52 protein-coding genes, 1 pseudogene and 1 other annotated feature (1 of these 54 running past the window's edge) are annotated in these 57,671 nt (G+C 36.4%); of the genes and pseudogenes, 40 read left to right on the top strand and 13 right to left on the bottom strand.

What is annotated here, in order from left to right; translation table 11 throughout:
- From LY60_RS15840 to LY60_RS15795, 10 genes are all read left to right on the top strand, one after another.
- A protein-coding gene (locus tag LY60_RS15840) for a hypothetical protein (RefSeq protein WP_145086147.1) crosses the window boundary here: on the top strand, nucleotides 1-515 show its 3' portion. The gene continues 49 nt to the left of window position 1, outside the view; only the last 515 of its 564 coding nucleotides appear in the window; its start codon lies beyond the left edge, outside the window; it ends in the stop codon at nucleotides 513-515.
- Between the two features lie 446 nt (nucleotides 516-961).
- Complete coding sequence (locus LY60_RS15835) at nucleotides 962-1,531, top strand: GNAT family N-acetyltransferase (protein WP_145086144.1); 570 nt, start codon at nucleotides 962-964, stop codon at nucleotides 1,529-1,531.
- Nucleotides 1,532-1,592: 61 nt separating this feature from the next.
- On the top strand, nucleotides 1,593-2,651 hold the full coding sequence (locus LY60_RS15830) for an HRDC domain-containing protein (protein ID WP_145086141.1): 1,059 nt from the start codon (nucleotides 1,593-1,595) through the stop codon (nucleotides 2,649-2,651).
- Nucleotides 2,652-2,704: 53 nt separating this feature from the next.
- On the top strand, nucleotides 2,705-3,517 hold the full coding sequence (locus LY60_RS15825; protein WP_145086140.1) for a MerR family transcriptional regulator: 813 nt from the start codon (nucleotides 2,705-2,707) through the stop codon (nucleotides 3,515-3,517).
- Nucleotides 3,518-3,594: 77 nt separating this feature from the next.
- Nucleotides 3,595-4,650 (top strand): BtrH N-terminal domain-containing protein, encoded by a 1,056-nt coding sequence (locus LY60_RS15820; protein ID WP_145086137.1) that lies wholly within the window; start codon nucleotides 3,595-3,597, stop codon nucleotides 4,648-4,650.
- 48 nt (nucleotides 4,651-4,698) lie between these two features.
- The gene (locus LY60_RS15815) at nucleotides 4,699-5,343 is read left to right on the top strand and encodes a GyrI-like domain-containing protein (RefSeq protein ID WP_145086134.1); all 645 of its coding nucleotides are present in this window, start codon (nucleotides 4,699-4,701) and stop codon (nucleotides 5,341-5,343) included.
- 132 nt (nucleotides 5,344-5,475) lie between these two features.
- The gene (locus LY60_RS15810) at nucleotides 5,476-6,237 is read left to right on the top strand and encodes a GNAT family N-acetyltransferase (protein ID WP_145086131.1); all 762 of its coding nucleotides are present in this window, start codon (nucleotides 5,476-5,478) and stop codon (nucleotides 6,235-6,237) included.
- Nucleotides 6,238-6,248: 11 nt separating this feature from the next.
- Entirely contained in the window at nucleotides 6,249-7,166 is a 918-nt protein-coding gene (locus LY60_RS15805; protein WP_145086128.1) for a 4Fe-4S double cluster binding domain-containing protein, read from the top strand.
- Between the two features lie 96 nt (nucleotides 7,167-7,262).
- Complete coding sequence (locus LY60_RS15800) at nucleotides 7,263-8,207, top strand: helix-turn-helix transcriptional regulator (RefSeq protein WP_145086125.1); 945 nt, start codon at nucleotides 7,263-7,265, stop codon at nucleotides 8,205-8,207.
- Between the two features lie 84 nt (nucleotides 8,208-8,291).
- On the top strand, nucleotides 8,292-9,248 hold the full coding sequence (locus tag LY60_RS15795) for a phosphotriesterase family protein (RefSeq protein WP_145086122.1): 957 nt from the start codon (nucleotides 8,292-8,294) through the stop codon (nucleotides 9,246-9,248).
- Nucleotides 9,249-9,410: 162 nt separating this feature from the next.
- Here the strand turns inward: LY60_RS15795 and LY60_RS15790 are convergent, their stop codons facing one another.
- The 4 genes from LY60_RS15790 to LY60_RS15775 all read right to left on the bottom strand — a co-directional run bounded on the left by LY60_RS15790 (nucleotide 9,411) and on the right by LY60_RS15775 (nucleotide 12,125).
- A complete protein-coding gene (locus LY60_RS15790) occupies nucleotides 9,411-10,229 on the bottom strand; it encodes an alpha/beta fold hydrolase (RefSeq protein WP_145086119.1) in 819 nt (272 codons plus the stop codon).
- A gap of 6 nt (nucleotides 10,230-10,235) precedes the next feature.
- On the bottom strand, nucleotides 10,236-10,676 hold the full coding sequence (locus LY60_RS15785; RefSeq protein WP_145086116.1) for a helix-turn-helix domain-containing protein: 441 nt from the start codon (nucleotides 10,674-10,676) through the stop codon (nucleotides 10,236-10,238).
- Between the two features lie 375 nt (nucleotides 10,677-11,051).
- Nucleotides 11,052-11,648 carry a class I SAM-dependent methyltransferase gene (locus LY60_RS15780; RefSeq protein WP_145086113.1) on the bottom strand — a complete coding sequence of 199 codons (597 nt, stop codon included), beginning with the start codon at nucleotides 11,646-11,648 and terminating at the stop codon, nucleotides 11,052-11,054.
- A 96-nt stretch (nucleotides 11,649-11,744) separates the two neighbouring features.
- Nucleotides 11,745-12,125 (bottom strand): RrF2 family transcriptional regulator, encoded by a 381-nt coding sequence (locus LY60_RS15775; RefSeq protein WP_019228585.1) that lies wholly within the window; start codon nucleotides 12,123-12,125, stop codon nucleotides 11,745-11,747.
- Nucleotides 12,126-12,324: 199 nt separating this feature from the next.
- On the opposite strand from LY60_RS15775, the gene LY60_RS15770 reads away from it, so the two are divergent.
- The 5 genes from LY60_RS15770 (at nucleotide 12,325) to LY60_RS15750 (ending at nucleotide 19,321) form a co-directional block, all read left to right on the top strand.
- A complete protein-coding gene (locus tag LY60_RS15770; RefSeq protein ID WP_145086110.1) occupies nucleotides 12,325-13,401 on the top strand; it encodes a hypothetical protein in 1,077 nt (358 codons plus the stop codon).
- Nucleotides 13,402-13,503: 102 nt separating this feature from the next.
- Nucleotides 13,504-13,983, top strand: a complete 480-nt coding sequence (locus tag LY60_RS15765) for a GNAT family N-acetyltransferase (RefSeq protein ID WP_170226270.1) — start codon at nucleotides 13,504-13,506, stop codon at nucleotides 13,981-13,983.
- 111 nt (nucleotides 13,984-14,094) lie between these two features.
- Nucleotides 14,095-14,811 (top strand): MBL fold metallo-hydrolase, encoded by a 717-nt coding sequence (locus LY60_RS15760; protein ID WP_145086103.1) that lies wholly within the window; start codon nucleotides 14,095-14,097, stop codon nucleotides 14,809-14,811.
- Nucleotides 14,812-14,902: 91 nt separating this feature from the next.
- Nucleotides 14,903-15,157: a binding site (T-box leader), on the top strand.
- Nucleotides 15,158-15,330: 173 nt separating this feature from the next.
- Entirely contained in the window at nucleotides 15,331-17,706 is a 2,376-nt protein-coding gene (locus LY60_RS15755; RefSeq protein ID WP_145086100.1) for a valine--tRNA ligase, read from the top strand.
- A 292-nt stretch (nucleotides 17,707-17,998) separates the two neighbouring features.
- Nucleotides 17,999-19,321, top strand: a complete 1,323-nt coding sequence (locus LY60_RS15750) for an amidohydrolase (RefSeq protein WP_145086098.1) — start codon at nucleotides 17,999-18,001, stop codon at nucleotides 19,319-19,321.
- Between the two features lie 149 nt (nucleotides 19,322-19,470).
- Here LY60_RS15750 and LY60_RS15745 read toward each other — a convergent pair whose 3' ends face one another.
- Nucleotides 19,471-20,322 carry a GNAT family N-acetyltransferase gene (locus LY60_RS15745; RefSeq protein ID WP_145086095.1) on the bottom strand — a complete coding sequence of 284 codons (852 nt, stop codon included), beginning with the start codon at nucleotides 20,320-20,322 and terminating at the stop codon, nucleotides 19,471-19,473.
- A gap of 76 nt (nucleotides 20,323-20,398) precedes the next feature.
- Here LY60_RS15745 and LY60_RS15740 point away from each other — a divergent pair, with 76 nt between their 5' ends.
- A complete protein-coding gene (locus LY60_RS15740) occupies nucleotides 20,399-20,749 on the top strand; it encodes a DUF2200 domain-containing protein (protein WP_145086092.1) in 351 nt (116 codons plus the stop codon).
- A 92-nt stretch (nucleotides 20,750-20,841) separates the two neighbouring features.
- On the opposite strand, the gene LY60_RS15735 is transcribed toward LY60_RS15740, so the two are convergent.
- The gene (locus LY60_RS15735) at nucleotides 20,842-21,741 is read right to left on the bottom strand and encodes a PhzF family isomerase (protein ID WP_145086089.1); all 900 of its coding nucleotides are present in this window, start codon (nucleotides 21,739-21,741) and stop codon (nucleotides 20,842-20,844) included.
- 132 nt (nucleotides 21,742-21,873) lie between these two features.
- Here LY60_RS15735 and LY60_RS15730 point away from each other — a divergent pair, with 132 nt between their 5' ends.
- The 7 genes from LY60_RS15730 to LY60_RS15700 all read left to right on the top strand — a co-directional run bounded on the left by LY60_RS15730 (nucleotide 21,874) and on the right by LY60_RS15700 (nucleotide 29,933).
- Nucleotides 21,874-22,227 (top strand): winged helix-turn-helix transcriptional regulator, encoded by a 354-nt coding sequence (locus LY60_RS15730; protein WP_145086087.1) that lies wholly within the window; start codon nucleotides 21,874-21,876, stop codon nucleotides 22,225-22,227.
- Between the two features lie 181 nt (nucleotides 22,228-22,408).
- Nucleotides 22,409-23,581, top strand: a complete 1,173-nt coding sequence (locus tag LY60_RS15725; RefSeq protein ID WP_145086084.1) for a phosphodiester glycosidase family protein — start codon at nucleotides 22,409-22,411, stop codon at nucleotides 23,579-23,581.
- Nucleotides 23,582-24,030: 449 nt separating this feature from the next.
- Nucleotides 24,031-25,269 carry a sodium/glutamate symporter gene (gene gltS / locus LY60_RS15720; RefSeq protein WP_145086081.1) on the top strand — a complete coding sequence of 413 codons (1,239 nt, stop codon included), beginning with the start codon at nucleotides 24,031-24,033 and terminating at the stop codon, nucleotides 25,267-25,269.
- Between the two features lie 13 nt (nucleotides 25,270-25,282).
- Nucleotides 25,283-26,182, top strand: coding sequence for a glutamate formimidoyltransferase (ftcD, locus tag LY60_RS15715; RefSeq protein WP_019228575.1), 900 nt, complete (start codon nucleotides 25,283-25,285; stop codon nucleotides 26,180-26,182).
- A 95-nt stretch (nucleotides 26,183-26,277) separates the two neighbouring features.
- A complete protein-coding gene (locus LY60_RS15710) occupies nucleotides 26,278-26,841 on the top strand; it encodes a cyclodeaminase/cyclohydrolase family protein (protein WP_246145536.1) in 564 nt (187 codons plus the stop codon).
- A 174-nt stretch (nucleotides 26,842-27,015) separates the two neighbouring features.
- Nucleotides 27,016-28,593: a transporter substrate-binding domain-containing protein gene (locus LY60_RS15705; RefSeq protein WP_145086074.1), complete on the top strand. Its 1,578-nt coding sequence runs from the start codon at nucleotides 27,016-27,018 to the stop codon at nucleotides 28,591-28,593.
- A complete protein-coding gene (locus LY60_RS15700; RefSeq protein WP_145086071.1) occupies nucleotides 28,590-29,933 on the top strand; it encodes a sigma-54-dependent transcriptional regulator in 1,344 nt (447 codons plus the stop codon). The genes LY60_RS15705 and LY60_RS15700 overlap by 4 nt, the downstream gene beginning before the upstream one ends.
- Nucleotides 29,934-29,988: 55 nt before the next feature.
- Here LY60_RS15700 and LY60_RS15695 read toward each other — a convergent pair whose 3' ends face one another.
- Complete coding sequence (locus LY60_RS15695; protein WP_145086068.1) at nucleotides 29,989-31,365, bottom strand: aminotransferase-like domain-containing protein; 1,377 nt, start codon at nucleotides 31,363-31,365, stop codon at nucleotides 29,989-29,991.
- Nucleotides 31,366-31,500: 135 nt separating this feature from the next.
- Between LY60_RS15695 and LY60_RS18260 the strand changes: the two are divergent.
- From LY60_RS18260 to LY60_RS15685, 3 genes and pseudogenes are all read left to right on the top strand, one after another.
- Nucleotides 31,501-31,815: pseudogene (locus LY60_RS18260) on the top strand (aminotransferase class III-fold pyridoxal phosphate-dependent enzyme); the annotation flags it as partial.
- Between the two features lie 186 nt (nucleotides 31,816-32,001).
- A complete protein-coding gene (locus LY60_RS18255; RefSeq protein WP_246145542.1) occupies nucleotides 32,002-32,748 on the top strand; it encodes an aminotransferase class III-fold pyridoxal phosphate-dependent enzyme in 747 nt (248 codons plus the stop codon).
- Nucleotides 32,749-32,983: 235 nt separating this feature from the next.
- Nucleotides 32,984-34,003: a DUF362 domain-containing protein gene (locus LY60_RS15685; RefSeq protein ID WP_145086061.1), complete on the top strand. Its 1,020-nt coding sequence runs from the start codon at nucleotides 32,984-32,986 to the stop codon at nucleotides 34,001-34,003.
- A gap of 51 nt (nucleotides 34,004-34,054) precedes the next feature.
- Here the strand turns inward: LY60_RS15685 and LY60_RS15680 are convergent, their stop codons facing one another.
- Complete coding sequence (locus tag LY60_RS15680; RefSeq protein WP_040582178.1) at nucleotides 34,055-34,363, bottom strand: PadR family transcriptional regulator; 309 nt, start codon at nucleotides 34,361-34,363, stop codon at nucleotides 34,055-34,057.
- A 184-nt stretch (nucleotides 34,364-34,547) separates the two neighbouring features.
- Here LY60_RS15680 and chrA point away from each other — a divergent pair, with 184 nt between their 5' ends.
- From chrA to LY60_RS15660, 4 genes are all read left to right on the top strand, one after another.
- The gene (gene chrA / locus LY60_RS15675; protein ID WP_145086056.1) at nucleotides 34,548-35,747 is read left to right on the top strand and encodes a chromate efflux transporter; all 1,200 of its coding nucleotides are present in this window, start codon (nucleotides 34,548-34,550) and stop codon (nucleotides 35,745-35,747) included.
- 115 nt (nucleotides 35,748-35,862) lie between these two features.
- On the top strand, nucleotides 35,863-36,177 hold the full coding sequence (locus tag LY60_RS15670; RefSeq protein WP_145086053.1) for an iron-sulfur cluster assembly accessory protein: 315 nt from the start codon (nucleotides 35,863-35,865) through the stop codon (nucleotides 36,175-36,177).
- Between the two features lie 68 nt (nucleotides 36,178-36,245).
- Nucleotides 36,246-37,106 carry a damage-control phosphatase ARMT1 family protein gene (locus LY60_RS15665; RefSeq protein WP_145086050.1) on the top strand — a complete coding sequence of 287 codons (861 nt, stop codon included), beginning with the start codon at nucleotides 36,246-36,248 and terminating at the stop codon, nucleotides 37,104-37,106.
- 183 nt (nucleotides 37,107-37,289) lie between these two features.
- Nucleotides 37,290-38,288 carry a zinc-dependent alcohol dehydrogenase family protein gene (locus LY60_RS15660; RefSeq protein ID WP_145086048.1) on the top strand — a complete coding sequence of 333 codons (999 nt, stop codon included), beginning with the start codon at nucleotides 37,290-37,292 and terminating at the stop codon, nucleotides 38,286-38,288.
- Nucleotides 38,289-38,507: 219 nt separating this feature from the next.
- Here LY60_RS15660 and LY60_RS15655 read toward each other — a convergent pair whose 3' ends face one another.
- The gene (locus LY60_RS15655; RefSeq protein ID WP_145086045.1) at nucleotides 38,508-39,137 is read right to left on the bottom strand and encodes a TetR/AcrR family transcriptional regulator; all 630 of its coding nucleotides are present in this window, start codon (nucleotides 39,135-39,137) and stop codon (nucleotides 38,508-38,510) included.
- Nucleotides 39,138-39,147: 10 nt separating this feature from the next.
- Nucleotides 39,148-40,821, bottom strand: a complete 1,674-nt coding sequence (locus LY60_RS15650; protein ID WP_170226269.1) for an amidohydrolase family protein — start codon at nucleotides 40,819-40,821, stop codon at nucleotides 39,148-39,150.
- Nucleotides 40,822-41,077: 256 nt separating this feature from the next.
- On the opposite strand from LY60_RS15650, the gene LY60_RS15645 reads away from it, so the two are divergent.
- Together LY60_RS15645 and LY60_RS15640 are read left to right on the top strand one after the other, a co-directional pair.
- Nucleotides 41,078-41,524 (top strand): DUF3788 domain-containing protein, encoded by a 447-nt coding sequence (locus tag LY60_RS15645; protein WP_145086040.1) that lies wholly within the window; start codon nucleotides 41,078-41,080, stop codon nucleotides 41,522-41,524.
- A gap of 67 nt (nucleotides 41,525-41,591) precedes the next feature.
- Nucleotides 41,592-42,254 (top strand): GTP pyrophosphokinase, encoded by a 663-nt coding sequence (locus LY60_RS15640; RefSeq protein WP_145086037.1) that lies wholly within the window; start codon nucleotides 41,592-41,594, stop codon nucleotides 42,252-42,254.
- A 54-nt stretch (nucleotides 42,255-42,308) separates the two neighbouring features.
- Here LY60_RS15640 and LY60_RS15635 read toward each other — a convergent pair whose 3' ends face one another.
- Both LY60_RS15635 and rsmH read right to left on the bottom strand, forming a co-directional pair.
- Nucleotides 42,309-44,072: a sensor domain-containing diguanylate cyclase gene (locus tag LY60_RS15635; protein ID WP_145086034.1), complete on the bottom strand. Its 1,764-nt coding sequence runs from the start codon at nucleotides 44,070-44,072 to the stop codon at nucleotides 42,309-42,311.
- A 281-nt stretch (nucleotides 44,073-44,353) separates the two neighbouring features.
- The gene (rsmH, locus tag LY60_RS15630) at nucleotides 44,354-45,403 is read right to left on the bottom strand and encodes a 16S rRNA (cytosine(1402)-N(4))-methyltransferase RsmH (RefSeq protein WP_145086323.1); all 1,050 of its coding nucleotides are present in this window, start codon (nucleotides 45,401-45,403) and stop codon (nucleotides 44,354-44,356) included.
- A gap of 275 nt (nucleotides 45,404-45,678) precedes the next feature.
- Between rsmH and LY60_RS15625 the strand changes: the two genes are divergently transcribed.
- The 7 genes from LY60_RS15625 to LY60_RS15595 all read left to right on the top strand — a co-directional run bounded on the left by LY60_RS15625 (nucleotide 45,679) and on the right by LY60_RS15595 (nucleotide 55,115).
- The gene (locus tag LY60_RS15625) at nucleotides 45,679-46,581 is read left to right on the top strand and encodes a helix-turn-helix transcriptional regulator (protein WP_145086031.1); all 903 of its coding nucleotides are present in this window, start codon (nucleotides 45,679-45,681) and stop codon (nucleotides 46,579-46,581) included.
- Between the two features lie 176 nt (nucleotides 46,582-46,757).
- Nucleotides 46,758-47,330, top strand: coding sequence for a GNAT family N-acetyltransferase (locus tag LY60_RS15620; protein WP_145086028.1), 573 nt, complete (start codon nucleotides 46,758-46,760; stop codon nucleotides 47,328-47,330).
- A gap of 432 nt (nucleotides 47,331-47,762) precedes the next feature.
- Nucleotides 47,763-48,389 (top strand): TetR/AcrR family transcriptional regulator, encoded by a 627-nt coding sequence (locus LY60_RS15615; RefSeq protein WP_145086025.1) that lies wholly within the window; start codon nucleotides 47,763-47,765, stop codon nucleotides 48,387-48,389.
- 87 nt (nucleotides 48,390-48,476) lie between these two features.
- Complete coding sequence (locus LY60_RS15610; RefSeq protein ID WP_145086022.1) at nucleotides 48,477-49,790, top strand: MFS transporter; 1,314 nt, start codon at nucleotides 48,477-48,479, stop codon at nucleotides 49,788-49,790.
- Nucleotides 49,791-49,793: 3 nt separating this feature from the next.
- A complete protein-coding gene (locus tag LY60_RS15605) occupies nucleotides 49,794-52,121 on the top strand; it encodes an FtsX-like permease family protein (protein ID WP_145086019.1) in 2,328 nt (775 codons plus the stop codon).
- A gap of 9 nt (nucleotides 52,122-52,130) precedes the next feature.
- On the top strand, nucleotides 52,131-52,865 hold the full coding sequence (locus LY60_RS15600; protein ID WP_145086016.1) for an ABC transporter ATP-binding protein: 735 nt from the start codon (nucleotides 52,131-52,133) through the stop codon (nucleotides 52,863-52,865).
- Between the two features lie 264 nt (nucleotides 52,866-53,129).
- On the top strand, nucleotides 53,130-55,115 hold the full coding sequence (locus LY60_RS15595) for a methyl-accepting chemotaxis protein (RefSeq protein ID WP_145086013.1): 1,986 nt from the start codon (nucleotides 53,130-53,132) through the stop codon (nucleotides 55,113-55,115).
- A gap of 57 nt (nucleotides 55,116-55,172) precedes the next feature.
- Here LY60_RS15595 and LY60_RS15590 read toward each other — a convergent pair whose 3' ends face one another.
- A complete protein-coding gene (locus tag LY60_RS15590) occupies nucleotides 55,173-56,099 on the bottom strand; it encodes a S66 peptidase family protein (RefSeq protein WP_145086010.1) in 927 nt (308 codons plus the stop codon).
- Nucleotides 56,100-56,253: 154 nt separating this feature from the next.
- Between LY60_RS15590 and LY60_RS15585 the strand changes: the two genes are divergently transcribed.
- The gene (locus tag LY60_RS15585) at nucleotides 56,254-57,075 is read left to right on the top strand and encodes an undecaprenyl-diphosphate phosphatase (protein ID WP_019228095.1); all 822 of its coding nucleotides are present in this window, start codon (nucleotides 56,254-56,256) and stop codon (nucleotides 57,073-57,075) included.
- Nucleotides 57,076-57,671 lie beyond the last annotated feature (596 nt).

Genomic DNA, 57,671 nt, shown 5'->3' with positions numbered 1-57,671 from the left:
CGGTGGTATTTATAATATTATTTTTAATAAATGATATAATATTCAACTGGGCATTTGCCAGACATCATAATATATGGAGCTGGTATATAAGACCTTTGTTTATAATTCCGATTATATTTTTTGCATTTAAGAAAAGCTTAACTGGAATATTTGCTTCTATTTTTGCACTGTTTACTAGTATGTTTTGGTTTCCTGCACCTGAAACAAGCAGCCCTCAGGTTATGACATTTCTTGCCTATGAAATGGAGTATTTAAAAGGAGTATGGACTGCACCTAAAATTATAATGAGCTTATCTGTTCCGATATTCTTTATTGTTCTTATTATCGCTGCTTGGAAAAAAAACTGGAGATTGCTTCTAGGAGTTGTGATTGCAGCAGCTTTATTAAAGATTATATGGAGCGTTGTATTTAGTGGAGAAGCTGGAATGTCCGTATTAAAACCGGCAATTACAGGTTTAATCATTTGTATTGGAGGCGTTTATTATTATAAGAAAAATCTGTCGAAAAAGAAGTGATGTATATGGAATTCATTCATATTCTTATAATGGATATGTTCCCTCGAACGAACGGTTTCAATGACATTAATCCAGTACTTTCAAGCTACGTGGAATGTGTTGTGTTGCTTGAGAAGAAATAGCTTGAAAGTAAAGAATTTGCTGATTTTAAAGTTAATATTATGATGTGTTTTATATTCCCTCGGCTAAAAGTTCGAGGGAATTTTTTAAATTGTTTGAATGGGAACCATTGGTGACGGCTTTTAGTGGACTATTGAAGATTCTTATGTAAACAACAAGATAAAGCGGCAAATTTGAACTTATGAGGTTATGAAATTATGAAAGATAATAAATTATTCTTTGCGATTGTCTTATAAACTAATTATAGTATATTCCGTTTCTCTTGCATATCTGGTATAATTAAACTAAAGAGAAAAATATTGGTGAAATAGAAGGAGGCTTGAGGTATGATCAACATAACATATAAGGACCTGTCTTCGGACGGCCCTGTTGAGGAGTGCAGGGACCTCTGCAATGCGTTAATGAAGCTGCAGGCAGATAGGGGCGTGAAGTATAAAGAAATATTAGAATCGATGGATTTTGAAAATAGACTCAAGCCAGCATTCAATGGGGCGAAAAAACGATTTCTTTATGTTGCGTATGACAGAGATAAGCCTGTGGGATATATTTTCTGCGAAGCAGACACTGTGACAGAGGAGACTAAGAAAGCGAGACCGGGATGGGCGGACTTGATTCCTGAAAACGCTGGAGAACTATACCCGAGCAATTTGGTTGTGCCGGCTGTAGCATCACATCTCAACAACCTCTACGTGCTGCCGGAATATAGAGAACAGCACATCGGCAGTGAGCTGATGGACAAAGGAATGGAATGGCTACGAAGTGTACCGGATGTCAGATACATCTTTGTTCACGTGTCAAATGGGAACAACGCCGGATCACTGTATGAAAAGTATGGATTCATCTACAGCCACGATGTCTATGACGGCATGATAGACGCGTATATTATTAAAGTGTAAATTTTGTTGTTGAAATCCAAGAGATTCAATTAATTGTATTACAAAGAGGAGGGCTTAATGTATGGGGTTGTTTGATAGATTGAAAGAACCAGTTTTCCTTAAGGAGAGTAGTAATGCAGATGAGCAATTAGAAAAGTTGAAAGCCTTAGAGCCATTACTTAATCCGGAAGGTCAAGCTATTATAAGACAAGATATAAAATATCTGGAATACGGTATAGCTGGAGAGAAAAATATAGCATTTGAACTGAAAAACAGCCATATGCCGATGTACATATTGCACGACTTATATCTGGAAGATGGAGAACTTAGCTCACAGATTGATTATCTTGTGTTTACAAAGAAAATTTGCTTTGTTATTGAGTGTAAGAATCTCATCGGAGATATTGAAATCAATAGCGCAGGAGATTTTATTCGTACTGCAGAATTTGGCGGCAGAAAGAAAAAGGAAGGTATATATTCTCCCATTACCCAGAATCAGCGCCATCTTGAATTAATGAAAAAAATAAGAGTTAATAATAAAAGTAATATTCTAACAAAGCTTATTGTGGATAAGTATTTTGAAGATGGTTATAAATCATTAGTAGTATTGTCTAATCCTAAAACGGTTCTTAATGCTAAGTATGCGAAAAAGGAAGTGAAGGAGAAGGTTATACGTGCTGATCAATTAGTAAAATACATAAAAGAAATGTGTGAGCACTCCAAAGAGCCGTCTGTATCTGATGAGAAGCTGCTGGAATGGGCACAGTCATATTTAATTTTACATAAGGATGTTGTAAAAGATTATACTGAAAGATATGAGAAGTATAAATCAGAGACTATACAAATGGAACAATTAAGTGAAGTAATCCCTGCTAAAGAAGAAAACAAAATTACTGTTGTACAAGAAGCAGTAACTGTGGAAGAGACGGAAATATTCAAAGAATTGAAAGCGTACCGATTGAGTAAAAGCCGTGAAGAAAATATAAAACCGTATTTTATCTATAACGATAGCCAATTAAAGGACTTGATTTTAAAGATGCCAAAAAGTAAGGAAGAACTGAAGTCAGTTGCCGGATTTGGTGAAGTAAAGGTAAATAAGTATGGCGATGACATCTTGAATATTGTCGGAAAGTTTTGTTAGTGGATGATAATAACTTGAGTGAAACTAATAAAAAAGATGCGTAGGAGGTGACTATGCTAAAAATTGGAGAATTCTCAACTCTGACCGGAATAAGCATCCATATGCTCCGAAACTATGACAAGATCGGGCTTCTCAAGCCGGAACAGATAGACTGTATGAACAACTACCGGTTTTACGGCGAAAAGCAGATTGTCCGTGCAAATCATATTCGGGTATTAAAAAGCCTTGGCTTTGGTCTAAATGAAATATCCGAAATTCTGATGGATAACACGACAGACGACATGATCAGAAGTTTTCTAGAAAGCAAGATAAGAGAAAAAGAAGAAAGCCTTTCAATAACGGAAAGACAGATTGCGCAGATGAGGCAGGCGCTTAATGACCTAGATACGCAGAACGGCTGCACATTGTCTGTCAGTGTTAAGAAACTTTCCTCACGAAAGCTTGTCAGTCTGCGCGATTTTATACGGGAATTTACCGAAGAAGGGCTGCTATGGGAACGCCTTGACAGGGCATGCAGGGCAAATGGAGTAAAGTTTGTGGATGCACAATATTGTATGGCAATGACTCACAGCGTTGATTTTGAGAAAAAATTAATCGACACTGAGGTCTTCCGAGTCGTTGAGCAGGCTGGGCCGGATATTGAGGGACTGAGATTTTCAGATATGTCTGAAACTGAAGCAGCTGTAGTTGCGTTTCAGGGCATATACAGTCGGATAGGCGACATAAATAGGTATATTTATCATTGGATTGTGGAAAATGGTTATAGTATATCGGGGAAAGCATTCAACATCTATTACATATCACCGGAAAATGAACCAAACCCAGAAAACTATGTTACCGAAATCTGCTTTCCTATCAAAAAATAGTTCTTGACTCTCGTACAATGCGAGGGTTTATACTCCTGTTTTGAAAGAATAATTTAAGCAACAGGAGGCTTCGATTTATGAAAGAAAAATTTATTACGTTAAAGCACCATGCAGATGACTACGAATGTATGTGGAACGGTATAGAGGATTTATACATCCGAGATACTGGAGAAAAACTTCCTCCGAGTTTCTTTTTCAGTCTCTCTTCATTTGGCTCATTTTGTTATATGAAAACACTAAAATCAGACCTGAAACGAATGATTGCACTTGGAGACGGACGTACAAAGCAGATGTATGAATTTTTAGCTTCCACTGCAGGATTCGAATACAAGCATTATGAGTATAAAACATTTGAACAGGCAATCAAAAAGGCCAAGGCAGAAATTGATGCCGGACATCCGCCTGTCTTAGGTGCTCTGGATATGTACTATCTGCCATACTTAACAAAGCTGTACCATGGCGAACATATTCCCTTTCACTATGTTTTGATGGTCGGTTATGACGATGATGCACAGTGCATTTATTTGGTTGACTGCGGACGTGAGGAGGTGCAAATGCTTCACTACGATGAACTGCGTCATGCATGGGAATGCAGTTATCCAGGCCTGTCAAAGCCTAACACCATCTGTACGGTCAGAATGAAAGCCACGAAGAATAAATACCAGATTGCAAAGGAAGCACTGGTAAAAAAAGGTGAGATGTTTTTGAATCCGACAGTGAGCTTTGTTGGGAGAAAAGGATTTGAAAAATTTATATCTGAGTTGCCCAAGCTAAGAAACGAGCTTACTAAAGGTGATTATGATAAGATACTCACCAATATGGTGACGTTTTTTGGTACGGTGCCGACTGTCCCGAATGCGTTGCGAGGAATCAATGAACCGGACGAAGTGAACTTTGGCGGCGGCTTTGATAAAATGAGCCGTGTTCTAAATGATTTGGGAAAAGAATATGAAAATAGCACATGGCTTGAAGCAGCCGGTCGTTTTGAAGAAGGCTCAGAAATCATTTTTGAAATCAAAAATGTCATGGTGGCTTATCTAACCGGCAAAAACGACAAGACTGACGAACTGCCGGGACTGTTCACAAACGTATTGGAGATTATGATGAATGGGTTTGTCCTTTTGGTGAGATAACATTCCTGAATAAATCTCAATGATAATATAAAAACTGGAGGTAAAATTATGGCTTTTGATTTTAAGAAAGAGTACAAAGAATTTTATATGCCTAAGAGTACACCGGAAATAGTAAATGTTCCGGCTGCAAACTATATTGCTGTAAGAGGGAAAGGAGACCCAAATCAGGAAGACGGTGCATATCAGCAAGCTGTAGGAATTATTTATGCGATTGCGTATACAATTAAAATGAGCTATAAGGGTTCGCATAAGATAGAAGGTTTCTTCGAATATGTGGTGCCTCCGCTGGAAGGCTTTTGGTGGCAGGATGGTATTGAGGGTGTAGACTATGAAAACAAGGACTCGTTTAACTGGATTTCAGTTATACGTCTGCCAGATTTTGTTTCTAAAAGTGATTTCGATTGGGCAGTAGTAGAAGCTACTAAAAAGAAAAAGCTGGATTGCTCTTCAGCGGAGTTTCTGACAGTTGATGAAGGTTTATGTGTGCAAATCATGCACATAGGTCCGTTTGATGATGAACCTGCCTCTGTTGCCATCATGGACAAGTATTTGAATGAAAACGGATATATAAATGATATGACAGCTTCTCGTTTGCACCACGAAATCTATCTTTCCGATGCCCGCAAAGTCGAGCTATCAAAATTGAGAACAGTCATACGTCATCCAATTAAAAGGCTTAATGAATCTGAATAATATCAGCACAACCGGAAGCTGACAGCGAAATCTGTCAGGCTGTTTTCGGATTGCTTGATTTAGAAAATGGACATATACTGATACTTAGGGAATATTTAATTTATTAAACTATAAAATTGAAGCGGGGGTTACATGAATACTGATTTTGTAAACTTAACAACAGAAAACCTTGTGAATGAACACTTATGCTGCATTATCCGCAGTAAAAAGTCACATCCGGGTGTTGAGGCAAAGCGCCAATGGCTTTCGGACCGATTAAAGGAAGGTCATGTCTTTAGAAAGTTAAATGAAAAGGCTACGGTTTTTATTGAATATGCTCCTCTTGAAACAGCATGGGTTCCAATAGTTGGTGACAACTATTATTATTTGTATTGCTTATGGGTAGATGGCAGTCATAAGGGAAAAGGGTATGGGAAATCGCTGATGGAGTATTGTTTGGCTGATGCCAAAGAAAGGGGTAAATCCGGCATTTGTATGCTCGGAGCAAAAAAACAAAAATCATGGCTTTCTGACCAATCATTTGTGAAGAAGTTCGGCTTTGAGGTTGTTGATACTACCGATAATGGATATGAATTGCTTGCACTTTCTTTCGACGGCACAACGCCACAGTTCGCACATAATGTTAAAAACCAAAAAATTGAAAGCAAAGAGCTAACCATTTATTATGATATGCAATGCCCATACGTCTATCAAAACATTGAGATGATAAAGCAGTATTGTGAAACGAATGATGTTCCGGTATGCTTAATTCAAGTGGATACACTGCAGAAAGCAAAGGAACTGCCTTGTGCTTTCAATAACTGGGGTGTGTTTTACAAAGGAAATTTTGAGACAGTGAATTTGTTAAATGAAGCCTACTTAGAGAGAATACTCAAAAAAAGCTTGAAACAATAGGGAGGGTGTGGATGTTAACATATATTCAGGAAGCACTGGCTGGACAAGGCCACAAGGCAGCGATGACTGGCATAGACATATTGGAGAAACTTCAAGAAGACCTGAGAAATCTGCAAAATAAAGAAAAGCTTAATGATTATCAAAATCGATTGATTGAGGAACGTTATGATTGGGAGCTTCCGAAAGTAGACTTTGAGATCAAGTCTATTTTGTTAGTCGGTAAAAAAAATACCATAACTAAATTAAAGTTTGAATATAAAGGTAAAGAAATACCGGTCATTATGCCCCCTGGCTATAATGAGTATTTTAATGCCCCTGACAGGATAGAACACTTTATGCAACAGCTCTTAGGTGAAAAAGGATACAAATGTAAAGCAACCCCTATGTTGCCTAATAAGCTTTTAGCAGCAAGAAGTGGCTTTGCAAAATACGGCCGAAACAACATCGTCTATATAGATGGAATGGGTAGTTTCTGCCAAGTCTATCTTTTTTATACAGATATTCCAGTTGAAGAGCATCCTTTTTCAAAAGAACTAATTATGAAAAGGTGTGCTACTTGTGGTGCCTGTATAAAAGTTTGCCCTACAGGGGCTATAATGAAGGACCGTTTTTTGTTGGACAGCAAGCGCTGTCTCACATTTCTCAATGAGAACGGAGGATATCCCTTCCCAGCATGGGTTGACCCCAAAATACATCATGCGTTGTATGGGTGTAATCGCTGCCAGGAAATCTGTCCTGCAAATAGAGAGCAGCTTATGAATCCCGTAGAAGAGGTTCTGTTTAGCGAAGAGGAAACAAAAATTCTGTTAGAGGGTGAGTCGATTGATACTTTTCCGGATAGGCTTAAGAATGAAATTAAAAGGCTCAACATCGAAGAATATTTATCTGTAGTTCCTAGAAATTTAAATGCAATATTTGACCAATCTTGAAGAGACCATTGAGAACCATAGGGGACGTCCGAGACTGGTAAAAAAGTCTCGAACGTCCCCACTGGTTTCAAAATAAAACAAAGATAAGAGTATTTTATGAAAAAAACAGAGAGACAGAATGGAATCGTCCATTTGTTAAGAATACGGAAAAAAATGACTGCAAATGAACTGGCTAACTATTTTGAGGTGAGTGAGCGGACTATATACAGAGATATAGATGCACTTAGTCAGCTTCGAATTCCCATTATTGCCTATGAGGGTTTGGGTGGAGGTTACGAAATTGATCCTTCATTTTTTATGCCCAGTATTAAGCTCAGCGAGCAGGAAATCTTAATGATGTTGATGGTGTTGAAAGCAGGTGAAGAGCTTCGTGTCCCCAATATGACTACAGACTATAAATTGCTCATCAGTAAGGTTTTAAACGCTCTGTCAGACGAAGAAAGACAAAAAGCTGAACAGGTTATGTCTCACATAGAGTTTGACATTATTCGAATTATACCTAAAGGTTACATTTTAGATGTTATAACCATCTTATTAGAGGCATTTAGAAAATCTTGTGATTTGATATTAATTTATTATCATCCAGAGCGGGACGAGAAAGTGTCCCGACGGTTTTCTCCCATAAAGCTTTTTTTTGCAGATGGCGGATGGTATGTTAATGGATACTGCCATATGAGAAAAGCCAAGCGAACATTTAGACTTGACCGAATTGTGTCGTTGACATGTTTATGTGACAAAAATCGTTATATGAACAGTCAGCTGTCCTTACCTGAAAATGATAAGTTTAAGTGGTATACTTACGAGCTAATTATTGATCCAGCTCTTTACAGAATTATCAAAGATGATGTCTATCTGCAATACACTGAAACTAAATCTAGAGAGGGTGGGTTGCATCTGACTGTTAATACCCCGTACAAGAATGAAATACGTCAATTAGTTTTAAACCACCCGGAGCATGTGACTGCTTTAAAGCCGGATGAGTTCATTCAAGAAATTAAAGAATTAAGCCATGCAATTAGTAAAAAATATTTGAAACCCTGACAGTCTTATGTCAGGGTTTATCTGTTATGATTATGATATATCTGCGATGAACAGGATTCATCACAATCAAAAGGGAGGAAGGATATGATTTATACAACAAGAGGCCCAATTCATAAGAGTGAGCTTGGCGTCACTTTAGCACATGAGCACATTAAGTGGGAGAGTGATGAGTTTTACGCAAATAATATGTATTTTGACAAAAAATATCAACTAGAGGATATAAGTTTAGACTTGAAATATATTATACCCATCATGCTTGACATCAAAGCAAAGGGTGGGAAGAGTGTTGTAGAAGCCTCTCCGCCAATCGGTGGTCAGAATGTGAGATTATTAAAAGAACTGTCTGAAAGAGTTGACATGCACATCATTCCTTGCACAGGGTGGAATATGACGAAACAGCTATATGATGTGTTTTCGATGCATTTTGAAGAGCAACTGGCAAACCGCTGGATCAATGACTTTAGAGAGGGCTTGGACACTATAGATGGAGTTGTTATTCGTCCTGGACATATCAAGTTGTTGCTCGATAGGGGCGTTTTGTCAAAAGCTGATAAAGCGATGCTGATTGCGGCTGTGAAAGCCAGTAAAGATACAGGGATGCCTGTTCACTGCCACATCATGGAGGCAAAAATGGTTCATGAAGTCATAGAGGTACTGGACAAAGAGAATGCAGACTATCAAAAATTTCTATGGGCCCATGCTGATGAGGAAGCTCATAAGGAAACAGTAAAATTGGCTGCAGATAAAGGAATGTGGATAGGCATCGACAATATTAGAAAGGGAACAAGCCCGGAGAAGTTTGAACTTTTAAGTTACGTCATGTCAATTGATTATGGACACAAGGTGCTGCTTTCACAAGATTATGATTTCTATTCAGAAGCGAAAGAATCTATTGATAATCATCCTTGTACGGTCATCTTTGAAGAATTTATGCTATACTGTACAGAGAATGGTATTGATGAACAGGAAATAATACGTATGATGACGGAAAATCCTGCTAATTTCTATGACATTGATACTGTCACAAAAGTTATAGAATAAATCGTTTTATCGAGGACATTTAAATTGAATATAATTGTCTATTTTTCTCCTCTAGGCATGTTGAATTAAAACAAATAAAGCCGACCTATGTAATTAAAATCTTTTTTTGTCGGCTTTTTTATTTTGACTGCTTTATAATATACTTAAATGTTTACTAAAGTCTTATACCAGAAACGGCATAATGTATTCGATGGAATTTGTAATAACATGACCGCTATTAGCAAGTAAATGAATTTCAGCTGATGGAACTAGACTGGATAATCTTTGTGCTGAGCTTTTAGCATCAATAATTGCATCATTTTCTCCGTCAATAAACAGCAACGGCATGTTAAGTCTCTTTAATTGTTCATCAGTATATAGAGGCAGTTCTTGAATCGGATTATAACTTTCAACGATCAGGTTCATAAATTCAAGTACTTCCTTAGGAATGTTTTGTTCTCCAATAATGTCATTGTTAACAGGTACGGTTCCATCTGGTTGCCGCGTTTGTTCTACATCAAGAAAAAATTGAGGTCGAATTTTTGCAAGACCTGCAGAGGCAATTAAAATTAACTTTGAAACTTGTTCTGGGTAATTTGTTGCAAATTTAAGAGCCATCCAACCACCCAATGAGTTTCCAATAACAACAGCTTTTTCAAGCTCTAATGCATCAAGAACATTCTTAATCCAGAGCGCAAAAGCCTCTGAGCTGAGTTCAGGTCTGTATTCCTCGCTGTTTCCTGCTTCACCTATTATGTCGATAGCGTAAACCATATAATTGTTAGAAAGAGCCATTATTTCGGGAAACCAGAATGCGCTGTTACTGCAGGAACCATGTAAAAGAATAATAGGCGGATTAGACTCCTGTCCTGCTACTAGCATAAATGTCTTTCCAAGGGTAGTTTGGACATATCGTTTATCGAACGGGAACTGACAAAGTAAGTTATTATAATAAGCCCGAAATTTATCACGTTTTTCCTCAGTTTTAAATACGCTATTCATGTTATTTCACTCCTTTCTTTGTTCAATCAGTATTGAAATTGTGTCCATCATCACTGCCATAAAACGAATATCTCCCCAAAGTGTAACGCGAATCATATTTTCACATTCAATATATTGCGACTGCATGGAAGATTGACCATATTCATGTGGCTTTGAGTTCAGAGCTCCTGATAATGTATTCATGATTCGAATGGCATCCTCTTTTCCGTATACAGCGATATCGATAACAGATGAAGCAAGGGCACTGCGAACTGATTGTTTCTCTGTATTTAACTCCTTGTTACTGTCACTCTCGATAAAAACGCTTAAATCATGTCCATTAATACGCCAACTTTTTCCGACCTTTGATGCGCGCAGTCTTCCTTCTCGAATGTAACGCTGGATTGTTTTAGGATGTATGTCCAGCATGTTTGATATTTGTTCAACAGTATAGTATTCTTTATTCATAATCTACTCCTAATTATTACTTATAGTTACATTATAGGTAATAATGAGGAATATGTCAAGATAAATTTATTTATTTTTTATGCTCTACCGTTGGTTACGTCAATCACAGATTTGTAAAAAATTATAAAATATAGCAGTTGATTTTTAGGATAAATAATTCAAGAAGGATAATTTGCCTTTTTATTATACTTGTGCGATAATATAAACTATAAATCGTGAAAAACAGCAAGAAAAAAGCGAGAGCATCCGCCCCGCTTTTGAAATTTTACAGAACATATTAATTATAGCGTGCAACAGCTTCGTCCTTTTTGCCTTTGCCATTTATATTGCTTCTTCCCACAAAGCGCAGCCAGAATATCTGTAAGTTATTTACTTTTATTTTTTAACTGCTAAAACAGTATATATAGACTCATTAATTTTAGTCTTCTTAACAATTTCAAAGCCGGTTAATGTCAGTACTTTCTCTAGTTCCTCTGAGCCAATACGAATAGACATTGGTGGTCCTTCTATTATCAGGTCATCCTTTTCATATTCCAGACATAACAAGTGCCCTCCTGTTTTTATTACCTCAAATATATTTGAAAGAGCTTTTGTAAGTGAACTCACTTCGTGGAGTATTAAGGATGCCATAACAAAATCAACACTGTTGTGTTGAATGTTTAAGTTTTCAATATAATCCTGAATCAATTCAATATTTATGAGCCCTTTTTCCGCAGCTTTATTTTCTATGACGCCGAGCATGCGTTCATCAGGATCCATAGCATAAACCTTGTTAGATGTGCTTTCTGCCATGGGAATGGTAAAAAAGCCTGTGCCGGCACCTACATCCAGTAAAGTATGATTTTTTTGAATTGGCATTTGGCTAATAAGATCTTCAGGTGGTATGAGCTGCTCTCTTTGCCTGCTATCTAAAAAAGTAATTTTATTTAAAAATTTTTTATCCGGTTCGTTGCAATGGTGTATGTGATTCATAATAAACCTCCTATGAAATATAATGCAGACTGTAAATATCTATAATTGTGTCGAAAAAATGAGCAGTTGCTGCTGCCTATGTTTTTAGCTCATTTTTCAGACAATGTCGTAAATTCGTTTTTCTTTAAGATGTGCAACCATTCTATCTTCGGCATCTCTCATAACCTTTTCTATGTGACAATCACGATTCTCATCCATTTCACAAGTGAAAAGTGCTCCGCTGCCTTCAATGGCTTGAATGACATCATAAAAGCTAATTTCAGTCTTTGTCTTTCGGAGACTATAACCTCCATTTACTCCAGGTGTGGATTGAATAAGATCAGCCTTAACCAGCTGAGTTAGTATTTTCGACAGATAGGTGGGTGATATATTCATGTGACTAGCTAAAGGCTGAAGGCTTAAGTTGTCTTTGCCTTCTTGCTTAACGAGATAAGCCATTATATGCAAAGCATAATTTGTTGCTTTAGTATACTTCATTTTTCCTCCAAAGATATTATAGACTGTATTTGTCTGTTATTATATAAAATAAATTTTTCTTTGTCAACAGTTTTCAAGAAATTATTGTTAAAGGTGGTTTAACGAGTTCATTAATTAGAAAATTGTGGTATAATATAACATATCCCCTTCATCATCAAATAAAATAATTTGAAGGAGTTTTAGAAGGAAATGGTGAGCTATGAACAATAGAAGATTCTTTATGTATACTATGTCATTAATAATGCTGTCAGTCTTGGTTGCTTGTTCAGTCAGAAACGCTCCAGTGGATACTGGAACGCCTTTAGAAAAATCAACAGGTAAGATTTATTTATATGGAGAACAGCATGGTGTTGAAAAAATATTGGAAAAGGAATTAGAGTTATGGAATAATAACTACAATACGCAGAATATGCGACATTTATTTGTTGAATATCCCTACTATACTGCGGAGTTTTTAAACTTGTGGATGCAGTCGGATAGTGATGATATTCTTGATGAATTATATAAGGATTGGGAAGGCACAACGTCATATAACCCTTATATTAAGGAATTCTATAAAAAAATAAAAAGCGAGTGCCCTGAAACTATTTTTCACGGTACAGATGTGGGGCACCAGTACAATACTACTGGTCAACGATTTTTGAAGTATCTTGAAGAGAATAATTTGCAAGGTACAGAAATGTATTTGTTGACACAAGATGCTATTGAACAAGGCAATTATTATTATAAACATTCTGATGACGCATACCGTGAAAACAAGATGGTGAAGAATTTTATTCGTGAATGTGACAGACTAGGGTGTGAGGACATTATGGGAATTTACGGTGGTGCTCATACAGATTTTGATGCTATGGGATATATGACTGATTCTGTCCCATGTATGGCGAATCAATTAAAGAAATACTACGGCGACTCAATCTATTCAGAGGACTTATCTTGGTTAGCAAAAGACATTGAACCCATTAGAGTTGATGAATTCACTATCAATGATAAGAATTACAAAGCTTATTATTTTGGAAAACAAGATTTGACAGGATTCAAAGATTATACATATCGGGAATTTTGGCGATTAGAAAATGCGTATGGTGATTTTCAGTATAAGAAAAAAACGGGTGATGTTCTGCCTTATGATAATTATCCAATGCTAGTAGAAACAAAGCAGGTGTATGTTATAGATGTTACAAAAAAAGATGGCTCTGTAAATAGAATATACTATCGATCCGATGGGTATGTTTGGAATGGTCTTGAGACGACAGAAGAGTTTACAATAGATTAAGCTGCAAAGTTAGTGTTTGTAACTTCAAATCCAGTACCAGACATAGAATAACTAACTAACAAATGTATCATGACAAAGATCAAATAAATGAAGGAGTGTCACATGGAAATATCCATTATAAAAGGAAACTATGAACATCTAGAGGACTGTGCCAGCATTCTGGAGAATTCTATCCTGGGTCAGAAGTATTTTTTAGACTCAAATAACCAATATATTGGACAAAGACTCTTAAAAGAAGGCTTTGATAAAAGAGAAATTTACGTTGCAATAGATGAAGAAGGGCAATGTGTTGGTTTTGCATGGATTATTCTTAATGGGATATTCCATTGGTTTCCGTTTCTGCATGTATTGGCTGTGAAAAAAGCAGTACGAGGAAAAGGAATTGGTAAACAAATGATGAGTTTATTCGAGGAAATCGGATTTATTCAGGATAAGTCGGATAAACTCTTCCTATGTGTAGATGATTTTAGCACAGAGGCCATCGGATTATACAAAGCCCTAGGCTATCAAGAGATTGGACCTATTCCAGATATGTTTGTTCCTGGAGTTGTTACATATTTGATGATGAAAAAAAGGACTTGATCACTTAGGTGGTTTATAACGGAAGAGCTTTTGGTGGTTGAAATTCATCCACAATCTCAGGGACGGGGGGTACTCAGAGCATAAAGTGATACTTAATAAGGAGACGATATTATGGAAAATATAATTGTATTAAATGTTAACTATAAATTTGGAGATATGGAGGGTACTATCCATCCAGTAGTATTAAGAGATAAAAATGAAATGATTCTTGTTGATTGCGGATATACAGGATTTATGTCTATAATTGAAGATGCCATGAGGACAGAAAATTTAGACTGCAATAAACTTACTAAAATTGTAATTACACATCATGATCACGACCATATGGGAGCTTTGGCAGACTTTAAACACAAATATCCTGATGTGAAAATCGTTGCAAGCGAAATTGAAGCTCCATATATTTCAGGAGAAAAAAAGTCATTGAGATTAGAACAGGCAGAATCGTTGCAAAGTACTTTAAATGAAGAACAGAAGCAATTTGGAAGAGCTTTCTGTGACATTCTCAAAAGCGTTAAGACAGTCGAGGTCGATGAATTTGTACATGACGGAGAAGTTATGAACTGGTGCGGTGGTTGTGAAATAGTAGGTACTCCCGGTCACACTCCCGGTCACATATCTCTGTACATAAAAAATAAAAAAACTCTTATAACAGGTGATGCTGCTGCATTGGAAAATAATCAGCTTGTCATTGCAAACCCGCAGTTTACATTAGATGTGGAGAATGCAAACAAATCTATTTCAAAGATATTAGATTATGATGCAGATACTTATATTTGTTATCATGGAGGAGTATACAAAAAGCACAAGCACAAAGACGAATTGTGCTAATACAATGAAATAAAATTTTAATTAAAAAAGTGATTATAAATATTGACATTTTGAATATAATAAAATATTATGATATAAAACGAACACGAACAAATTGGCGTTGATGAGGAGGAGTACATACTCACTTGAAGCAAAGAGAGAAGATGGTTGGTGAGAATCTTCGTGAAGTAAGTATGGAAGTAGCCTTTGAGCTGTGAACTGAAAAGATATAATCTTAGTAGGCTTCAACGGAAATTTCCACCGTTAAAAGGAAAGCAGTATCTGATAATATTTTATCCCGTACTGACAGAGTGCAGAGTAATCTGAATTTAGGTGGTACCACGGACGCATACAGTCCGCCCTGAGCATAAGCTTAAGGCGGACTTTTTTGTATGCCCTAACCCCATTTTTCAGATGTTTTTCCTGAAAAATGGCGGTAGGTCAACCGCAACGAGTTCCCAAATTATATGAGCGATAGCGAGTAAATAATTTGGTGAACGAGACTGTGATTTTGTGTTCGTAAAATTCTAGGAGGTTACCATGAAAAACTATGATTTTAAGCAAGTTGAAAAAGAAATGCAAAACTTTTGGAATGAAAATTCTATCTACAGTTTTGACTATGAGAGTAAAAATGAAATTTATTCTATTGATACTCCGCCACCTACTGTTAGCGGCAGCCTGCACATCGGACACATATTTTCCTATACACAGGCTGAAATGATAGCACGTTTTAAGCGTATGCAAGGCTACAATGTTTTTTATCCCTTTGGTTTTGATGACAACGGTTTGCCAACAGAAAGATTGGTTGAAAAAGATGAGGGTATCATTGCAAAAAATCTTCCGAGAAGTGAATTTATTAAAAGATGTGTTGTAACCTCTTCAAAATATGAAAAAGAGTTTAAAGATTTGTGGCAGTCTTTGGGCTTTTCAGTTGACTGGTCTCTTCAATATGAAACCATTAATCCTATGGTACAGCGAATATCACAAAAGTCCTTTATCAGACTCTTGAAGGATAAAAAGGCATATATGAAAGAGTCTCCTGTTTTATGGTGCACGGAATGTCAAACTTCCATTGCCCAGGCAGAGTTAGAAACCATTGAAAAAGAAACTACTTTTAATTATGTTAATTTTCAGGTAGGCGAAGAAAAATTATTGGTTGCTACAACAAGACCTGAGTTGTTATATGGCTGTGTTTGTCTGTTTGTAAATCCGAAGGATGACAGATATATTAAATATATCGGCAAAAATGCCACTGTTCCTTTATATGATTATGAAATTCCTGTATTGGCAGACGAAAAAGCTAGTATTGATAAAGGCTCAGGTGTTGTAATGTGTGCAACATTTGGTGACAGCACGGATGTTGAGTGGTATGAAACTCATAAACTGCCTTATCGTAAGGTTATTCTGCCTGATGGTACAATAGGTGAAAGTGTTCCATTAATAGGAGGGTTAAAGGTCTTAGCAGCCAGGAAACATATAATAAATCTTCTTTCAGAAAATGGATTTCTTATAGATTCAGAAAACATCACACACACAGTTTCTGTTCATGAGCGTTGTGGTAAGGAAATTGAAATTATACCGTCAAAACAGTGGTATATAGATATTCTTACCAATAAGGAACTGTTTTTAAAAGCTGCTGATGAAATCAATTGGTATCCTCAACACATGAAAAACAGATATTTATTGTGGGTTGAAAATCTTAAGTGGGATTGGTGTATATCACGCCAGCGTTACTTTGGTGTTCCTTTCCCAATATGGTATTGTAAAAATTGTGGTAATGTTATAATTGCAGATGAAGAAATGCTGCCGGTAAATCCTATTGAAACCAAGCCCGGAAAAATTTGTTCCTGCGGGTGTGATGAGTTTGTACCTGAGACATCTGTTTTTGACACATGGGCTACTTCATCAGTTACCCCTCAAATAAATGCAAAATGGGATGAAGAAAATGATATTTCAGATATGCTATTACCAATGAGTTTGAGGACACAGGCTCATGAAATCATACGCACATGGGCATTTTATACCATAGTTAAAAGCCTCTACCATACGGGCCAGATTCCATGGAAGGATATAATGATTTGTGGTTTTGTTCTTGCTAAAAAAGGAGAAAAAATCAGCAAGTCAAAGAGCAACTCAGAGTTTTCGCCAAAATTGATCATTGAAAACCACTCTGCTGATGTTATAAGATATTGGGCTGCTAATTCCAAGCTTGGATCAGATACGTTTTTTTCAATTGATGAATTAACCATAGCAAAAAGGTTTATCACAAAGCTGTGGAATGCTTCAAAGTTTTCAATATCTCATTTGCAGGACATTAACCTCAATGCTCATGTAAATTTAATGCCTGTAGACAGGTGGATAATCGATAGATGTACACAAACTACCATGAATGCAAGAAAGTTCCTTGACCAATATGAAATCGGACCAGCCAGACATGAAATTGATGATTTTTTCTGGAAGGACTTATGTGATTACTACATTGAAATTGTCAAAGAGCGTTTATATCAACCGGAGATACATGGTTATGAAGAGCGTCAATCAGCACAATATGCCCTATATTATTGCATGCTGAATATATTGAAGCTTTATGCCATATATGTTCCACATATAACAGAATATATTTATCAGGAATTTTTCAGGAAGTATGAGAACAGTATTTCACTGCACAAGCTTCAATGGGAAACTGAAAAATCTGTTGACGATGAAATTATCATTTTTGGAGAAAAACTAAAGGACATTATTACTGAAACAAGAAAGTATAAGTCTGAAAATGCTCTGTCAATGAAGACAGAAATTGAAGAGGTTGTCATAAATACTGATGATAAATTTGCTGAGTTATTTAAACAAACTATAAGTGATATAAAGGCTTGCTGCAGAGCAAAGAATATAAAAATTTCTGTAGCAAATCACAGTTAATAAGTTCAGCGCCTAAAATTTTACAATGACCGCTGAAGTGAACCGCAAATGCTTTAAATAAAATTTAATTCTTGTTCAAATAACACTTATGGGACGGTTTTGATTGAAATCAAAACACTGTCCCATTTTTAAATGTAGCGCTTTCTTTTGTACTAAATAGGAAAATTTATGCTATAATGGAATGAGAACGTTATTATCAAATGCTAATGTAAAATGGAGACGGTCAAGGTGCAAGCAGTGAAAACTTGCTGTCAATAGATTTTATAAAACATAATTAATATAGGAGGAGTATATGAATATTAACGAATTGAAAGAAAAGGTCGTTAAAGCAATAGAGGACAACAAAGCACTTGTCATAAAAACCGGCAGAGAGATTTACTCTACACCGGAATTTGGTTATAAAGAATTTAAATCAACAGGTACAGTTGTTAGATTTCTTAAAGAGCTAGGACTAGAGGTGGAAGAAAATATTGCTGTTACGGGATGTAAGGCGGTTTTAAAAGGTGGAAAACCAGGCCCTACGGTAGCTATATTAGGAGAGCTTGATGCAATCTCATGTGTTACACACAAAGATGCAGTTGAAACCGGAGCAGTACATGCCTGCGGCCATAACAACCAAGTAGGCGGAATGTTAGGAGCTGCTTTAGGGCTTGTCAAAAGCGGAATACTTAGTGAACTGGCAGGAGATGTTTCCGTGATTGCAACTCCGGCTGAAGAATTTGTTGAGTTGGAATATAGAGATAAGTTAAGGGTAGAAGGCAAGCTCACATATTTTGGTGGTAAGCAAGAGCTGATAAAAAAAGGTTGTTTTGATGATGTGGATATGGCAATGATGTTCCATTCTTCTGACATGGGTGACAATGATGCATTAATAGGACCGGTAAGCAATGGTTTTATAGGTAAAAAGGTCAGATTCATAGGAAAAGAGTCTCATGCGGGTTCAGCTCCCGAAGACGGCATAAATGCCTTGAATGCTGCTTCATTAGCCATAAATAACATTCATGCACAAAGAGAAACGTTCAAAGATTCTGACAGAGTGAGAGTACATCCAATAATCACAAAGGGAGGCAACATAGTAAATTCAGTTCCTGACGATGTGCAAATGGAATCCTACGTAAGAGCAAGGACAATAAATGCAATGATAGACTCAAATTATAAGGTTGACAGAGCTTTAAAAGCCGGAGCTATGGCTGTAGGAGCTAAAGTTGAAATTACAAGCATACCAGGATATCTCCCAATTTTAAATTATCCGGAATTTGATCAACTGTTCAAGAATAACTTATTATTATTAGGCATACCTGAAGACAAAATAATCCAGGGTGGAGATTTTACAGGGTCCTTTGATTTAGGAGACGTATCTCACATAATGCCTGCTATTCACCCAATGATTGGGGGAGTAAAGGGAAGTCTTCACACTCGTGATTTTGAAACCATAGATGAAGAGAAGGCTTACATAATGCCTGCCAAAGCAATGGCTTTAACTGTTGTTGATCTGTTGTATGGTGATGCAGCTAATGCAAATGCTATACTTGGCAATTTCACACCAGCAATGACAAAAGAGGAGTATTTGAAGTTCTTGGAAAGTGTAGATAACGTGGAAATATTTGAAGGATAGCATCATAAATAAAAATGCTTAATCTGAGTGCTTGAGCATCAGATTAAGCGGCCGAAAAGGATTGAGACAATGAAAGTGCTCAGTCCTTTTTTATTTGTGAAGATAGTCCTGCTAATTAAATGGAACTTTTCAATTTTACGCACAAAAACCTATAGAGGTAAGTACATTTCATATTGCTCAATTGGTTCTTTCTGGAATTGCTGCTTTCTTAAAAATCCTTCCAGAGAAGAATTATTAGGAATACATATTGTACACTTTTCAGCATTTTGCATTTGAGCAGCCTTTTGAACCATGCTGCTGCCAAGACCTTGATTGCGGTACGCTGGGTCGACCCAGAGGAAGTTAATTTTGCCCTGTGAGCTCATGGCAATATAAGCAATTTCTTTATTACCTTCATAAGCTGCGAAATAAGCTTCATTTGTGCTCATAGCATAAAAAGGTGTATCGCTTTGCCAATTTATGTGGCAGTCCATAAGTGTTTTTCTAAAGTCATCTATTTTTTCAAATGATATATTTTTTATGATGTAAGGATGTGAATCTTTTGAAAAATGCATGGATTTAATAGTTCCTGAGTAGTATTTTAAATCATATACTTTTGTATAACCGCAGTTTTCATAAAATTTAACGGCCCTCTCATTACTTTTTATTACCTCAAGAAATAACTGCTTGCACCTTTCATTAACTGCAGATGATTTATGCATTTCAAGCAGTTTATTGCTGATTCCACAGCCTCGGTATTCAGGGGCAATGCAAAGAGTGCCACAGCGCATTGTCTTAAGACCGTCAAAAAATCGTATGCCTCCAAGAATTATACCTACCGGAAGCTCATTATCAAGAGCAATAATGGATTGATTTAATGAATTGCCTTCAGGTCCAAAAAATCTGCTTTCAAAGACATTCTGACTCATTTTCAATGGAACTATATAGTCTGAAAATCCAAGACTAAAAGCAGCGAATATTTCATTCATGGTAACATCGGTACAAGTTTTGTAAATTATCATAATATTTACCCCCTCAAATCATGATTTTTAATGGTTTTAGTGTTATAATAAAAGAAAAATACAAACGGAGATGTATATGGCCAAACATAATATTTATACAATGAGTGTTGCAAGTGTCTATCCACATTATGTTACGAAAGCGGAAAAAAAAGGACGTACGAAGGCAGAAGTCGATGAAATAATCCGTTGGCTGACAGGATATTCACAGGAAGGATTTGAGGCTCAGCTGGAAAAACAAACTGATTTTGAAACCTTCTTTGCGGAAGCTCCAAAGCTTAATCCTTCACGTGGACTGATCAAAGGCGTTGTCTGCGGTGTCCGGGTGGAAGACATTGAAGAACCAACTATGCAAGAAATTCGCTACCTGGATAAGCTAATCGATGAGTTAGCAAAAGGAAAATCCATGGAGAAAATTTTGCGTAAATAATTTATTGCATGAACCATAGGGGACGGTTCTCTGTGGCAAGTCACTACTACTTGAACCGTCCATTTTTGAAAAAAATTACTCGTCAAATAACATTAAATAGTTATTTCGGTATGAAATACAATGACCGCCTCTCCAGAAATAGCTACTTCTACCGGATTCTGATCTTCAATTTTTACACTTACTTCAATTATTCCTGTACGACCAATGGCTTCGCCTTGTTTAGCCTTAAACTTTAACATGGAGTTGTTATGTTTAACAAGATTATGGTGAACCAAGTATGCACCTAAAGGTCCATTTGCATTGCCTGTTACAGGATCTTCATTAATGCCAATTGCAGGTGCGAACATTCTTCCATGAATTAAAAAATCATCATCAGGATTGATGGTATATACATAGTAACCATTGCATTTTATCATGTCGCTAAGTTTCACAAGCATTTCATAATTCGGTTTGAGACCATGAAGTATTTCAGGGTTATTAATGCCGACTAAGACTTTTGAATGACCTGTTGATACAATTTGAACAGGGTGGTTATTCAACAATTCTTGATTAGTTATTCCTAAAGCTGTTAATAGCTGTTCCTTCTCATTACCGCTTAGAATGGTACCAAATTCAATTTTTCCCTGGGTCATGGTTATTTTGTAGTCATTTTCATCTTTAAATATTTCAACAGGCAAAATCCCGGCGCCTGTCTTGTGATGGATTACGGCACTATTTAACTTATTTTCAACAGCTCTTGCATAATGAGCTGCAATTGTTGCATGTCCGCATATGGGAACTTCACTTGTAGGAGTAAAAAAGCGTATATGAGCATCGTAGAATTCACTGTCAGAAGAAAAAATAAAGGCAGTTTCAGAATTATTTAACTCTCTTGCAATTTTTTGCATTTGTAATTCAGTTAATCCATCAGCATTTGTTATTACTCCTGCAGGATTTCCGGTGAATTTTTCCTTTGTAAATGAATCAATTTGGTATAAATTGTATTTTTTCATTTTAATTCGCTCCCATTAAGTGTTATAATCTAAACAATTAATAATATTATATTATTAATTATAGAGTAATTTCTAAATTTTACAAGTACGCACTTTTTACTCAGTTACTTACCATTTTGAAAGAGGGTTAATATGGACATAAATGTATTGGAAAAGTTTCCGGATCAGGAAAAGAAACAAAAAGATTTTAGTTGTTCTATAGGGTTTTCCATGACTGTAATAGGAAGCAAGTGGAGGGCAATAATTTTATGGCATATATTGAAGTCTCAGCCCATAAGGTATGGGCAGCTAAAAAAATCCGTACCCAAAATAAGTCACAAAATGCTGTCTCAGGAATTGAAAAAGCTGGAAATGGATGGGCTTATAGAAAGAACATCATATCCAACAATTCCGCCTAAAGTTGAGTATATAACTACTGAAAAGGGAAAATCATTAGAAGGTATTTTGACAGAACTGTGCATGTGGGGCAAAAAGTATATGAGATGATTTTTTATTTACTGGTGGTTTTGAATAACCGCAGGGGACGGATATGTGGCAGCTAAAAGTTTATAAGGCTGTCCAAGAACCGTCCTCATTGCAGTTAAGATAATCTAAAGGGGAATTTGTTATTATTATAAAAAATAAAAAGAAAGTGAAATCTAATAACTAAAAGTATTAGAAATGAAAAATGAAAAAAATAAGTTTAAGAAAAAATATTATGCATTTTATTACAGTGTTTCTAACTACATTTGTTCTGTTATATTTAGTTGCAATATACTCAAATATTCCATTTATTGCAAAATACAGGAGCCTGTATATAGAAACTGCAATGTCTACAATGACACACCAATGGCTTGCAACAAAATTTATTCCAAAGTCAGTTATTGATGATGTATTAAATCAAAGGGACAACCCGGGAATTAAAAAAGGTGATGGAAGTAATGGATTTATAGCTAAAATTAAGAATTTGTTTCATTTAAACGGAAGAGAGTGGTTTGTTGCCGTATTTGATGAAATAAATATGGAAAGCTTTGATAAGTACAAAGAAAACAATCCTGATGTTTTAAAGAACGGATATGAAAATATTTTAATTGATGAAAGTAAAATTGGAGATGCACGGACCGGAATAGTTACAAATCAAGGAGACAATGTAGTTGCAATTGATTCTAAAAATAAAATATTAATAATTGAAGTCAAAGGCGAAGGATACAACGGAAGGCTGGCAATAGCCAAAGATTCCAGCAAAGTCAGGGTTGGAATGGCAGAAGGCGTAAATGAAAACCAAAAAAATGAGGGCAGTCAAATAGATGAGTTGTCTAAATATAATAATGCAATTTTATCAATAAATGCCAGCGGTTTTGTGGATTATGACGGCAATGGAAACGGTGGTCAACCTATTGGAGCTATAATTGAAAACGGAAAAGTTATTAACACTCCGGTTGGGGGAAATTGGTTCACAGTTGGCTTCGATTACAATGATATGATGTTAATAGGAAGAAACATTCCGGAAGGTGAATTAAGAGATGCCGTGGAATTTATGCCAGCTCTGATTTTAGACGGAGAAAAGCAAGTGGAAGGTTCTTCCGGATGGGGCATTCAACCAAGGACAGCTATAGGGCAGAAAGCTAATTTAGATGTCTTAATGTTAGTTGTGGATGGAAGGCAATTAGGTCATAGCATTGGTACAACAGTTGGTGAATGTGCAGATATTATGGAAAGGTATGGAGCAGTTCAAGCCATTAACTTAGATGGAGGAGCAAGCTCAATAATGTATTATAACAATCATCCTGTTACAATACCGGCAATTCGATACGATGTTGGAAGATGGATTCCAAATATCATTATGGTTGAGAACCAATAACCAAATGGAGACGGGTGAAATCCTTATTGACAAATGGACTGGTCAATGAGAACCATCCGAGACCACTGAAAAAGTCTATTTTGTCATCCTGAACGTTAGTGAAGGATCTCATCTTTTGTTGAAAACATGAGATTATTCGAGCAAGCTCTCAGAATGACAGCGAATAAATGTATAGTTTTTCAGTGACCGAACCGTCCCCTATGGACACCCTGCAAAATTTGCACCATGCAAATTTTGCAGGGTGTTTTTTGTATGTAATTAGAAACAGATAATATTTTAAATGTTAAATATATTACAAAATAGAGGTTTTTAAGGATGCGAAAAGTTGGCTTATATTTTGCATAAATAATTAGTAAATATTGATAAATTTAGGCGAAAGGAGTGAAGGATGAAATCGTTGCCTAAGTTGTTGGAATTATATATTAAGTTATAATTAAAAGGAGGATATTATGAAATTTGAATTAATCGAAGGACTTACATCTATTAGTGTTGATTCAACAGTTACTTTGGCATTTGCAGCAGTATTATTGCTTTTAGGTTATTTTGTAAAGAACAAAGTTAAATTATTAGATAAATACTGTATCCCGGCACCTGTAATCGGGGGATTCATATTTATGTTTATTACATGGCTTGGACATTTGTCTGGAACTTTTGCATTTACTTTTGACAATATATTTCAAAGCGCATTTATGCTGGCTTTCTTTACAACAGTAGGGCTTGGTGCAAGTTACAAGCTGCTTGTTAAAGGCGGTAAATTACTTATCGTGTACTGGCTTATTGCCGGTGTAGTATCCATATTACAAAATATATTAGGCATTGCTGTATCTAAGGCAATTGGACTGGAAGCTCCTTATGCTTTATTAGCCAGTGCTATTTCCATGATTGGTGGGCACGGTGCAGCACTTTCATATGGAACCACATTCTCTGAAATGGGCTATGAAGTTGCACCGCTGGTTGGAGCAGCAGCAGCTACTTTTGGTCTCATATCAGCAGTTCTTATAGGTGGACCACTGGGTAGAAGACTTATTGTAAAGTATGACCTTAAGCCTGAAGAGGATTCAAGTTTTGATACTTCTGTTACAGATATAAATGCAAGTGCAGGTCATAAACTAAGTTCACTTGATATAATTAAAAATGTTGCAGCTATTTTAGTATGTATGGCATTTGGAACAATTATTGCCGGTTGGATCAGTAAATTGATAAACATGGGATTCCCGACATATGTGGGTGCAATGTTTGTGGCTGTAATTCTCAGAAATATCAATGAAAAAGCAAACTTGTACAGATTCGACTTTAACCTTGTTGATGAAATTGGAAATGTAATGCTTAACTTATACTTATCACTGGCATTAATGACGTTGAAGCTCTGGGAACTATCAGGATTAATAGGTGGAGTGCTTGTGGTTTTATTCTCACAAGTAATACTAATATCGCTTCTTGGTTACTTCGTAATATTCAGAGTTTTAGGAAAGAACTACGATGCTGCAGTTATGGTAGCAGGTCTTGCCGGACACGGATTAGGAGCTACACCTTCAGCAATTGTAAATATGACAGCTGTTAATGAGAAATATGGTATGAGCAGAAAAGCAATGATGATTGTTCCAATAGTTGGAGCTTTCTTAGTAGACATTATTTATCAGCCACAGACAATTTGGTTTATTAAAACATTTGTGGAAAATTTAAAATAAAAGAGAGGTTGTTATGAAAAGACTAATGGAATGTGTGCCAAACTTCAGCGAAGGAAGAGATGAAGCTTTAGTTGAAAAAATCATTGATGAGGCAAGAAAAATTGAAGGAATTACAATTTTAGATTACTCATCTGATAAGGACCACAACAGAACAGTTTTAACAATGATAGGATCACCCGAGAAAATAAAGGAAGCTGCAATTAATACAGCCAGAAAAGCAGCAGAGCTAATCGACATGTCAAAGCATGAAGGTGCTCACCCAAGAATGGGTGCCACGGATGTTATCCCATTTACTCCGGTTTCAAATGTTACTATTGCTGAGTGTATTGAAGCAGCAAAAGAAGTTGGAGCTGAGCTTGGAAGCTGGGGAATACCGGTATATCTTTATGAGGATGCATGCACAAAGGAAGACAGGAGGAATCTTGCATCTGTAAGAAAAGGACAATATGAAGGTTTCTTTGAAAAGATAAAAGACGAGAACTGGAAGCCGGACTTCGGTCCGCAGGAAATGAACGCAAAAAGCGGTGCTACAGCAGTTGGAGCCAGGGTTCCGTTAGTGGCATTCAATATAAATCTGGATACCCCAAATGTGGAAATCGCAGATAAAATAGCAAAGAAAGTAAGACATTTAGGCGGCGGTCTCAGATATGTAAAGGCTATAGGACTTAAGCTGGAAGAAAGAAATCAAACTCAAGTTTCAATGAACCTGGTTAACTATGAAAAATCAGCAGTATACCAGGCCTTTGAAATGGTGAAGATGGAAGCAAGAAGATACGGTGTAAATGTAGTGGGCAGTGAAGTAATTGGAACCATACCTATGAAAGCTCTTCTTGATGTTGCTGAATATTATTTACAAATAGAAAACTTTGGCATGGATCAAATTTTGGAAAAGAGATTGCTGGACGAACAATAAAATAATAACGAAATTTTATTTGAATTATTCAACTTAGGGCTTGCATACTGCAAGCCTTAAGGATTAAATTAACATTAAAGATACTAGGAGGAATTATGGATTACAAAAATGTATTAGAGCTTATTTTAGATACAGATGATGTTACAGTTGGAGGCGGCAGCGCCTCAGCCTTATCCGGAGCTTTAGCCTGTGGACTTATAGGCATGGTTTGCAAGCTGTCTACAAAGAAAGATTATGGAATATCTGCTGAAAGCCAGTTACAGTATGCAAAAGAACTTGAAGAATTAAGAGAAAGACTGCTGTCCGGAATAGTAGATGATGCCAATGCCTATGGAGTTATTATAGATGCATATAAGCTTCCAAAGGAAACTGAAGAAGAAAAAGAAATTAGAAAAAAAGCAATAGCTAATGCAGGAATAGTTGGTGCTTCAGCTCCTATGTATAATGCAAGACTATGTCGAAGGGTGTACGATATTGGTTCGGAGCTCTCAGGCAAGACTAATCCCAGCTGCAATTCCGACCTGGTAATAGGCACTGATTTAGCAAGAGTTGGAACAAATGGCTGCATAATGAATATCGAAGCAAATCTTCCACTGGTTAAGGATACTGAAAAGTTAGATGAATTTAACAAAACCATAAAGGAACTTAAAATAGATTAGGTTTTTCTTATATTTTATAGAAATTTAATATTGCTCAATTTGCACTGCATAAATAAAGATACCTCTGTTGAGTTTACAGAGGTATTATTCATATTAGAAAACCTTTTTCTAGAATTAAATAACTTCATATGGTAATATAGAATCAACTTATGTAACAGTTCGGAAGGGTATATAATGATAAAAAAAACTGCAGTACTTATCTTATTGATATTTTTCATGAATATGCCTATAGCCTATGGCCTGGGAGAGGCTGAGACTTTTAGAGTAGCAGGAGATATAAAATTTCCTCCTTATGAGTTTCTAGACAGCGACGGCATATATAAAGGGTTTAATGTAGACCTGCTTAAAGCGATAAGTCTTGTTACCGGTATGGAGTTCGAATTTATACCGATGAAATGGGAAGATGCCTTTTATTCCATAGAAAGAGGCCAGGCAGATATTATCCAGGGAATGAAGGAATCTGACGACAGAAGAACCAGGTTTAACTTTACTGACTCTCTGCTTTTAAATTCTCAGTCTATTTTTGTAAGGGACAACAACTACTTAATTAATAATAATTATAATCTTGTAGGAAAAGTTGTGTCAGTGCAAAAGGAAGATATTGTATATTATGAATTAAGCAAGATTAAGGATATTACAATAATTCAATACGATACCATGGAAGAAGCAGTTGCAGCACTTCTTGATGGTGAAGTAGAAGCAATGGTTGGAAATACACTTACAGTTAACTACATATGCAAGGAAAACAATTGGATCGATCAAATTAAAATAGTTGGGCAGACCCTCAATGAACAAAAGTATTCTATGGCTGTTTCAAAAAATAATCCACAATTGTTAAGAAAGCTCAACGAAGGATTAGATGAAATACGAAATAATGGGATGTATGATGCACTGCATAGAAAATGGTTTGGGACGCCCATAAAAAACTCAAGTAAAGAAATGGAAGGACAGATTATAATGCTTTTATTTTCTTTATTTGTACTTTTATTGATAATTCTTACGGTTCAATTGATCAACAGAAAGCTAAACAAAATAATTGAAGAAAAAACCAGAGAAGAAAAGATACTTATAAATGAGTTGAGAAATTATGATAAACTTCAATTTATGGATAAAATAATATCCTCTCTCGCTCATGAAATTAGAAACCCTTTAACATCTATAAAAATTTATACATCTCAAATGAAGAACAAGCTGGAAAACAAGGAATTCATGCTTGCAGCTTCAGAAGATATTCCGGAAGAGATTGATAGAATTGATGCCCTTATTAAAGAGTTTATGGAATATACTTCTCCAAGAAAACCACAAATTAAAGTATTAAATTTAAGAAACGAGTTGGAAAACACAATTAAATTCATTAAACTTCAAATTAAGGATATCTATGTAGATTTACAAATACCTGAGGATTTATATATTGAGTTTGATTCAAGTCACTTCAAACAAATTGTCATAAATATTATTTTGAATAGCAAGGATGCACTTGTTGGTATTGAGAATCCAAGCATAAAAATAAATGGATACAGTGATGGAACAAATGTTAATATTGAGTTTGCTGACAACGGATGTGGAATGGATGAAAAGTCCTTAATCTATATATTTGAACCATTTTATACTACAAAAGACAATGGAAATGGCGTAGGTATGTTTATTGTTAAAAAACTTGTTGAAGAAAATGGTGGAGAAATAATGGCCAAAAATAATGAAAATACCAGCGGCTTAGTTGTATTTATCACAGTGAGGATGGGAGAAAAATGAAAACTAAAATATTGATAGTTGATGATGAAATCAAGATATTACGAGCGCTTAAGTTTTTACTGGAAGACAACTACAATGTATATACAAGTGACAATATTAATGATGCAAAAAAAATATTTATTGAAGAAAAAATCAGTTTAGTATTGCTGGATTTAAGACTGTCAGAAGGCAGCGGACTTGCACTCATGGACGAGTTGCTTGCCATTGACTCAAATGCTGTAATAATAATAATGACTGCCTACTCTACAATTGAGAATTCAATTAAAGCCATCAAATCTGGTGCTTATTATTTTATAACAAAACCAATTGATAACGACCAGCTTCAAATATTGTTGAATACAGCATCTGAAACGCTGAACTTAAAGAAAGAGTTGGACTTGTTACAAGGGCATTTGCGAAAAACACCTATAGGAGATTCAAAAGCAATCAGAGATATTAAAAGTGTAGTAGATAAAATAAAGGATACTGATGCAACAGTACTCATAACCGGTGAAAGTGGCACCGGTAAAGAAATAATAGCTCAGACAATCCATAGCAGCAGCAACAGAGCAGGTAAACCATTCATAGCAATAAATTGTGCTGCAATGCCAAATGAGCTTTTAGAAAGCGAGTTGTTTGGTTATAAAAAAGGATCATTTACAGGGGCTACAAAAGATGATATCGGTTTAATCAGAAAAGCCGAAAATGGAACTCTGTTTCTGGATGAAATAGGAGAAATGAATATTAAACTGCAATCTAAACTACTTAGGTTTATTCAAGAAAAAGAAATTAGGCAAATAGGTGATGAGAAGAATTACCCTGTAGATGTTAGAATTATCTGTTCAACAAACCGCAATTTAAAAGAAGAGATTAAGTCAGGAAATTTCAGAGAAGATCTGTACTACAGAATTAATGTAATAAACATTGTTGCTCCTCCTCTAAGAGAAAGAATTGAAGATCTTGATTTGTTGGTTCCACACTTCATTGATAAGTACAGGATATCATATAACAAAGGAGTTAAGGGCATAACAGATGATGCTATGAATCAGCTTAGGAACTATGATTATGTAGGAAATGTCAGAGAACTTGAAAATATTATTCAAAGGGCAGTTTTATTGTGCGGAGATGAATACATTGGTGTTGATTCTTTGAATCTAAACAATCCAAAGATGATTAAAAAAAATGATGATATTAGTGAAAATTATATAAAAATTTATGAAGGAGAAACGTTAGAAGATATTGAAAAAAGGACCATTGAGTTTGCATTGAAAAATAACGGACAGAACAGAAGGTGGACTGCTGACAGCCTTGGAATAAGTGAAAGATCTCTAAGATATAAAATTAAGGAATACAAATTATAACCATGGAACCATAGGGAACGGGGACGGTTCTTGGCGGCAAATGTACAGAGTGATCTCACCCTATGGTATCATCTATGTTATTTTGTATTTCCCTAAGAATAGCTGCAATAGTATCAAGTTTATCAAATGAAACACCTGAAAGACATAGGCGAACTGCTCGGGATGGTATATCAGAAGCTGATGAACCTTGCTCGGAAGCACAATATGTATCCAGGTAGCAATCTGCAGACGGATTTATAAGTATCCCCTGCTGCTTCAGTCTTTCTTCCAACATAAGCGCAGTTATCCCCTTGGGTAGTATCAGCCATACGAAGATTCCGTGATCTGGCACGTGCCAGTATAGATTTGACGGAGCAAGTGATTCAATGATTCGTCTTGCGATTTTTAGCTTCCTTTCATAGACCCGCCTGATGTTCAGAGTGTGCTTGACATACATTCCGGACTGAATGTAAAGCTGAAGAGCTGCTTGAGGGAGCTGGGATGTATTGATGTCCATGAGTTGCTTCAACTGCATTATCTCATGTGCAAGATCCTCAGGCAGGACTGCAGCTCCAATGCGGATTCCCGGCATGAAAGTTTTGGAAAAACTGCGGATATAGATGGTGCTCTTGTTTGTGTCATAGTAGTGGATGGGAAGAGAGTTCTTTTTTGACCCCAGATCGAAAAGGTAGTCATCTTCGATGATGCGAATGTTATAACGTTGGGATAGGGCCGCAATATGACGCTTGGTGCTTTCATCCAGAGAGAAGCCTGTTGGATTCTGATGTCTTGGAACAATGTAGAAAGCATTTATATCACCTGATTTAAAGAGTTTTTCAAGCTGTTTGAAGTCATATCCGTCTTTTGTACGTGGGATACCTACCATGGGTATTCCCAGACGATCGGCTAGTTCAAGAACCAACCCGTATGTGGGTACTTCAACAAGAAGTTTACCTGGACGGTTTCTGAATATAGCCTGAAAAGCGAGAGAAATGGCTTGCTGAGCTCCGGAAGTTATGAGTATGCGTTCAGCTGTGGTATAGATTCCGTCCTTCTCAAACATTTTATTTAGTTCATGGCGCAGCGGCAGATAGCCGCTGCTGCATTCATAATTGAACAATTCTTCATGATGCCGATCTACAGCGGTGTTGATGACGTGGGTGAACTCTCTGTAAGGTATGAGGTTTTTCTCGAGCCTGACAGTCTTAAAATCCACAATGACACTGGAAGCTACAGGTTCCATTTGTTTACGTATAAGGTAGAAGCCTCCGCAGGGAATGGAATAGACAAGATGTGATTTCTCCAGCTCCTCGTAGGCTTTGTTTACAGTTATTTTGTTGATACCAAGATCTTCAGCCAGTTTTCGACAGCTGGGAAGACGCTGCCCTTGAAGAATTTTGCCTCTTTCAATTTCCTTGAGTATGTGGTCGATGACCAGTTGTTTCTTGCTCATAATGCCTCCAATGTGAATAAAAAACTATAATTGTACTAGTACAGTTTGATAATACCGGAATTGAACTATTATTATATCCATTATATACTAATATTGATATAAAACAAGTTGAAATTCTAATTTGGGAGGCATGAAATGAAACTTTTTGTAAGACCGGAATGGCCTATCACAGCAATCCGAAGCAGAGGCACAAGGGTTATAACAAAGGAATACGGTGAATTGGTTGATATGGAATCCGGATGCTGGGCGGCAGTCCTCGGACACAATCACCCCGATGTGGTTAAGGTTATCCATGAGCAGGTGGATACGTTATTTCATACCCATCAGTACTTTGAAACTGAGCATCCAGCAAAACTTGTTGAGGAGTTGACTGAGGCAGCTAATCTAATCACAAAATACAGCGGTTGTTTCCTATCATCCGGAAGCGAAGCGGTGTCTTTGGCTGTAATGCTTTCTGAGCTCCTTACTGGAAGAAGAAAAAAGCTCAGCATGAACATCTCTTACCTCGGAGCCTCTGCTGATTTAAGACACCCAAGGGACAGAATGTACTGGGACGATCTCGATGTGACAGAATGTCTGAGGTGTGGAGAGGATTGTTCGGGAGTCAGCAATAACATCAGTGATACTGATGGAAACTTGAAAGATATAGGGAGAGACTGTTCATCATGCGGACGATACAACCATTTGGATTTCAGCCAGTATGCTTCCTTTGTGTTTGAACCCGGCAATTCAGGAGGCATGGTTCTTCTACCTCCCGAAAGACTGGTGAACTTTCTTGCTGGAAATGTTCGTGCTGCAGGAGGCCTGTTGGTGGTGAATGAGGTAACCACGGGATTCGGCAGGACCGGTAAATGGTTTGGGTTTCAGCACTACGGATTTTTGAACAGCGTGACAGGTGCGCCGGATTTCATAGCCCTTGGCAAAGGTCTCGGCAATGGATATCCTATAAGTGCTGTCTTGGCCAGAGAGAGTCTTGCAGTGGCTGCTGAGAAGACGGGATTCAGGTATGTTCAATCTCATATTGATGACCCAATGGGTTGCAGAATTGCCAGAGAAGTTGTCAGTGTCATGGCAAAGGGGAACTGGGTGTTGAAAGGATCCGAGATGGGGGAATACCTAAGATCAAGATTGGCAGACATAGCTGCAGGAAATAAGTACATCAAGGAAATTCGCGGAAGAGGCATGATGAATGTGGTAATGCTGGAAAGTGGAGTCAGTGCCGGTGCAATATTTAAGGGTCTCCTAGAAAGAGGTTACTTCTGCGGTTATTCAGAACAACTTAGCTTCATACATCTTTATGCACCGTTGATAATCAGCCGGGAAGATGTCGATGGTTTCTGCAGTGCATTTGAACAGGTATTGGATATAAGGGACGGTTCTTAGCGGCAAGTGGACAGAGAGAACCGTCCCCGATGACTTCCTGATGACCTCTCCTTGTTTTTACATTATTTTTCAAATTAGGTATTGACATAAAGTTAACTTCATCCTTTATTATATATAAGTAAAACATTTAAACCTGTGCTAGAATTAAGCCATAGAAGACAGACGTTTCTTGTATAAGGATTTTAGGTCGGGTAAAAATATTATAACTTAATAGATAATTCAGGAGGAATAAAACGTGAGTAAAGTATACTTTATTAAAAATACAGGATCTGATTACGACAAGCTTGGAAAAGATGCTTTGGAATTATTAAAAAAAATAGTGTCAGAAACAGATCACAGCTTTGAAAAGGAAGTGCCGATAAAAGTTCATTTTGGCGAAAAAGGAAATAAGACTTTCATACCTCCAAAATGCTATGAAGCCACAATAAATTATCTGAAAGAACAGGGAGTTTCTCCTTCATATATCGAAACCAATGTCCTGTACAGAGGAGCAAGGACTACAACGGAACTTCATCTTGAAACAGCAAAATCCCATGGTTTTACGCAGATTCCCATTATAATTGCAGATGGAGACATTGGAACTGAATACAATGAAATAGAAATAAACAAAGAGTATCTTAAAACATGTAAAATAGGTAAAGAATATGGAAAGTACAATCAATTTATTGTTATGAGCCATTTCAAGGGACATGTAGCAGCAGGATTCGGCGGTAGTATAAAGCAGCTTGCTATGGGTTTTGCATCAAGAGCAGGAAAACTTGAGCAGCATTCAGGCATATCACCTGTGGTTGATGCAAAAAACTGTGTGGCATGCGGTATATGTATGAAAAAGTGCAACTACGGCGCTATTCAGGTTTCAGATTATGCAGTTATAGAAGCGAGTAAATGTGTCGGATGTGCCGGATGCATAGCAGTTTGTCCTAAAGGTGTAATTAAAAACACATGGAGCGGATCTCATTTTCTTGAGAAACTTTCAGAATATGCTTATGGTGCCTCAAAAGACAAGGACATCATATACATATCATTTGTTCACAATATTACAAAGGAATGCGACTGTGCCGGAACACACATGAAACCAATTGCAGATAACATAGGCATTGTTGCAGGAAAAGATCCTGTTGCCATGGATGCTGCATGCCTGGACATGGTTCAGAAAAACAGCGGGAAAAAACTTTTTGAAAAGGGCAGGGCATCACTCATACATGCAGAAAAAATAGGATTGGGATCAATGGAGTATGAAATTATTGAAATATAATATAAACTTAAAGTGACCATCTGCTAAACAACACCCTTAAGGGTGTTGTTTTTAATCTTTAATTTCTTTAAACAATTCATAAGCTTTATTTCTTGCTTCTTTCAATACTTCATCGCCTAACTGGGTTATCTTATAGTATTTTCTGACTTTTCCTTCAATTATTCTTTCTTCTTTTTCAAGGAGCCCGCTGGATTCCATATTGTGAAGAATGGGATATAAAGTACCAGGACTCATATTATATCCATGCTCGCTAAGTTCTTCTATCATCCAGCTCCCATAGAAAGGTTCTTTTTTTGCGTGATGTAGAATATGAATCTGTATAAAACCCAGGAAAAATTTCCTTAAAATTTTGTCTTGCATTTATAGTTACCTCTATTGTATAATTTGTTATATCGAAAGTCGATATTGAATAGTGATATTGGTTAATGATTATCATATCACTAAATGTTATATAATTCAAGTGACATATTTTATTATTACATTTAAATTAAAGAATTATTATGGCATAAAGAGGTGTGACAACAGTATATGAAAGGATGATTTTATGAAAAAAGACAATATTTCAGATAATATAAATAAAGTAAGGTGGGGAACTTTTCTAAAGGATGTTTTCATTTGCTCATTGGGCGCTTATGGAGGTCCCGAAGCACATTATGGAGTTTTTACAGACCAATTGGTTATTAAGAAAAATTATTTAACTGAAGAAGAACTGGTAGAACTCATTGCATTAACGGGAATTTTACCTGGTCCAAGCAGCACTCAAACACTTGTAGCCATTGGATACAAAGTTGGAGGTCCTGTGTTGGCGCTTCTGACCATGTTGGTATGGGCACTTCCGGTGTTAACATTGATGACGTTGTTATCATTTTTAAGTCAATTTTTAGGAAATGTAAATGTGTCACAGGATGTACTTCGTTATGTTGGTCCAATGGCTGTTGGATTCATTATTGTAGCTGCATATCGCATAGGGCGAAAAGTAGTAACAGATAAAATTACTTTGATATTGCTGCTGATGGGCGGCATAACAACTTACTTTATTCGGGAACCCTGGATATATCCATTGGTTTTAATTATAGGCGGAGCAGTAAGTGTTGTTACATCAAAGGAAAATAATCTATGGAATCATGTGAAATTAAGTCCTCCATGGGGATATATCATGGCATTTGCATTTTTTACAATTGGAAGTATTTTATTGACTTTAACTTGGGATAACAAGATTGTGCATTTATTTGAAAGCTTTTACCGATATGGATACCTGGTTATTGGCGGCGGGCAGGTAGTGGTGCCCCTCATGTACAGTGAGTTGGTAGAAGTGAATCAATATATGACCAATCAGGAGTTTTTGACTGGCTTTGGCCTTGTACAAGGACTGCCGGGACCAATGTTCAGCTTCAGTGCTTATGCAGGCGGAATGGCTGCACGTGGAGGAAGTGTGTTTACACAAATACTGGGTGCTGTTGCAGGCGGCATTGCCATATTTTTGCCGGGGTTATTACTCATTTATTTCATTTATCCAATATGGGAAAATTTAAAGAAGATAAAAGGAATAAAAATATCATTGAAAGGTATTACTGCTGTTGCCGGTGGACTTATTACAGTATCTGCAATAATTTTGATGCAAAAAAGCGGATTTTTAATTGATAATATAATTGTAATGCTTATTACAGTTGTACTTTTAATCACGAAAAAAGTGCCAGCGCCTTTGATAGTTGCCGCTGCTTTGGCTGCAGGTTTTATATTTTAAGAAGCATAATGAAGTAACCATGGCTGACACAGACTTGCAAATTCCAGATATCCATGATAAAATTGAAAAATGTAATCAGAAAAAGAACAGTACCTATAAACATATTGGAGGTCTTGTGAGAATAAATATAACAGATGAAGCTTTCAGAGAATTGAACAAGATAGATATAAAAAACATCAGAATCATATATCACGGTCAGGGCTGTGGAGGACCGGTTTTAAGCATGACCGCCGGATTGCCGGATTTGGAAGAGGAAACAATAATTCTAGATGACTTTTCATTTTCTCTGATGAAGGAACTGATTGATAAGTATAAGATTGTAGACATAGATTATTCCAGCGCAGACGGTTTTTCTGTCGATGCGGATAACAGCGGCGGCTGCATTCGCTGCAATGGATGTTGGTTAAATACAATATACACCAATTTATAGCCATAGGGTACTTTCAGAATCAAAAAGTGGTCAAAGAGAACCGTCCCCGATGGAAGAGGAGGAGCTATATGAAAATATCACGGGAATGCATTCACTGTCTTGCAAGACAAGCTGTTGAAATAGCTGAAAAAGCTACAAGCAGTGCAGCAATGCAGGAAGAAATAATAAAAAAGTCATTGCAGGAATTAGGACAACTAGATTTCAATGAAACAGCACCTGAAATAGGTTTCAGGATGCTTCAACATTCCAAAAAAATTACCGGCATTGATGATCCATATAAAATATTAAAAGAACAATATAATGAAGTTGCTCAAGAGATATATGAGAAAATTACTGAGGAAAAATGGCTGGAAAGGGCCGAAGATCCTTTTGATATGGCTTGCCGCCTGGCTATTGCCGGTAACATAATTGATTTTTCTGTTGGGCTTAAATTAGAGCCATCTGATGTTGTTAAGTCGGTTGAAGACAGTATAAAACACGATATTTTTGGAACAGGAACTATAGCATTACGAAAAGCAGTAGAAAAGGCAGATAATATTATGTATATTGCTGACAATGCCGGTGAAATCATTTTTGATAAGTTTTTGTTAATGAATCTTCCGACAAACAAGGTAACTTATGTTGTTAAGGGAGGTCCAATAGTAAATGATGCAACTATGGATGATGCCATGAGTACAGGCGTTGTTGACTTAGTAAGAGTTATTGACAATGGACATTCTGCACAGGGGACCATATTGAAAAATTGCTCAAGTGCATTTATATCTGAATTTAATAAAGCAGATCTTGTTATAAGCAAAGGACAGGCCAACTTCGAAACATTGAGTGATGTTAAGGATAAGAATATATTTTATTTGTTGCGGGCTAAATGCATTTCAGTTGCTTCTGCACTAGGCTGCAAACGGATGGACTATGTGCTTACTAACTATTAGAATCTGTTAATTACATAAAGTATAGGTAGCCTCTTCTCATAAATGAGATGAGGCTGTTTTCATATATAACACCTGAGGCATTAGTATGATTCCTGAACTTTTTTAAGTAAAAATAATAAATTTATAATTTAAATAAATATATTTTGGGTATAAGACTATATAATATTAAAAAGGAGTGATGCTATGAAAGCTATGGTAATTAATAAGTTCGGAGGACCTGAAGTTTTTGAGCTAGCGGATATACCAAAACCGGAAGTAAAACCGGGATATGTACTGGTAAGGGTAATTGCAAGCAGCCTCAACCCATTTGAAATAAAGCTAAGATCAGGGCTTTTGCCAGAGTTCATGCCGCCTTTTCCTGCAATATTGAATTCCGATGTTTCAGGAGTTGTGGTTGCAGTGGGCGAAAACGTTGAAGTGTTGAAACCAGGCGATGAAGTTTACGGATTTATTGGCGGTATGACAGATGAGAATGGCGCATTGGCAGAATATGCTTTAGTAGATGAAGAGCTTTTGTGCAAAAAACCAAGCAACATAGATTTTAAAACAGCAGCATTGTTTCCTTTGGTTGGAATCTCAGCATACAAAGCTATTATTGAAAACTCCCGCTTAAAACCAGGTGATAAGGTTTTAATCCATGGGGCAGGCGGAGGCGTTGGTCACATAGCTGTTCAATTTGCTAAAATGTTGAACGCTGAAGTTTATGCCACAGTATCAAATGATGAAAAAGCAGAAATAGCAGAACATCTTGGTGCAGACTATGTAATTAACTATAAAACTACTGATGTTGAAGAATATTTAAACAAGTATACAGATGGTAAGGGATTTGATGTGGTTTTTGATACAATAGGTGCAGATAACCTGATAAACAGTTTTAAGGCAGCTAAAGTTGAAGGACTTGTTTTGACTACCAACTCAAGGGTTGCATTGGACTTGACACTGGTACACCACAAGTCACTGACATTAAAAACAATATTCATAGTCCTGCCAATTTTGACCAGAACCGACAGAAGTGAAATGGGCAATATTTTAAATGAAATGAAAAAGATGATAGAAGCAGGAAATTTAACAATTTACAGAGACAAAACCGAATTCAACTTTTCTGAAATAATCAATGCCCACAAATACTATGAGGCAGGTGGAACAACAGCCAAAATAGCATTAATCAATGACTTAATATAATGCTGTTAAATGGTAAATTATTATCAAACTTTTGGATAATTAAAGCCTAAGGAAAAACCTTCTTTGCATTCTGCCACAGAATTTCTGTGCCATTAAACCCAAAGCCATGTCCATACACAGCTTTGGGTTTTTAATTTACATTTCAGTTATCTGTAAACTATGTGATAAATGACTCTTTTAGAGCATTTGTTTATTGATAGAATGAAGAATAAAATGTATTCACTCATCATATACAGAAAACTCATTGCTATTGATGCCCAAAGTGCCTGCAATCACTCCTCGAAGGGATAAAAGATATCTGCGCCGTCTTTCATCATCATTCATATATTTATCATAAGCAGGGCTGCCGGGCACTCCCACTATTACCCTAATGAGAATGTCTGCTGTTTCATATGGATACAAAACATGAAAAACGCCCTCTTCAACTCCTTGTTTGATGATTTTTGCAAACAGAGGCACCATTTTTTGTGATGCTGCTATTACATACTTCTGTTGGTAAACATCCGATTGTATCAGTTTCCCAAGCAAGGCTGCATATTCAAGTTTTTCAGTTTGAAATTTTGATTTTTGCTCCATGAATTTTTTGAATTTGTCCATAGCGCCTAAGCATGGGTCATCAACAGTCGGCTTCAGGAAATCACACGCATCATCAAGCAATGCTTCGATGCTGGCGACCAAGACTTCTTCCTTTGATCTGAAGTAATGATAAAATGCGCCCTTTGAAAAGCCAGAGGCCTTTAAAATATCATCTATACTCGCTTGCTCATAGCCCTTTTCCAGAAATATACCTTCAGCGATTGTAAGAAGTTCTTTTCTTTTAATAGGGTAGTTATCTGCAGGTCTAGCCATAGTTTCTCCTTTATGCGGTAATTGTATTTTTTAAAATCATATAACCCTTGGGTTTATCCATGATGTAGGCATCCCACATGTATGCAAACATACTAAGCGTTGAAATCTTAGGAGCAAGATAGTACAGCAAGCCGAGTGGCTGGGCAAGATACTGCACACAACCACCAGTGTGGGTCAAGATAAACTGCGTATTCATCCAGTAATCCTTGTAAATGTCCAGATAAAAAGCTTTTGCCATGAAATACAAGGAATCAAGATTGTTTTCTGAAATCAAAGGGATGCCGTCCTTATGAATTGGGTGAATCAGCACCGGCTTGTTTATTGATCCTATTTTCTTAATCAACCTCTCATCAAACAATTCCATAAATTGTGTATTAAATATGTCAATGGTAATACATACACCGTCTAAGTGCAATTCATTTAGTCCTCTATCGATTTCGGATATGCTCCAATCAGGCAAGTTAGGGTCAATAATACAAAATGCTCCAATTTGTTGGTTTTTAGAGCATATTTCAGCAGCGGCGCCGTTATACTCGCGAAAGACGTCTTGCCTTGCCTTGGGCTCAAGCTTCCAGATTTCAGGATTGTCAAAGGATAAAATAACTCTGTCAAATTCTCCTGAAGAAAGTGCAGTCATGGCCTCCTCCTCTGAGTGGCAGTGATATTGTATTCTTTGTGGGTCTTTTCCAAATGGCGGCAGCGCATAAGAAGATTTGGAGTCTTTACGAACTGGGATGTTATCCCTTGAAAACAGTCTTTTTGCATTGCCCATAAATATATCCTCTATTTGCTGCTCTGTCAAACCATATTTTCTGTCCAGAGTTGAGTATGCTTTTTCAATTTCAGAAACAGCCATTTTATTTCCCCAGCCGATATCGCTGCCAAATACAACATGCTGCAAATCAGAAAATTCCAGCAGATAAGCAATCTGATCATCAAAGGCCTTTGAAGCTGTGTCTAAAAATACTTGCTGTTTCCATTGTCTTAGTTCTTCAGCTATGTTAGGGTTTTCTTTTTGTAGTGCTTCAATGAGAGTGTTAAACAATGGTGCAATGATTCCTCCCCCATGAGAAAAGATCCAGCGAATATTTGGGTACTGTATATGATAGCCGCTATGAATAAAATCAATTATGGCTTTAGTTGTGTCATTTTGCCACAGATACAACGGATTTAAAAACATATGATCAATCTTGCCGGGAACTTCGTTTGGATGAACATATATAATTGCCTTTCTGCGGTTCATTTCCTCGTAGAATGGCTTATAAGAAGCGTCGCCCAGATAATGGCCGTCTACGTTAGACATAAGTGCAATGCCGTCGAGCTTCAAGGAGTCAAGTGCATATTCAGCCTCCAGCAAAGCACTTGGAACATCAGGCAATGTCACAGAGCCGAAGCCTCCGAAACGACCAGGATATTCACTTATCATTGATGAGATGTACTCGTTGCAGTGACGGTTGAGGTTTTGACTGAAATCTGTATTATCAAAGTATACTCCGGGTGTAGACAATGACAAAAACGACTTTTCAATATTAAAGCTGTCCATCATCTTAATAGAAGATTTTGCATTCCATGTGGGCCATTTTATACCTGCCACTGATATACCCATTTTTTTCATTTCTTCAACATAGAAATCCGGTACAATGTGGTGATGCAAATCCCACTTTTTATATGTCTTACCTTTCATAGCTTTTCCTTTCATTATGGTGATTTAATTTATATTAATAAACCGACGAAGGTTTATTAATATAATATACTGATACCATAACTTTGTCAAGCTCAATAAAATCTATGCAAAGTATTATAGGATTTTATTTTGTGATAGAAATGCTGCTAATTGTATAGTATAATATAATAAATATTATTAAAATAAAGAATACTAACGCTATGGAAATATATAAGTTTTTTTAACAAATAAAAGGTAATGAATGCGGAGGATAATTATGAAATGGAATGAATTATTCAATGAACATCTGACTCCTTCAAGCAAAGACATTAAAGATTATATAGGTGCTGCAGAAGCAAGCTGGAACAATCTTACTGAATACATTGAAAATACATATGAGGCAAAGCCTAAAATAGAATACAGCAGATGTTCTTTACAGCCGGGATGGAATGTAAAATACAAGAAAAACGGTAAGTCTCTTTGCACATTGTATCCTATGGAGGACTATTTTATTGCCTTGGTGGTAATTGGACCTAAAGAACAGGATGAAGCAGAAGCTGCTATGGAAGCAGGAGTGTTCTCAACCTATGTGGAAGAACTATACAAAAAAACTTCAGGTTCTGCCATGGGAAGCTGGTTGATGATTGAAGTTAAGGATGGCTCAATTCTCAATGATATAAAAATTTTAATTAACATGAGAGTAAAAGCAAAAAATGTTAATTGACAATTAACATATAAATGCTCGTTTATGATGTTTCTAATATAATTAAAAGAGGAAAGGAAGTCTTAATGTGGATAAGTTATTAGTTGACGAAAAGGACATTACACTCTTGAAAGAAAGTGAAATGTTGCACGGTTCTTATCAGGAGATGGTGGAAATGCGGCTATTGTACAATGCAGCCATTAAGCAAATCTCTACTAAACTTGAAATTTTAAATGAAGAGTTTAATGTGAAGAACGCAAGAAATCCCATACACCATGTGGAAGCAAGACTGAAATCTCCTCAAAGTATTATAAAAAAGCTTAATCTGAAAAGTATGGACATAAGTATAACATCTGCAAAGCAGCTCAATGATATTGCAGGTATAAGGGTGGTATGCGGCTATCTTGATGATGTTTACAACATTGCAGAAATGCTTTTGATGCAGACTGATATTAAGCTTGTCAAGTATCAGGATTACATAAAACAACCAAACTTCAATGGCTACCGCAGTCTTCATCTTGATATAGAAGTGCCTGTTTTTCTATCTGATCACATTGAGAATGTAATTGTGGAGGTTCAAATACGTACTGTTGCCCAGGATTTCTGGGCCAGCCTTGAACATGACATCAGATATAAATCTGATAAGTATATTCCACAGGATATTTGCGATGATATGCTGCAGTCAGCCAATGAAATAGCAGAAATTGATCTTAAGATGCAGGAAACATTCAAGAAAATTCAAAACATATAACAAATTCCCTCATGTTAGAGGGAATTTGTTTTTTGGTTAAATTTTTTTAGGGCATTAAAAAGAAACAACAAGGTTTCTACCATTTCTTTTTGCTGAATAAAGTGCATTGTCTGCTCTTTCAATCACATCCTTGACATCCTGTCCCTTTTCATATGAAGCTACACCAAGACTGCATGTTTGATGAATAACCTGAGGAAATGCAGTTTTTTCAATTGCTTTCCTGATTCTTTCAGCTACAATAATTGCATCCTCAAGTTCTGTGTTAGGCATGGCTAAGAGGAACTCCTCTCCGCCCCACCTTGCAAGTACATCGGTACTGCGAACATATTTTTTTATAACACTTACAATATTAACAAGTACCATATCACCAACGTTGTGACCAAATGTATCGTTTACAATTTTAAATAAGTCCACATCCAACAAAATTATTGAAAATTGGCCACCAAATTGTTCGCATTGTTTTGTTATGTTTTCTAAAATTTCATTTGCTTTTATCCTGTTGTAAACTTGGGTCAGGTAATCTGTTTCAGCAAGGTGTATGGCTTCTTTTTTTGCTCCTTCAAGTTCTGCTGTAACAACCTTTATGAAATTCATTAACCTTGAAACTATTCGAGAATGATTTGAATTTAAAGGATCTTCCTGCTGGTTATCAATGAGCTGTGTGTCTTTGTTTAATTGTTCCGTTTTAATCAGATCAAATTCTTTCATTCCCACTGATACCAGTGTTGCATTGAGAAGATTTATTTTAGCATGTTTTTTATGGATTTCTCCATGCGTATAAAATCCTGCAGTTGGCGCAATGTTTTCAAAAGGCTTTGTCTCATTATTAACTTCACCTTGAAGTAAAAATCGCCTGTTGCTGCAGCTGTAAAGGAAGATGGATTCAGGATTGAAATTTTCCATTAATTTGTGTGCTTCCTTAGCTCTATCGATAATAATTTTCGGATTTCCATACCCAATGATGACTATTTCCCCTTCTTTTAGACCTCCGGGAAACAGAAGTGAATTATCTTTGCCAACAGCTTGAGGTATTCGTGCATACATTTCATCATCTCTCATGAGCATCATAGGAAACTCTAAAACGTTTAGGAAAAAGTTTTCATCATCCTGAATGTCCAAATACTTCTGATATATGCTGAATGCAGGCTTGTCATCTATTTTTTTAACCCAAAGACCATCAACCTCAGTAACAGTCATCTTTTTGCTTAAGGGTTCCCATCCAAGGCATGTATGTGTTTGAATTTCAAGTTTGTCACTCATCAATACAACTGCTGCAACACCCTTTGATAAGTACTGATACTCATAAAATATTAATGATTTCAATATATACCCATAATCACCAGCACCTCCGCCAAAAACAGGATATGTACATACAGAACTTGAAAAACCTGCAAGAAAATCAGATGTATTCATAGTTGAAGGTGTGGTAAGCATTAATATACCAGCTATATTTTTGCAAGACGTTTCTATAGTATCTATCAACTCTTTTCCTAAGGAGGCTTCATTGTTATCTTTTATTTCATATATAAAAGCTTTTAAAAGGGTTTGTTCAAAGAATGTAAGTGATATTATTGTTGAATTTGTATATAATTCTCCATGAGCAATTTCTCCTCCGGTTGAAGCACCAACAATTACTGCATTAGGAAATTTTTTGTATAATATGTTTTCTACGTTCTTCACCCAATTTGAGTCAGCCACAGATGTAAATATTTGAATTAATGTTGAACTTGCATTTTCTGTCATTGCATTTATTTCACTAGTATTAATTAATTTAGTCAATTCCTCACAAGATTGAACAACCAGGTTTTTACTTTTCAAGCGTGCTCCTCCTAAGATATGAAAAGAAATTTAATATTAAACAGCAATCATAAAACCGTTTGCATAAATTACATTTTTAAATTGTATATCATCTCTCATTTGTTTTCAATATTATAAAATTTCCATATGATGTTAATATGTAGTTTATTAAATATAATTAAGGCTGAGTTAAAGTTTTTCTTCTAATACATAAATACAAAAAATCAGCACTGCCTTTTGTCATGATTGGCAGTGCTAACTAAGAACTGTAAGACTATTCATAAGTAGTTAGTATAGATAAATCATGCTTTTATAGCCCATCTGAGCTTGGCAGAACGAGCACGAGGATTTGAACTGCATTCTTCAGCCGATGGTTTAATAACATTGGGAGCTATTTCACTGTACAAGCCTTCACGGTAAAAATACTGGAATGATTTTTTAACCAAACGGTCTTCTCCTGAATGAAATGAAAGTATGGCAACACGACCGCCTTTAGCAAGTACAGATGGAAGTTTTTCTAAAAATTCATACAACACTTCAAATTCACTGTTTACATCAATTCTCAAAGCCTGGAAACATCTTTGACAAGCCTTTTTTATTTCATCCTTGCGATTTTTCTCCGGAATAAAACTAAGGGCATCTTTAATAATTTGTTGAAGATGAGTTGTTGTTGATATTTCTTTTCCTTTTCTTATTTCAGAAATTATGGCACGGGCAATTACTGCTGCATTAGGTTCATCAGCATTTTCAATAAGCATTCCTTCTAATTCATCTTGTGAAATAGTTTTTAAACGTTCTGCTGCAGACATACCTTTATCAGGATTCAGGCGCAAGTCAAGTGGACCTTCTGTCTTAAAAGAAAAACCTCTGTCAGGATTATCTATCTGCATCGAAGATACACCCAAATCTGCCAATACAAAATCAAGGGGTCCTGATTCTAAAAAAATTTCATCTATTTGTGAAAAGTTCATATGCCTAATTGTTAATATTTCAGGACCATAGCCAAGTCGTTCTAGGCGCTCTCTTGTGCGTGGCAATTCAATAGGATCTACATCAGTTGCATACAGGTGTCCTTTTGAATCCAGGCATTTTAGCATCTCTGATGAGTGCCCTCCATAACCAAGAGTTGCATCTAATCCGGTTTGACCGGGGGTAATTTGAAGGAAATCCAATATTTCCTTAACACAAATTGAACGGTGCATGCCCGCTGGGGTATTACCTTTTTTGATTATCTTTTCTACATCTTCAGCATATTTTTCAGGTTGATGCTCTTTGTATTTTTCATTGAATGATTTTGGATGAGTTCCCTTATATCTAACGCGTCTTTTATGTTTTTGTTCTTGATTATCCATTTTATAACCATGGAAATTTGAACGTATGAATTCAAAATCAAATGATTTTTGAAAACAATGGTTCATGATTCCTCTGCCTTTTATGTTTATTTTTAAATATAATACCAAATACAATTTATAAAAGCAAATTATTATCATAAATAGTAACTGTTTTTATCTGCCATCAAAAATGTGATATAATAAATAATAATCTGTAATGAATGCAATTTAACACAACAAGAACGGTCAAGAATTTTTTTCTTCTTTATGATAATCTTTTAATATCGGAGGGCAACATGGATAAAACAAATTCAATGCGTATAGTTCAAATGCTTCAGGATTATATTGAAGAAAATTTGCAAAATTCAATCACATTAAAGCAATTGGCTGATTATTCAAATTATTCTCCCTGGCATATTGGACATATGTTTAAAGAGGTAGTAGGTAAAAGCCCATATGAATATATTCGTTTGAGAAGATTGACAATGGCAGCTCTTGTAATGAGGGATGAAAACAAAAAAGTGATAGACGTCGCACTTGATTTTGTTTTTGACAGCCAGGAAGGTTTTACAAGGGCATTTACAAAGGAATTTGGAATTTCTCCATACAAGTACCACAAACAGACGCCGCCGATTAAACTTTTTCTGCCTAATAAAGTATATGATACTTTCAAGGCAATAAATTATATTTATCAAAATGAAGGAAGGATTGGTGAGGTTATGAAAACAGTATTTGTTCAAATTATTGAAAGACCTGAGAGGAAATGTTTGATAAAAAGAGGAATAAAGGCAACAGAATACTTTGAATATTGCGAAGAAGTTGGATGTGATATCTGGAATGTTCTTACAAGTGTTAAAGAAGCACTTTATGAACCTATTGGCATGTGGATGCCTGAAAACTTAAGAAATAACGCATCAGAATACGTGCAGGGTGTAGAACTGCCACTGGATTACGACAAAACAATACCTGACGGATATGAACTTATTGTGCTGCCTCCATGCACCATGATGATATTCCAGGGAGAACCTTATGATGATGAAAAATTCTCAGTTGCAATCGATGAAGTATGGAAACACATTGATAAATTCAATCCGGAATTGTACGGATATAAATGGGCACCTGAAAATGGACCGAGATTTCAATTGGCACCAATGGGATACAGAGGTTATATAGAAGCAAGACCAGTCCAAAAGTGTTAGTGCAGCAATTGAAATGACATAAGTATTTTTTAAAATTGTAAAAAAGGAGCAATGAAACTTTGCTTCCTTTTTTTATCTTTTATGATATGAAATCGTTTTTACTGTAAACCACCAGAATAATATGGTATAATAAATTGCTGTAGTAAAAAATTTAATACATAAGTAAGGGGGTTACAATGAATTATAGAAATGCTACATTAAATGACATCCCGGGTATTGCAGAATTGCAGCAAAAATATCACGTGCTGACAATAAATGATGAGGACAAAAAAGATGGATTTGTCACAACATTGTTTTCAGAAGAACAATTCAAGGAACTTATTGAAAAGGAAAATGGAGTAGCCATAGCATGTGATGATGACAAAATAATCGCTTATGTCATGGCAGCTTCATGGCAGTTTTGGTCGAAATGGCCTCTTTTTCAGCATATGATAAGTGATTTGCCGTATACAGAATATTTAGGTAAGGTTCTTTCCGTTGAAAATTCCTATCAATATGGACCCATATGCATTCACAAGGATTATCGTGGAACTGATGTTCTGCCGAATATTTTCGAATTTTCAAGAACACAAATGAATAAAAGATTTCCAATTTTGATTACATTTATAAATAAAATTAATCACAGATCTTATAATGCTCACACAAATAAGCTTGGTCTGGATGTGATCAAAAGTTTTGAATTTAATAACAATCAATATTATGAACTTGGATATGATACATCAAAAAAGACAAAAGGGTCCGAAATATAATAAATGACTATTTAAGATAGCTTTGAAATTAAAATGTCATGAAAAAAATGACATCAGGTTGGTAACAAAGTAACATTTGACGGTGTCATTCTGAGGGCGTAGCCCGAAGAATCTCATGTTTTAATCAAAGATGAGATCCCGCAGTTTCGAACACAAATTTATTTATTCGCTAACGCTCACATAAATTTGGTTCTCATTGCGAATGACCTACCGCTATTTTTCAGAAAAATACCTGAAAAATAGGGTTAGGGCAACTTTCACTATCGTTCAGGATGACAGCGTCGGGGGTTATCAATAGTCTGATGTCATGAAAAATCATGACATTTTTTATTTGAAAAAATATTTAAAAATATTTTATAAAGTACTTGACAATTTCTTTCAGTACATATAATATGAACTTACCGACCGACGGTCTATAGAAATGGAGTAATTATGAAAACAGTTAAAGAAGGAGAAGTACGAAGAAGAGAAATTTTGGTGGCAGCGCGAGAATTGTTTGTGAGTAAAGGTTATGAACAAACTTCAGTCAACGACATTTTAAAAGTTGTAGATATAGCCAAGGGCACATTTTATTATTATTTTTCTTCAAAGGAAGAAGTGCTGGAAGCAATAATACTTGACATTGTTGAAGAAGGAGCAAGGAGAGCAGAAAATGTTCTGAAGGATAAATCAGTTCCTTTGGTGAATCGAATTATGATGGCTATAATGGCACAGACTCCGGAGTTTGAGGGGTCAGATGAAATAAAGGAAGAAATGCATAAAGTTGAGAACACAAAGCTGGAACGTCTGTACCTAAGAGCAATGCTTAAGCGCATGACTCCTGTTTTGGAGGAGCCTGTTCTGGAAGGCATTGAACGTGATATGTTTCATATGGAATATCCCACAGAATGTATTGAATCCATTTTGCTATTGGGGCACATGATGTTTGACTGCGATGTCTTTGAATGGAAAATGGAAGATTACCCTAAAAAAATTAAAGCGTTTTTGTGCAATGTAGAAAAAATGCTTGGTACAAAAGAAGGAGAACTTAATGTTTTAATGAATATGTTCGGACAATAGCCATAAATGTATTAGCAAATTTTTTTTAACTATTAATCGACCGTCGGTCGGTACGCATGAATTAGTTTTGAACATTAGGGAGGGAATATGAATCACAACAATGAAACACAAATAATAGGAATAACTGAAAAAAACAAGTCGATGAAAAAATTTACCATTCTTGTTGCCGGACAGTTTATATCAAGCATAGGAAGTGGATTAACAGACTTTGGTCTTGCAATATATGTTTTACGACTGACTGGTTCAGTCACTGCAACATCCATATTGAGCATATGCGCATTTCTGCCTTCAATAGTCCTGGCTCCCATTGGGGGAGTACTGGCTGATCACTATGACAGAAGGCTGATGATGATTCTTGGAGAGCTTTTTTCTGGACTAGGGCTTGTAATATGTCTTATTTCTGTAATGAGCGCAAATCCTTCGATTTTTGTAATCTGCTCAGGTGTTGCCATAAGTTCACTTTTTTCTGCACTTATGGAACCTGCATTTAAAGCTACCATAACGGATTTGTTATGTGAAGAGGATTATGCAAGAGCGGGAGGAATGGTACAAATAGCATTTAATTCAAAACTCCTGATTTCGCCGGCTGTTGCAGGACTGCTTCTTAGAGTTACTCCGGTCAGTACACTTATAATCATAGACATATTTACTTTCTTTACAACAGTGTTTGTTATTGCATTTGTAAGAAAAGGCATGGCTGTACAGCAAAAAAGTACCAAATCGTTGAATTTTGCAATAGAAATGAAAGAAGGCGTAAAAGCAATACGCGGGAAAAGAGGTGTTGTGGCAATGATTGTGATTATGTCAATTGCTGTGTTCTGCCTTGGATTTGTACAGATTTTAAGTAAGCCCTTAATACTCGCTTTTGCAGGTGAAACAGAACTGGGTTTACTTGCTACAGTAAGCGCATTTGGTATGATGGCAGGAAGCATTGCAATAAGTATGATGAAGAATATTAAATCTCATGTGAGGCTTCTTTCTTCAGGATTATTTGGCTGCGGTATCTTTTTTGCACTGATGGGAGTAAGGGAAAATTTGATTTTAATTGCTGCATTTGGATTCATGATGTTTGTATTTCTTCCTTTTGTACAAATAGGAGCTGAGGTATTAATACGCAAGAATCTGGCCAATGAAGTGCAGGGACGCGCTTTTGGACTCATAAGTTTTATAACACAAATGGGCTACATTTTTGCATATATTTTGTCGGGATTACTAGCAGATTATGTATTTGAACCTTTTATGAAAGGCACAAGTCCACTGGTTGTTAATATAGGAAATGTAATAGGTACCGGTAACGGCAGGGGAATAGCTCTTTTAATACTTATTGCAGGATTGTTGCTGGCAGTTGTTGGAATAGTTGTTTCCAGGCTAAAAAGCGTAAAAACGCTGGAGGAGATATAAAAAATGAAATTATTGATAAAACTTGTATGGAAGGACTTTAAAAGAAACAAGTCCATTACAACTGCGCTTACTGTATTCTTGTTTCTTTCAGCGCTATTGATGGCAGGAGGTTTAAGGGTTACAGGCACTATTATTTCTTCGCTTAATAGCTTTAATGAAGTGGCCATTCCTCCTGAATACCTGCAGATGCACAAGGGTGATTTTGATGAGGAAGAGCTTGAACATTTTGTAAAGAAACATGATTATATAGAAAATTCATTGGTAGTAAAGCAGCTCAACATTAGAAATGCAAATATTATTTACGAAGGCGAAACACTTGAAAAGTGCCTTATGGATAACGGATTTGTTGTTCAAAATGAAGGATTTGATCTGTTACTCAACATGGATAATGAAATTGCAAGAGTTAAAGAGGGAGAAGTAGGAGTGCCTGTTTATTATGCAGAGGAGCTTGGAATTAAAAGGGGTGATGTGATTACTATTCATGAAGGCAATTTCAAAAAGGATCTGGTTGTATCAACATTAATTCGTGACGCTTCAATGAATGGGGCTCTCACTTCATCTAAGCGTTTTCTGGTAAGCAGGATGGACCTTGAAGAAATTAGCAGTCACATGGGAGAATGGGAATACAGTATTGAATTTTTACTTGAGGACGGTACAGCTGCTGCAAAATTGGAAAGAGATTATATGGAAGAAGGAATGCCGTCCAACGGTGTAGCCGTTACAGGAAAGCTTCTTTCCATTATGAATAATATTTCCTATGGACTGGTAGCAGCCATAATAATAGCAATAAGCATTTTTTTAATAATAATAGCAGTATTGTGCCTGTCTTATATTATAAGGGCAACCATGGCAGAAGAAAATTTTGCTGTTGGAGAAATGAAAGCAATTGGATTTCCTAAAAAAGAAATCATAAGTCTGTATCAGATGAAATATGTAGTGCTTTCACTTTTAGCTGGGGCGCTAGGTTTCATGGTATCTGTTCCTTTTGGTAATTTCTTCTCATCATCGGTTATCATGTACTGCGGATATGGTACTGCCGAATGGATGAAATGGGTGTATCCACTGATAGGTATTTTACTTCTCTGTTTGTTTGTGATGCTAGGGTGCAGAAGAATAATCAAGAGAAACATCAAAAATACAGTTGTGGAACTCATGCGTGGGGAAGAAAATACACAAAAAGAAGGACATTATATTCTGCCGGATGTACTTGAAAATCGCAACCTTACCATAGCTCTTGGTGAGCTCAAATGCAAGTGGAAGGAATATACCGTAATATTTTTTGTGTTTGTATTTTCGTCATTTTTAATCCTGCTTCCAATGAATGTGAAAAATACCATTGAAAATCCATCTTTCATAACATATATGGGTGTAGGAGAAAGCGACATTCGCATTGATATTCAGTACAGCGACAAACTTAAGGAACAAAAAGACGCGGTTGAGTCTTATATTGAAAAAGACAATGAAATAAAAAAATATGTACTATACAAAACCGGCTATGTGCAGTTTGAAAATTCTGATGGTCAATGGGAATATATACGCGTGCAAAGCGGTGATGAATCTGTTTTTCCGCTGGAATATCTGGAGGGAAGTTCACCTCAAAACATGAATGAAATGGCCATATCTTATCTGCAATCACTAGAATCAGGGAAAAAGGTCGGAGATAAAATGAACGTAGCATATGATGGAAAAGAACTTGTATTTACCGTTTCCGGCATCTACCAGGATATAACATATGGAGGCAAGACTGCCAAGGCAGAAATTGATTTTGACGAAAATGATGTGGAAGTCTATATAGTCTATCTTGATGTAGAACATGGTGTGTCAATTGATAAAAAAACTGATGAACTTCGAGGAATTCTTCAAGACAGCAAGGTAACTCCAATCAGGGAATTTGTTTCTCAGACATTAGGTGGCATTGTTAGTAACATGAAACTTGTGGAAGGCGCAGCTGCTGTAATATCATTCCTGCTGATAATACTTATTACCGTTATGATTTTGAAACTTATTACAGCAAGAGAACATAGTGCTATAGCAGTTAAAAAAGCAATAGGATTTTCAAGCCGGGATATAAAAATACAGTTAGGAATAAGGATCCTTGCAATTCAATTTGCAGCAATCATTACCGGTACCATACTGGCTAACACTTTGGGTGAAGCTGTTTTCGGGCTGATGCTCTCTTCCATGGGGGCCTCTAAAATAACAATGCTGGTAGAGCCGGTTTGGGCCTACGTTATTTGCCCTGCAGCACAGATTGTTATAGTCTTAATTACAGTAGTTGTCAGTACAAATGTTGTTAAATACTATCATATAAGAGACCAAATAGTGGAATAAGGAGCAGTCATGATTAAAGTAGAAAATTTAAATAAGGCATTTAAAAATACAGAGGTTTTGCACAATATATCTTTTGAAATTAAAAAAGGAGATTTTGCAGCCATAATGGGGCCATCGGGTTCAGGAAAGTCAACACTTCTATACAGTATAAGCGGTATGGACAGCATCAATAGCGGAAGGGTGTTGTTTGAAGGAACAGACATATCCCATATGAAAGAGGACGAATTATCCCTTTTCCGTCTGAATAAAATGGGATTTGTGTTTCAGAATGCTCAGATGTTAAAAAACCTTTCAATATTTGATAATATCACTTTGCCGGGTCTTGTGGCAAAAACAGAATCAGCAGATAGGATCAGAAAACGGGCGGTGGAATTGATGAAGAAAATGGAAATAGAAGAGATTGTAAACCGTGACATAAGGGAAGTTTCAGGGGGACAACTGCAGCGTGCTTCAATTTGCCGTGCAATGATCAATAAACCTGAAATATTGTTTCTCGATGAACCAACAGGAGCACTTAATTCTGCTGCCACAGATCAGGTTTTGTCTATTCTTAAAGATTTGAACAATGATGGAATGACAATCATGACAGTAACTCATGATCCACGGGTTGCAGCCAGGGCAAAAAAGGTACTTTATATTATGGATGGGCAAATTGCAGGTTGTAAGGAATTTTCTGAAGATGGAGGAAGAGAAAGAGAACTGGATAAATGGTTAAGAGGGTTTCAATTTTCACATAAATTTTAAATTAATATTTAAGGAATGTTGGAAATTATTTTATATATGTGAAGCTAAATATAATATTTATAGCTGAAACATACTAATAAATAATCTAATGAAACGGTAAAATGAGCGTTTTGTTCATATGGGGCAAAATGCTCATTTTTTTATTATTTTGTCCATTAAATGGGATTCCTTATTTGTTAAAAATTACCAATAAAGTATTTGTTCATATTGCCGATAATCAATGAAATACAGGAAGTATTATTTTAGCAGGAGAAAGGAAAATTAATGAACAAATTTAAATCTTTAAAATCAAAATTGATAGTAACAACCACAGCAATAGTATTTTTAACGGCTGTACTAAACTTGGCTATCGGTATCCTGGCAAGCTATAAAGGTCTTACTCATAATGTTGAAACAGACCTTAAGTCTATAGGTCAGACCGTGGAAGTGGGTATTACCAGCGAGCTGCACAACATAAAACATGGTGTGGAGAGTGCTGCTAAGCTGGATTTGATTGGAAAAGCTGATGCGAGCCAGGCAGAACTTGCAGAGATTCTTAAGTTTATAACGGAGGATGAAAATTACAAATCACTAAGCGTTGCAGACAGTACAGGTACAATCATCACAAGCAATGCTGACTTTGTGGGCAAAAATGTAGCAGACCAGGAATATTTCAACAAAGCCATGGCTGGAGAGACATATATTTCTTCTACTACATATGATGCCAACAATGAACTGAGTATTGTGTTATCTGCTCCTGTTTCAAATGAAAACAACTTTAATGGAGTAGTCATTGCAACACTTGACCCTAATGCCTACAGTGAAATTATTAAAAATATAGTTGTGGGTGAAACAGGAAATGTTTTTATAATAGACAATACAGGAACTATGATAGCTAACAAGCGTCCTGAACTAATTGAGAGCAGAGCAAACTTCATAGAAAAAGCAAATACTGACAAAGCGTACGCTTCTGCAGCAGCTGTTTATACAAATATGATAGAAGGAAAGAGCGGAGTTGAAGTTTATGCATACGATTCAGGTGACAGAATTTGTTTTTATGCGCCAATACCAAGTACAGACGGGTGGTCTTATGGTGTTGTAGCTCCCATAAAAGAAATGACATCTTCAATATGGGTTACAATAATAGGGCTTGGAATTTCGTCAGCTGCATGCATTTTCCTTGGGGTAATCCTGACACTGGCAATTGCAAAGTCTATTGCAAATCCAATATCTCTTGTTTGCCGAAGACTTGAACAACTGTCAGAAGGCGATCTTCATTCGCCTGTAGCTGAAGTGAAATCTAAGGATGAAACAGGCATACTTTCGGCATCCCTTGACAAGACTGTCAATTCACTTCGAGGATATATTTCTGATATTACCGATACACTTAAAGAGGTATCAGAAGGAAATATGCTCGTCAAGGTTAATGGAGAATTTGAAGGAGATTTTGCACCTATAAAAGAGTCTCTTTCATCTATAACTATGTCGCTAAATTCAGTGCTGATGGATATCAACCAGGCTGCTGAGCAGGTAGCAAGTGGTTCAGATGAGGTATCAGGCGGCGCTCAGGCACTAGCTCAGGGAACTGCTGAACAGGCAAGCTCTGTGGAAGAATTGTCTGCAACAATACAGGATATTTCTGAAAATGTAGAAAAAAATGCTGAAAATGCTGAAAAGGCTAACGAAAATGTCAATAATGTAAGAGAAGAAATTGAAGTAAGCAACAAATATATGGAAGAAATGGTTGAAGCCATGTTCCAGATAAGCGATTCATCAAGTCAAATTGGTAAAATTATCAAGGCCATTGAAGACATTGCATTCCAGACCAATATTCTTGCGCTTAATGCTGCAGTTGAAGCTGCAAGAGCAGGGGCTGCAGGTAAGGGGTTTGCAGTTGTTGCTGATGAAGTTAGAAATCTGGCAAGCAAATCTGCAGAAGCAGCAAAAAATACTACTGATTTAATCGAAAATTCCATGAAGCAGGTTGAAAACGGAACAAAGATAGCCAATGAAACAGCCAAGTCTCTTGTACATGTGGTGGAAAGTGCAAAAGCTGTTACAGACATTGTTTATAAGATTTCACAGGCATCCAAGGATCAGGCAAGTGCCATCAATCAGATTACAGTTGGAATTGAGCAAATTGCAAATGTTGTTCAGACAAACTCTGCAACATCGGAGGAAAGCGCCGCTGCAAGTGAAGAGCTTTCCGGACAGGCTCAGATGATGAAAAGTTTGATTGGAAAATTCAAGCTGGGAAATCTTGAAGGCTAATTTATAAAAAGATACTAATTAAGTACCCGCAGTATTATGTTTGCGGGTACTTTAAATTTATAAACTGACAGTTGGTTCTATGACTGTAAGAGTGTTGTTGTAAGTATCTAAATTTGCAACTGCTCCAATAGGAATTGCCATTTTGTATGGGCCATGACCGGAAGCAAGATTTGTCATTAACGGTTTGCCCAGGGGAACCATTACATCATTTATTAGATTTTCATATGTCCTGCCATAAGCAATTTCACATCCCGTACATTCACCCATAATAATGCCTGCACAATCCTCAAATTTACCTGCTGCTATAAGATGTGTAATATATCTGTAGACAGTATTTATAGGTTCGTGAGTTTCCTCTATAAAAAGTATCCTGCCCCTGGTATCAACATCATATGGAGTACCAAGAGTATCAACAAACGAAGTAAGATTTCCTCCCACAATAGTCCCTGTAACATTTCCGGGCACCCTGCTTACCTGAGGTATCCCCAGAGGATTGTCAAGCTGCCTTGGGGATGTAATGGTAGAAGTGGCAGTGAAAAACTGATCGAAGTTATAAGCTGGGGTGGTGCTTCTGAAATCTATGAGCAGAAGACTGTGAAAAGTGATTAAATCAGCCAGCGTATACAAGACATTGAGCAATACAGTTATGTCGCTGTATCCTGTCAGAATTTTAGGATTTCTGGAAATCAGAGAAAAATCAAGATAAGGAATAATGTCTGCAACGCCAACACCACCTCTTGTAGGTATTATGGCTTTCACTTGCGGATTCTCAAACATGCTCATCAGGTCAGAAGCACGCTGCTCAGCTGTTGCTGCAACATACCCTCCCTCCCACGAATAGACATATTTACCCAAGACAACATTAAACCCCATGTTTTCAAGAGTTCGTATTCTCGAATTAATGGTTTCAGCATCCCGAGGACTCCCAAGGGTCACTATTCCCACAGTATCTCCTGCCCGAAGTATTGGCGGTCTTGTAGCCATTTCGTTTCCTCCTGTAAATAAAAATTATTACACATTCAATATATGTCAATTAAAAGATTTTGTTCGATTTTGTAATTTTTCTGTTAAGCAGACTAAACTGATGGTATAATGTATTGCATGTATTGGGAATGAAATTATATTTGGAGGTATTTTAATGTATGTAGAATTGTTTAAAGCTTTTTTGCTGGGGGTTGTGGAAGGCATAACGGAATGGCTGCCAATAAGCAGCACCGGTCACATGATATTGGTTGAGGAATTCATTCAATTAAATGCTTCAGAGGCATTTAAAGAAATGTTTTTTGTTGTAATACAGTTAGGCGCTATATTGGCAGTAGTTCTTCTATATTTTAATAAGCTCAATCCTTTCTCTTCATGGAAATCCAGACAGGAAAAAGTAAATACAATGAGAATATGGTACAAGGTAATTGTGGGAGTTGTGCCGGCTGCGGTGCTGGGTATATTGTTTGATGACTGGTTGGATGAACACTTCTATAATTATATGACTGTTTCAATAATGCTTATTGTTTACGGTGTTTTGTTTATTGTCATTGAGAATCGCAATAAAAGGAAGAAGGCAACCATAAACAGTTTCAGCGAATTGTCGTACAGGACTGCATTTTTAATAGGAATGTTTCAGGTGCTTTCATTGATTCCGGGAACTTCACGTTCTGGCGCAACAATTCTTGGAGCGATCATTCTCGGAACATCGAGATACGTTGCAGCAGAATATTCGTTTTTTCTTTCAATTCCTGTAATGTTCGGTGCAAGCGCATTAAAACTGGTTAAATTCGGTTTAAGTTTTACAGGAACAGAAATTGCAGTATTACTAACAGGGATGATTGTTGCATTTGTAGTTTCTGTTATTGCAATCAGGTTCCTCATGGGTTATATCAAAAATAATGACTTTAAGGCATTCGGCTGGTATCGTATTGTTCTAGGGATACTGGTTATAGTATACTTCATTTTGATTGGATAATATTAAGCAGTCTTGATATTCAAGGCTGCTTTTAATCTGTACGAATAATTAGATTCTAAATGTGTTGGTATTTAAACGTTACGTTGGTTTGTAAAAGAATGTGACGAAAATTTATGAAGAAAACAGTTGACAATGAAGAATGATTTTGGTACACTAGCAAAGCTGTCTCTAGGGGCAGGCGAATAGAATAATCAAGTTAATGTGTTGACACAGTTTTTTATATCTGTCTCTAAAGAGCAGATGAAAAAGAAAAAAATAACAGTTGACACGGACAGAAAACTTTGATAAGATAAACAAGCTGTCGCAAACGACAGTGAGCAAGAAAAAAGAGAGTTAAAAAGTTCTTGACAAACATGAACAAACACGATATACTAGCAAAGCTGCTTGAGAAGAGCAGTGGTCAAGAAAAAAGAAATTAAAAAGAAATAAAAAAGTTCTTGACAAGTTAAAGCAAAAGTGATAAACTATTAAAGCTGTCTCAACTGACGGCAACGAACTTAGACAATAAAACAGCATAAGAACCTTTGAGAGTTCTAAAAAAGAACAAACAAAACAAAAAGTAAAAAAAGACAGATAATGCTATGCGTTATCTTGAG

Origin of the sequence: Sedimentibacter saalensis, from assembly GCF_007830175.1 — a bacterium.
In the GTDB taxonomy this organism is placed as follows: domain Bacteria; phylum Bacillota; class Clostridia; order Tissierellales; family Sedimentibacteraceae; genus Sedimentibacter; species Sedimentibacter saalensis.
Note: the sequence above shows the minus strand (reverse complement) of the source record. Positions and strands in the feature narration are given on the sequence as shown.

Bases quoted from the DNA above. Each gene is read 5' to 3' on its own strand.
- LY60_RS15755 (WP_145086100.1), top strand. From the start codon at position 15,331: ATGAAAAACTATGATTTTAAGCAAGTTGAAAAAGAAATGCAAAACTTT.
- LY60_RS15615 (WP_145086025.1), top strand. From the start codon at position 47,763: ATGAAAACAGTTAAAGAAGGAGAAGTACGAAGAAGAGAAATTTTGGTG.
- LY60_RS15770 (WP_145086110.1), top strand. From the start codon at position 12,325: ATGAACAATAGAAGATTCTTTATGTATACTATGTCATTAATAATGCTG.
- LY60_RS15595 (WP_145086013.1), top strand. From the start codon at position 53,130: ATGAACAAATTTAAATCTTTAAAATCAAAATTGATAGTAACAACCACA.
- LY60_RS15725 (WP_145086084.1), top strand. From the start codon at position 22,409: ATGAAAAAAATAAGTTTAAGAAAAAATATTATGCATTTTATTACAGTG.
- LY60_RS15680 (WP_040582178.1), bottom strand. From the start codon at position 34,363: ATGCAAGACAAAATTTTAAGGAAATTTTTCCTGGGTTTTATACAGATT.
- LY60_RS15810 (WP_145086131.1), top strand. From the start codon at position 5,476: ATGAATACTGATTTTGTAAACTTAACAACAGAAAACCTTGTGAATGAA.
- ftcD (WP_019228575.1), top strand. From the start codon at position 25,283: ATGAAAAGACTAATGGAATGTGTGCCAAACTTCAGCGAAGGAAGAGAT.
- LY60_RS15620 (WP_145086028.1), top strand. From the start codon at position 46,758: ATGAATTATAGAAATGCTACATTAAATGACATCCCGGGTATTGCAGAA.
- LY60_RS15790 (WP_145086119.1), bottom strand. From the start codon at position 10,229: ATGAATAGCGTATTTAAAACTGAGGAAAAACGTGATAAATTTCGGGCT.
- LY60_RS15665 (WP_145086050.1), top strand. From the start codon at position 36,246: ATGAAAATATCACGGGAATGCATTCACTGTCTTGCAAGACAAGCTGTT.
- LY60_RS15645 (WP_145086040.1), top strand. From the start codon at position 41,078: ATGAAATGGAATGAATTATTCAATGAACATCTGACTCCTTCAAGCAAA.
- LY60_RS15605 (WP_145086019.1), top strand. From the start codon at position 49,794: ATGAAATTATTGATAAAACTTGTATGGAAGGACTTTAAAAGAAACAAG.
- LY60_RS15655 (WP_145086045.1), bottom strand. From the start codon at position 39,137: ATGGCTAGACCTGCAGATAACTACCCTATTAAAAGAAAAGAACTTCTT.
- rsmH (WP_145086323.1), bottom strand. From the start codon at position 45,403: ATGGATAATCAAGAACAAAAACATAAAAGACGCGTTAGATATAAGGGA.
- LY60_RS15660 (WP_145086048.1), top strand. From the start codon at position 37,290: ATGAAAGCTATGGTAATTAATAAGTTCGGAGGACCTGAAGTTTTTGAG.
- LY60_RS15820 (WP_145086137.1), top strand. From the start codon at position 3,595: ATGAAAGAAAAATTTATTACGTTAAAGCACCATGCAGATGACTACGAA.
- LY60_RS15610 (WP_145086022.1), top strand. From the start codon at position 48,477: ATGAATCACAACAATGAAACACAAATAATAGGAATAACTGAAAAAAAC.
- LY60_RS15735 (WP_145086089.1), bottom strand. From the start codon at position 21,741: ATGAAAAAATACAATTTATACCAAATTGATTCATTTACAAAGGAAAAA.
- LY60_RS15805 (WP_145086128.1), top strand. From the start codon at position 6,249: ATGTTAACATATATTCAGGAAGCACTGGCTGGACAAGGCCACAAGGCA.
- LY60_RS15695 (WP_145086068.1), bottom strand. From the start codon at position 31,365: ATGAGCAAGAAACAACTGGTCATCGACCACATACTCAAGGAAATTGAA.
- LY60_RS15760 (WP_145086103.1), top strand. From the start codon at position 14,095: ATGGAAAATATAATTGTATTAAATGTTAACTATAAATTTGGAGATATG.
- LY60_RS15700 (WP_145086071.1), top strand. From the start codon at position 28,590: ATGAAAACTAAAATATTGATAGTTGATGATGAAATCAAGATATTACGA.
- LY60_RS15625 (WP_145086031.1), top strand. From the start codon at position 45,679: ATGGATAAAACAAATTCAATGCGTATAGTTCAAATGCTTCAGGATTAT.
- LY60_RS15740 (WP_145086092.1), top strand. From the start codon at position 20,399: ATGGCCAAACATAATATTTATACAATGAGTGTTGCAAGTGTCTATCCA.
- gltS (WP_145086081.1), top strand. From the start codon at position 24,031: ATGAAATTTGAATTAATCGAAGGACTTACATCTATTAGTGTTGATTCA.
- LY60_RS15650 (WP_170226269.1), bottom strand. From the start codon at position 40,821: ATGAAAGGTAAGACATATAAAAAGTGGGATTTGCATCACCACATTGTA.
- LY60_RS15775 (WP_019228585.1), bottom strand. From the start codon at position 12,125: ATGAAGTATACTAAAGCAACAAATTATGCTTTGCATATAATGGCTTAT.
- LY60_RS15835 (WP_145086144.1), top strand. From the start codon at position 962: ATGATCAACATAACATATAAGGACCTGTCTTCGGACGGCCCTGTTGAG.
- LY60_RS15800 (WP_145086125.1), top strand. From the start codon at position 7,263: ATGAAAAAAACAGAGAGACAGAATGGAATCGTCCATTTGTTAAGAATA.
- LY60_RS15830 (WP_145086141.1), top strand. From the start codon at position 1,593: ATGGGGTTGTTTGATAGATTGAAAGAACCAGTTTTCCTTAAGGAGAGT.
- LY60_RS15825 (WP_145086140.1), top strand. From the start codon at position 2,705: ATGCTAAAAATTGGAGAATTCTCAACTCTGACCGGAATAAGCATCCAT.
- LY60_RS15785 (WP_145086116.1), bottom strand. From the start codon at position 10,676: ATGAATAAAGAATACTATACTGTTGAACAAATATCAAACATGCTGGAC.
- LY60_RS15795 (WP_145086122.1), top strand. From the start codon at position 8,292: ATGATTTATACAACAAGAGGCCCAATTCATAAGAGTGAGCTTGGCGTC.
- LY60_RS15815 (WP_145086134.1), top strand. From the start codon at position 4,699: ATGGCTTTTGATTTTAAGAAAGAGTACAAAGAATTTTATATGCCTAAG.
- LY60_RS15585 (WP_019228095.1), top strand. From the start codon at position 56,254: ATGTATGTAGAATTGTTTAAAGCTTTTTTGCTGGGGGTTGTGGAAGGC.
- LY60_RS15745 (WP_145086095.1), bottom strand. From the start codon at position 20,322: ATGATAATTTACAAAACTTGTACCGATGTTACCATGAATGAAATATTC.
- LY60_RS15750 (WP_145086098.1), top strand. From the start codon at position 17,999: ATGAATATTAACGAATTGAAAGAAAAGGTCGTTAAAGCAATAGAGGAC.
- LY60_RS15590 (WP_145086010.1), bottom strand. From the start codon at position 56,099: ATGGCTACAAGACCGCCAATACTTCGGGCAGGAGATACTGTGGGAATA.
- LY60_RS15705 (WP_145086074.1), top strand. From the start codon at position 27,016: ATGATAAAAAAAACTGCAGTACTTATCTTATTGATATTTTTCATGAAT.
- LY60_RS15710 (WP_246145536.1), top strand. From the start codon at position 26,278: ATGGATTACAAAAATGTATTAGAGCTTATTTTAGATACAGATGATGTT.
- chrA (WP_145086056.1), top strand. From the start codon at position 34,548: ATGAAAAAAGACAATATTTCAGATAATATAAATAAAGTAAGGTGGGGA.
- LY60_RS15780 (WP_145086113.1), bottom strand. From the start codon at position 11,648: ATGAATCACATACACCATTGCAACGAACCGGATAAAAAATTTTTAAAT.
- LY60_RS15730 (WP_145086087.1), top strand. From the start codon at position 21,874: ATGGACATAAATGTATTGGAAAAGTTTCCGGATCAGGAAAAGAAACAA.
- LY60_RS15600 (WP_145086016.1), top strand. From the start codon at position 52,131: ATGATTAAAGTAGAAAATTTAAATAAGGCATTTAAAAATACAGAGGTT.
- LY60_RS15765 (WP_170226270.1), top strand. From the start codon at position 13,504: ATGGAAATATCCATTATAAAAGGAAACTATGAACATCTAGAGGACTGT.